Origin of the sequence: Staphylococcus argensis (genome assembly GCF_002902305.1) — a bacterium.
Classification (GTDB): domain Bacteria; phylum Bacillota; class Bacilli; order Staphylococcales; family Staphylococcaceae; genus Staphylococcus; species Staphylococcus argensis.
Map to the genome: position 1 here is coordinate 190506 of NZ_PPPX01000011.1, position 56168 is coordinate 246673.

The window sequence follows — 56168 nt, forward strand, 5'->3', positions numbered from 1 at the left end:
ATATACGAAAGAAGCTTTAATAAATACACAAGCAGATGGATATGCGAATGAATATTTTTACATTAGTTATACTCCTGAACAATTATCTACCTATAAAAAATATTACGAACCTCTAATTAAAAAGAATCAAAAGGATTTTGAAGAAGGTATGAAATATGCTCGTGAGGCTACTCACTATACGGCTAAACCTGATGTAGTAACAACTCTATTTAGTACTAAAAAGAAAGTTAGTAAAAAATATAACTTTGAAATGGCTACTCGGATAGCTAAATCAATTGAAAAAAACAACACTAATATGCCGACTACCAGTTCTATAGACGTGATGTATACAGGTAATGAAATTCGTACTCAAAAGCCTTATTGGGGTGGCCAAAATGGCTCAAGTTATCAAATATTTTAATACTTATTCTATTTAAATTTTTAATATGAATAGGTTGAAATCACGCTTAATACTTAAACTAATAGATTATAATAATCGGGGGTAACGACATGAATAATAACAGCAGAGTAAATATAAATAATCGAGATAAAGCCGAAATAGCGAGTTTTTGAGTCTACCAAAATGTTAATTCTAGATACCCAATTAATATAAATGATAAAAAAATTAGATAAGACTACAAAGAAGACGAGGTGACCATATGAAATTTAAACTTTCCCCCATTATTCTTTCAACTACTTTAATTTTAGGAGGTTGTACACCTATGTTTCATGAAAAAGTTCCAGATAGAATCCCAGCTCAAGAGTATACAGGTCAAGAGTATACAGGTCAAGGCTATAAGGACGATCCACATGTAGATAAAAAGTCTATTCATTTTGCTAAAAAGCATCGAAAATCTTTTGAGAAATCAGCCATACGATTTTTTAAAGATAATTTTAGCTTGAATGTAAAAGTAACGAAATTCGCTCCAATCAAAGATGGTGCCATTGTCTATATCCATTGTGATGATCATGATATTCAATTTAATGCTAGTTTATCCCTAGCACAAGATGACATTGATGAGGATAAGTCAATGAAAGTTAAAGAAGATGGTGATGGTATAGCGAATATGTTAGAACATGTCTTAACAGGATTTGAATATCGTGCCCATAAAAAAGAATACGACCATTTATACAATTATTTAGATAAGAATAAAGAAAAATATCACTATACTGGTTATACCAAAGAAGCAATAACCAATACACAAGCGAGTGGTTATGCAAATGAGTATTTCTATATCACTTATACTCCTGAACAATTATCTACCTATAAGAAATACTACGAACCACTAATTAAAATGAACCAAAAAGATTTTGAAGAAGGAATGAGGAAAGCACGTGAAGATACCCATTACAAAGCTAAACCTATTACGGTAACTACACTTTATAGCACTGACAAACCTTTCAAAAAATCTATTAGTGGTGATTATGCAGATAAAATGGTGAGAGATATTGAACAAGATGAAAGTAACATGCCATCTACTAGTAGGATAGATATAATGATAGGCAACAATATAATTTATACAGCCAAACCTTATTGGAGTGGAGAAGGAGCAGTCGATTATGTAGCTTTTGATAATGATTATTGAACTAAAATATATAGAGATTGATAAACTATTGCAAAACAACAAAGATATAACTAATAGAGGTGATCAATTTGAATAAGTTAAACATTAATGATAGAGACAAAGCCGAAATTGCGAGTTTTTGGGTATATCAGGACATTAATACTGCTAGACCATTTAAAGTCAATGGTAAAAAATTTAAACAGGTACATAAAGAAACTGATGACAAGAATAATAACCAAAATGGCGGCGTTGATATGAAAGTGTTTGAACTGATAGATGATAATAACCAACCTACTGGTAAGCAAGTCGTCGCTTTCCAAGGTACCGATAGTAGTGAAAATGAAAACTCAGATAATCCCTTTTTCTTACCCGACGATTGGGTAGAAGATATAATGCTGGGAAATGACGAGAATGCTACAACTAAAATGTTAGATGAAAGTAAAGAATTCTATGATAATTATTTAACTAAACTTAGCGACGCTAAAACACTAAACGATAATTCTTTTAAGAAAAAGTATAATGCTAATCGAAAAGATTTCCTTAATAAATCTATTGAAGGTGTTACAGGGAATTCTCAAGGCGGTGCCTCAGCTAAAAGAATAGGTCAAGAATATCCAGATGTAGATGTTATAACTACAGATCCAGCACGTTTTCCTTTATCTGCATGGAATAAGGATGGTAAACCTTTCTATAAAAACATCATTGATTATACATCAATCTTTGATATATTAACTAATATTCAAAGAGGTATTGGTAATAATATGCCTAACAAGGAAGTGAGTGTAATTAATGGTTCACCTGGTTTAACTCATATAGTTGAAAGCCATACTGGCTATCATCGTAAATTTAATAAAAAAGATAATACCTATGAAGATATTCCTATCAAGATTAAATCTGTAAATGATACTGAAGTTAAGCATGGTAAGAAGGTTCCAAAAACAATTGAGGTTAAAGTTGAAATGGATGATCTCATTCCTATCAACGTCTGGACAGGTGAGTCCATCGCTAAAAGCGGTAATAGTGGATTGATTCAACTCAATTTAGATAATTTATCTAAATTAAGTGATATGGTCACCAACGAAACAAGTACATCACTGAACGAGTGTTGTGATTTTTTACATGAGAGTTACAACATAGCCGAAAAAGAAAACAAAGAATTTGGAAACCGTAAAGAGAGATTATCGAAAGATATTAAAGATACTATTGAATTATCATTAATGGCAAGTATTCATACTCAATTAGAAATGGCCGCACCACAACTTATTTCAATACTTGATGAAGCAGAAGTTATTTTAACAAGTATTAATCAAATTTTAGAAGATTCTTCTCCTTTACCAAAACTTGAGGGCTACGGTCCTATCAAAGAAAATTTAATAAGTAACAATAATTTATTAAGAAATGGTATAGAAACTATTAACACTAACCTAGGTGATGTAATTAAACAAATTTTTAAAAATATTGTTCATGAATTAATGGACGGAGTCGCTGCGGAATTAATGAAGCATCTTAAAATAGTAGATTCAAATATTAAGAGTATTAAAAAGCAAAATGACACGTTCGGTAAACAAATTAAAGATGTTAAAAAAATTATGGAAGAGCAAGACGCCACTATTTTAGATGGTAATGTAAACATTCGTTATAGTAACAATCACATGGTTAAAGGTAAGATGGAAAAATCTCATTATTTGAAAAATAAGATGAGTATTCTTAATGACCACATTGATAATGGTGTTAAAAAAATAGGTGATTTCTTAGAGGGATTATATGATAATGTTTTTGCAAGTAATTCTAAAATATATCACAATATACTTGAACACTTTGATAGATTATTGAGTTCTATTCATACTGCTGAATCTGTAATATCTTCTCCGCAGTTTAAATTACTTACTAAGACACGTCTTGTATCTCCATTATTAATTTCATCACTTAAAGCTACCTTACCCATGCTAGAGCATGAGATACACAATATAAAAAAACTTATTCAAGATCTACACGCTTTAGCACCACTTATTTCCGGTAAGATAGACGATATCGTACTACAGTTAAAGCCTTATATTGTTGAACTTATTTTCTCCGCTACACATTATAATAATATGTTTTTACTTAATTCTTCAGCCCAAGGCCGCCTTGACCAAATGGCTCAACAATTCGAAGTAGTTGTTAATGGCTTAAATGAGAATGAGGGCGAAGCGATTAGAGCTATGGATCAATCAGCTCAATTACTTAGAAATAATATGACAATTGTTAAAGATCAACTCGAAAAGCTGGCTGTTTATTAGTTTTTGCACCCACCTACACAATAATCATCCTATTTCATCTTCACCCACCACAAAAAGGAGTGACTTCTGTCACTCCTTTTACTCTGACTTATTCTATTTTCGTATTTGCTTTACTATTCGCAACCTCGTCGCTTCGATGTTTATTATATCTGCATTAAACTTCCACTAAGCACGACCGCCTACTTTTCAGCCCTTCAAACCAATAGTCCACTTCGTACGATTGTACTTAGCAAGAACACTCAATCTTTTAACTTTCTGTTGCAAACCACAAATCACACGAGTTTTAAAGTTAGCTCGCCAGCCTTTCAACTCAGTCGTTCACTTCGCACTATTGTCTATAATTAAAACACTAAGCCTCCCGAATCAATCATACAACTCGCGCGACTGTACTTAGCTAGAACACTCAATCTTTCTTAACTGGATCTTTAATAATGGCTTTTCTTAATAAGAAGAATAAGAGTACGAAGCCTGCAGTAATAATGGTATGACCGATACCAGCAAAGCCTGCGAATGATTCAGGCACGTGCCAACCGATAACTTGGTATGTTCCTTTAACTGCCATCATGCCGACTGTAACGATGACGCCGATATTGTAAATAATGAAGAACCAATTAAATAGATAATAGGAACTTAATTTAAATACTTTTACGAGTGGAAGTAAGAGTAAATGCATCATCATGCCTAGGATGAGTGTATGTGTGTGGACGACCACAAGTTGTGTGTCGCCGGTAAAGTGATGTGCAACGGTGAGTTCGCGGTAGTAGAATCCACTGAACAAACCAATTGCCGTATAGAATAAGAACGCATATAAGACTCTGCGCATAGTCAGTCCTCCTTCAAGTGAAAGGAGCGGTGTACAATATCCCCTTTTGTTTGAGGAACCGCCGAACTCCGCTAAATTTCATTCAGCCCAACCTTCAGCGATTCACCTCACAACGTTTACATATTGAATGCCCGCTTCTCACTCTTTCTCTATCACTTCTATTCTATCATGATTTACATGATTTCTTAAAAATTGCAACGAGGGACAAGATAATTGCCACAATGGAAAGAATCCATAGACTGACTGGTGCGTGATCTGCTTTCGCATCCTCGTCACCGTTATCGTCCTGCGCTGCACCTTTCTTCACTTTCGTTACTGGTGCAGGTGTCTCAGCATCTTCGCCGCCAGTCCATTTCACTACATCGCCATTATCATAAGTTTGATAGGCTTTCCAGCTAAACTCGCCTTCTTTGTCAGGATTGGCAACTTGAATCGGTAAATTGATAAATTCATTCGGACCAATGCCATCTTTCTTCGCAGTCCAAGTGATTTTTTGATATTATCTTTTTTATCTTTCGTAAAATGATGGTCGAACGTTACGTCGGGTGCTACACCTACGACTTCAACACCTTTGGGAACTTCGAGTTCAATTTTATTCGTATTCGCGTCTTTTTCTACAGGTACACGCACATCATATTTTTCATAAGAACCTGGTTCGCTCGTGTCAGGGTTTAACGTCACATGTGCTTGAGCCACTGACATGAGGCTTAATACGATAACGCCTGTAATCATCGTCGCAATAACTTTACGTAACATCATAATCCTCCTTTAAGTTGGTATATTAATTTGACTCATAATGACACCGAGTAAGATGAGCACGATGCCTACAGTGAGTTCAACATATAATGGCCCTTTCTTTGCTCGACCTTGTGCGCCTAATGCACGAACCGTTTGGTACAAGCCAAGTGCCATCATTAAGATAGTGAGAATAATTTTACCTATCAGTAATAAACTCCACGTCTGAACTTCGGACCATAAGACTGAGAGATGCGTTTGGTCAAAGAACATAAGCACACCTGAAGCGATGAGAAGTGCAACTGCGCACATATTGAGTTTGAATAAAAATGCTCTTACGTGAGGCATAGATTGCCGATGTGTAGACTGGCATGCATCAATGACCAAGTACACGAGCGCACCTAACCATAATGACATGCCTAATAAATGACATACACGAATGGCAATAGACCATAATGCGATATGTTGATTCCACGCATGGCCAGACATACTGAGTGCAATAAGAATGACGAGGGGTACGAGTGTATACCAACTCTGATGCATATGTCTTAACGTCCATAAATATAGGAAGACGATGATGGCGATAGCTGACAGTATAAATGGTGATTGCAGCAACGTTGCTTTGTTCAAGGATATTAAATCTTGAACGACGTCTGAAGACAAGGTCATCATGTAGAGCAATGCACTTAAGCCCATCATCATCATGGCGCACCATGCTACGGCTGGTTGTTGAGGTAGGATGGAATAACTTCGTAAACCACGACGTCGTGCGAGTAGGTTCACGAGATAAAGTCCTACGCAAACAATTACACTACCTTCTGCGAGATAACGCACAAGTCCAAACCATACACTCGGTTGTGCGTACCAAGGCGGTGTCGTATCAACTTTATCTGCTGTCTTCTCTTTCACGGAGAAATTGTAACTATTTCCGACTTCGTGACCATCAGCTGAAATGGCATGCCACTTCACTTGATGTGTTCCTTTATCTAAATGATCAACGTTGAACGTTAATTTCTTCGATGAGCCTGTTTCGTTAGGCTCGAGTTGCTCAAGTTCTTTACCTTTATCATCATAAAGTGTAATACCCGAGTGTTTCGTATGCACCGGTTCGTTGAAGGTCATCGTAATCTTCTCAGGTGACTGTTTCACTACTGCATCTTTATCAGGCTGCACTTGTTCGAGTGTCGCGTGGGCAGACACTGGTTGAGACACACTCAATAATGTAATGATGAGACCCATGATGAGAACGAGTGTCATTTTATGTATATGTTTAACTATCCATCTCATCGCAATCCTCCTAGTGATATTATGTCATTGTTCAATGATATTAAATTGGTGTGCCTAACACAATAGTAATTCTAATTTGTCATTGATTGTCCACATCTGTAGGGGGGGTTGCTTACCGTTTTAGGCAAAATGTGACGCGTTTCTTCTATTATATATATAGGAGGAAATGAGTGATGTAGAGATGAGAAAAAGTTCACTTATATGGGGATGGTAATAGAAATTCAACAATAGTAAGTCATATGTTGCGTCCATAGCATTACGCAGTCACACCTTACAGTGAGTCCTACCCAGAATGTCATTTACCTTTAGCTCTTCCACGGAACTCCCCCACTTTTAAAACGCTCGCCTCTCTAAAAAAATACACCCAAACATAAAAACGCTCCCCTCCTATGAGAGAAGCGTTTCATCGTCCCGAAATCGTTCCATTCCACTTATTAAGATGGAATTTCTGTACGTTTGTCGCTGTGTTTTTTAAGAATAGTTGCAACGAGAATCGCAATGACACCGTAAATCATGAAGCTGATGAGCATCCACATTGTACCATTCAATGTGATGTGGTGATTCATGTAGAGGATATTTCTAACAGATGTTGCATAGTGAGTGAATGGATTCCAGCTCACGATATATTTTTGATAGAACTTAGGTAACATTTCAGTTGGGAACATCACGAGTTGAATGCTGAAGAACATTGCTAGGAAGAAGATAGGTACAACTGCCATAGTAAGCAATGTCATGCTTCCAAGCACTAGCGCGATGAAACCAAGGATTGTTAATGAAATGAACAGTGCCATGCGTGCAGTGTTAGGGAAATCAAATCCTAGCACACCTGACATGAAGTATACATAGCCAAAGCCGCCTACAAATGCAGTGATGACTGCGAAGAGCATTTGTACTAATGATGCTTTGATGCGACTACCAATTGAAACGTTGTTAGTTGTTCTGAATGCATAGAATAATAATACTGAAGCTAAGATTGAGCTCATCCATACTGGCATGAACATTAAGAATGGTGCATTACCGCCACCTTGATGATCTTTCACTTCATGCATTTTGTGATCTTTAACTTTCACGGGAGTTGTTAAGTCATTAATATCTTGAGGTGATACTTTCACATCTTGTTTAGCAAGCGTACTTGTTGCTTGTTGTGTAATTTGTTTATTGATGTTGTCACCTACGCCACTGAGCACTTGAGATGCGATTTGAGATGCTTGCTTGTTGGCACCGTCATTAACAGTTGTGTAAACTTTTGCTTTTTCAACTTTGATGTCGTTATTGCCACCTTGTTGTTGCATTTTCTCTTTCATTTGTTTCGCTTTTTCTTCTGGAATATCTCCAGATTTCACTTTATCTTGCATTTCTTGTTTTTTCGCGTCCATGATGACTTTTTGAGTTTTGCTCATTGCGTGTTTAGAGAAATCTTTTTCAAGTACGATCATACCGTAATATTTTTGATCTTCTAAGCCATTTTTTGCTTTTTTCTCACTGTTGACGCTTGTCCATTTAACTGTATCTGAATCGCTATCAGTGAGTTTATCTTCAAGTTTGTCCCCTATTTTAATATCTTTATCTTGAATTGTAGTCCCTTTATCATGATTCACGATTGCGATAGGTAAGTTTTTAGGTTTAGGGTTAAAAGCTGGGTAGAATGCTAAGGCGAAGATGCCTAGGATAACTAATATTACAATGGGTGCTAACCATAAGAATTTACTTTTTAAAATATTCATCACTGTCGCCCTCCTTTTATTAAACATTGTGTTGAATATCAATTACGTTGTCTATAATAATAGCTGTATAATAGATTACAATATGCAATATCCACCGATATGTACATTAATCAACACTGTGTTGTATATTGTTCATTTACTCGAAAAAATTCTTATAAAGAAGGGTTACTATGACAGAAGATCGACGTATCCGTAAAACGAAAGAGGCCATTAAATATGCGCTCATCGATTTATTGAAGCATAAAACACTTGAAAAGATTACGATTAAAGATATCACAGAAAGCGCGGATATCAATCGAGGCACTTTTTACCTACATTATCTAGATAAATATGACCTGCTTGAACAAATCGAAGACGAATATATCGAACGCCTCTCACAATCCTTAGATTACGATTTATTTCTTACCCCTCATATTGATGCCGAAACGTTTGCGCGCGAATTTGCTACGAAGATATTGTGCAATATTCTCTATTATATAGGCGATAATCTTGAATTCTACCGCGTCGTACTCAACATTGGACATACGACACGTATTGAGGAGAAGATTAGAGAGACGATGTTTAAGAATATGGATAAACACATCACCCAGCAAGATATGATATCGGGTGTACCGAAGAGTTATTTCCAAAGTTACGTAGCCGGTGCAACAATTTCTTTTATTAAACACTGGGTTCAAGATGACAATCCTCCGAGTGCTGATCTCGTCGTCGATTATTTGTTTAAGATAGTTTACAATGGTCCGCTTCGTCTCATGGCAAGCGAGCATTCGGATAATCAAAATAAATAGTTGTAACACGACTCATTATTAGATAATATTAATAAAGTAGTTAACATAAGAAAGGATTGCTGTCACAGATGATTACAGCATATACACAAACACCCACTGAGATTAATGAGACAACGTTAAATCAGAATCCTGATTGGATTAATGTGATTGAACCTGAGCGTGAAGAGGTCGATCAACTCATCGAACAGTTTAATGTTCCGGAAGATTTCTTACGTGACCCATTGGATTCTGAAGAAAGTGCACGTATCGAATATGACGATGAAACAGGCTATTCGTTGATTATCATCGACTTGCCAGTGGTGAATAGCTCTAACTTGAAGGTCTTGTCCTTTATCACACAACCCCTCGGTATCATCATCGGAAATAAACGTATGTTTACTGTTTGTGATACAGACAATGAGTTTCTGGAGAACTTTGCCCGTTTCGACAGTGAAATCAACTTGAAATATCGCAGTCAGTTCGCACTCAATATCCTACTGACGATTGCGAATCACTATAACCGTAATTTGCGCCTACTCAACAAGTCGCGTTTACGTATTGAGAAACGCTTGAAGAATAATGTGACGAATAAGCAACTATACAATTTGATGGAAGTCGAGAAGAGTTTGGTTTACTTCTTAGCTGCGTTAAAAGGCAACGATAATATTATTAAGAAATTGTTCCGTTTACCTGCTATGCATCGCTACGAAGAAGATGAGGAACTTCTGGAAGACCTCGTTATTGAGAACAACCAAGCGATTGAAACGACTGAACTTTATACGAATATCCTTGAAAGTATTACGACATCCTACTCGTCACTACTTTCTAATGAAATGAATAACACGATGAAGACATTGACTTTATTTACTGTCTTCCTCACTCTACCGACACTCGTCTTTAGTTTCTTCGGTATGAACGTGCCGTTACCTATCGACGATCATAGCTATGTATCATGGCTCATCATTATCGGAGTGTCACTTATCTTAGTTACCATCGTCGGTACCCTTTTGTGGAAGAAACGAAAGTTCTAGCCATTTACTTTATTATTAAAAACGCGTTATTTCACTATTCTGTAGTAGTTACAGAACTGAAATAACGCGTTGTTTTTATCTCAATATTTAACCTTATTACTATCTATTTACCTTACTCAATGGATGTCATTGTTAAGCGACATCTTTGTACTTTTTACGATGAGAAAGAATATACGTAATCGCAAATGCTGCAACAAAGGCGATGATCATACCTATACCATAGTGCAACCACCCTTGATGTTTCGCGCTGATGGAAATAAATCCTGGCAAGCCTGCAGTACCTAACGCGATGGCTTTCACTTTAAAGAGTGAAATGTATGCGGCACCTAAAGCTGAGCCGACGATCGCACCGATAAATGGATAGCGCAGTTTAAGATTGACCCCAAACATCGCAGGTTCAGTAATTCCGAGCAATGCTGAGATTCCTGCTGCAGATGCAACACCTTTCAATTTCTTGTTCTCTTTCACAATTAAGAAAGCGGCTAATGCAGCTGCACCTTGAGCCACGTTAGACATCGTTGCGATTGGGAAGATAAATGAGCCGCCTGTTTGTGAACTATCGGCAATCAATTGTGTCTCAATCGCGATGAAACTGTGGTGCATACCTGTGATGACAATTGGGGCGTAGAAGAAACCAAAGATGAGTCCGCCAATTGCACCACCGAAATCGTATAACCAAGTCAGACCGTCTGATAACCAATAACCGAGTGTACGTGTGATTGGACCGACGAATAAGAAAGTGACAAAGGCTGTAACGAAGATCGAAATCAGTGGTGTTAGTAAGTTGTCGAGTACTGTTGGAATGACTTTACGTAAACCACGCTCTAATTTCGCTAGGATATAAGAAGCTGCCAACATGGGTAGCACTTGACCTTGATACCCTACTTGATTGATATGTAAGCCAAATAAATCCCAATGCGGAATCGCCTTACCTGCCTCCATCGCTTTCGGATACTCGTAAGCATTCATCAATTCTGGATGGACGAGTATCATACCTAGTGCTGCACCTAAGAATGGATTGCCTCCAAAGCGCTTAGTTGCACTAAATCCTATTAATATAGGAAGTAAAGTGAACGGCGCATTCGCAAAGATGTTAATCATTCCTGCGAGACCTTTGAATTGATCATGTACCTCAATCAATGACTTACCATCATAGAATAATCCTGGGGCTGTCAATATATTGTTGAGTCCCATTAAGAGACCGCCCGCCACGATAGCCGGGATGATTGGCACGAAGATATCAGATAACATCTTCACGAAACGCTGTAACGGATTCATACGTTGATTACCTTGATCTTTCACTTCTGAAGTCGTGGATGCTTCCTTGCCTGTGAGTTTCTCTAACTCTGCAAATACCTTATTGACCGTGCCTGAACCTACGATGATTTGATATTGTCCACCTGTGGAGAATGTACCCTTGACGACATCCATCTCTCCCAACGCTTTCTCGTCAACGATACTTTCGTCTTTCAGTACGAGGCGTAGTCGTGTCGCACAGTGTGCCATCGCTTCAAGGTTCTCTTCCCCACCGATCGCTTGTAGTATTTCTTTAGCTGATTGTTTGTAGCTCATGTTTGTCACTCCTTTATAGAACCGGTTCCATAATCTTCTTATCTTGATTGTAACCGGTTCCAATTCTGAAAGCAATTGTTTTTTCAGTATTGTCACAAATGATTTATGCGCAAGTTGTGGGTTGAAGTTTAGTATTTTTATCTTTAGTTGTTTAAAATGCGCTGATTTTTATAGTAAACTTGCATAATTTTAACTTTTCCTCCAACATTTTTACCCACCTAGTCAAATTTGCGCAATTAAGTAGTCTTTTTAGTAAAAAATCGCCATTAAGTATTAAGAAATACTCAAAAATGTTATATAATAAGTTAACTTCACTTGAGTTTAACCGAATAACTATAATAGGAGAACAGAATATGGAAATTACTTTACACATCCATGATACCATTGAAAGACCTCAACAGCGATGTCTGAACTGCATCAAACTCTATTTCTCTCTCGACGGCGAATTAGAATACTATTTAAATGGTTCGGCTTATATTAATGAGGGAAAGATCCTCATCATTAACCACGGAGATTTATATCAGATTGAACGAGGGCAACAAGTCGTGGAGTTAACCCTTCCGCTCAATTACCTCTTGTCTATCTATCCAAAGTTACTGAATGCTTATCTCGATAATTCGTTACTACAGAATCATGAGTATTTGAAACATTTAATCCTTAAGATGTTTCGCTCACAAACAGATCAACAAGCGTCTAATCAGAAACTGCTTGAAGAGATGCTGTCTATCTTAAAGCGCGAAACCCTCATTAACTACAATTATCCTTATCTTCCCCATGTGCGAACGAATCATAGCACACTTAATCAGATGATAAAGTACATTAATGACCATACCGAGAAGAACGTGACGATCGGAGAGATTTCTCAAGCTTTCTTCGTGTCGCCCTCATACATTTCTTTACTATTTAAACGAATGCTACACATGTCATTCAAAGACTATATTTCAAGTTTAAAGGTAGCTCTCTCGCTCCAACCACTGCTTTCTGAGAAGCATTCACTATCACATATAGCAGAACAACTTGGATATCATACAGTTAACAATTTCACACGTCATTTTAAGGAAATGATAGGACTACCGCCTCATCAATTTCGGTCACGCCATGCGATTGCTAGAGATATGACGATCCACGTGGGTAGAATCAATCCGAATATCTACCATGAGTATATGAAACATTCTGTTGCTGAACAGCCGTTAATGTTCAACTATACGACAATTAATTTAACAAGTTCACTGAACGCACAGGAAACTCAATCATTTAAGACATTCATCCATATTAAGGACCTGAACGATTTATTTAGTCAAATCTTTATTAATGAAGAGAATATGCAACTTTCTTCATTGACGAACCCTTACATTATACTTGAGGAAGCCCAACCGCTCATCTTTAGCGAGGCACAACGGCCACTCTTGTTAAAATATATCGATAAACATTTTAATCAAAATATTGGTTTCGCCCTCACCTTACACACGCTAGAAGAAGTACAGGGGGTAGAATCACTCATTGCGCAACTGTATTTGTACAAGCCGAGTTATCTATCAGCGAATCATCATGTGAAGCTGATGCTGATTTATGATGCAAGCGAAATGGCGCAGTGTGACATTGAACATTCTATTAATAAATTGAGAAAAAGCTATCCTCAAATCCAGTTCGCATTGAAACTTGAAGACTGGCTTAAACAAGTCGAGGGGATTAAACAAGCAGCACTTAATTTGAAGCAGCTAAGTTGTGATTATTACTTCATTAGTATTGATCAAAGTGAAACGTTGACGTTACTGCAAGAACTCCATCCTTCCTTTCAACATTGCAAAACACCGATTGACTACTTCGATGCACTTTCACGTATGTTGGATATTTCGAGTGGTCAATGGATCCATCAACATATCACGAAGTTACAATTTATTGATGCGCATAATCCGACTGAAGTGCACCTTTCTGAAATGATCACCTACGTAAGTCAGCTCTTAGCACGAGGGATTAGCGTGAGTTTCGATTTGAAGGGATCCTCGCGTTCAGCTGTCGCCCTTCTCAACCATCACGGTATTCAGAAGCCCATTACGCATATTTATCAATTTCTAAAACCATTCGTCAACACAACGGTACATTTCCATTCCAACTATTTAATCGGCTTACAAGGCGAAACGATTCACCTCTTATTGTTTAATACATTGAATCAACGCCGATTGAGCACAAACGTTCAGCGTTTTAAACTCACTAACCCATACCACTCAGAGTCTTTACGCTTTACTCAGACGCTCAACCGTGACCATGGTTTTATTGATGATGCGCTACCTGAGCAATTTCAACACACGTTGATTGACGATGAGATTCTTAAGCATATGCGTTTGAGTAACACACCTAAATCCGAACTGGTCAGCTGTGATTTCAACCATGAAGAAGATCAAATTGTTGAGCTTTATAAGGACGAAATTAAATATATTCGTATCTTCCCTCCGCGTTAGGGAATGAGACAGAAATCTTGATTTAGTTATCTCATCCCCGCAAGGTTGACTAATGTTTGAGACAGCGTTAGCTTTCTTAAATACAGTCGAGATCGAGACTCTCCTACTTACAATAAACGAATGCGTCGATTTTGTTACAATTTGTAGTGGAAAAGTGTTCAGAGAAAGTACAAATTATTGCATACGCTCGCAAATTTCGATATAAAGAAGTTAAAATGATTTTAAAAAGGAGATTTTAAGGTGAAAGGTAAAGGACTAGCAATAACGCTAAGTGCGATTATGATCATCGTGTGTATTATCTTCGTGATTATCATGTTCGCTTCAGGTCAGAAGGAAACATATTATGGTTACATGAAAGATGATACGACAGCTGAAAAAATCGTCAGCGAAGAAACACATAAAGTAACAAAAGATGTGAAACTCCCATCAGAATCTGGTTTCTCACCTAAAAAAGGTGATTTCGTGAAATTATCTAAATCTAAAGACGATGATAAATTCACTAAAATGAAAGTCGTAAAACACGACGATGTCCCTCACGGATTAATGATGAAAATCCATAAAATGCATATGAATGGTATGTAAATGTTAATGACCACGGAGATTTAAGTATCGCCGTGGTCATTTTTTAGTTTGTAAGAAACCGTTCGAAATTAAGAGCAATCTATAGCAATACTAATCTTAATCATAGTGTGTTAATTCAAAACGAATATAAGAAATCTCCTTATTCAATAAATAAAGAAAGATTATATTCAAAATTTCATATTAGTATGAACACGCTTTCAAATACGATTCGAGACACTTGAGGGAACAAGGCTGCAATGAAAATCCATTTCTTGAGCTATCTAAGCGAAAGAAATTAGTTGAATGCAGCCCCCTAAGTAAGCGAGAATCGGTAAACTGAAAGCAAGTCTACTATAGATTTCTAGCTAACTTATTTAGAACAATTCATTCTTATTTATGAATAAGAATTTAAATAATCTTTCATTTTTTGTTTATCAAACACGCCTTCTGATTTAGCAATAACAATCGTTGATAGTGAGTTACCCATCACGTTAACACATGTACGTACCATATCGAGGATACGGTCGATACCGATGATGAGTGCTAAACCTGTGGCTGGAATATGCATCGCGGAGAACGTAGTGATGAGTACCACGATGGATACACCTGGCACCCCTGCCATACCTTTAGATGCAACCATGAGTGTGAGAATCAACATGATTTGTTCTCCGATACCCATGTGCATGCCATACATTTGAGCTACAAAGATCGCTGCAATGGATTGGTATAATGCTGAGCCATCTAAGTTAAATGTATAGCCGATAGGAATAACGAATGATGTAATTTCTTTCGGTGAACCGAAACGTTCCATCTTTTGCATCAAGATCGGCAATACAGATTCTGAGCTTGATGTTGAGAATGCCAGCAATAATTCATTTTTCAAGATCTTCATAATAGAGAAGATGTTCACGCCGCATAACCATGCGACAAAGCCAAGTACAACGACGACGAAGAAGATCATTGACCCTACTACCACTAAGAGTAACTTTAATAGTGGTAAAAGTGCTGACGCTCCGAATGTCATAATTGTTGTACAAATGAAGGCGAATACACCGATTGGTGCTAATTTCAAGATTTTGTTAATCATCCAGAAGACCGCTTCTAATGTTCCATTGAGGAAACTTTTAACAGGTTCAGCTTTATTACCGATAGCGGATAAGGCTAAACCGAAGAATACTGCGAAAAAGATAATCGGTAGCAATTCGCCAGATGTTAAAGCTTCGAACAAGTTCTTCGGCACAATATTCACGATGGTATCGATAAAGTGATGACCATACGAAGATGCTTGTTCCGCATGTTTCGCATTGGTTTCGTATGTAGAGATGTCACCTTTAGGGAGCTTATCCTTATCGAGTCCCACACCTGGTTTAAAGATGTTCGCAAAGATAATACCTAAAGCAATGGCAACTGTAGTAATAATTTCAAAGTAGATAATCGTCTTCGCACCATAGCGTCCGACTTTCTTTGACTCACCAATATTTGAAATCGAAAGTGCTAAAGAACAGAACACGACAGGTATAACGATCATCTTAATTAGATTTAAGAAGATGTCGCCAAATGGTTTAATGTAGTTGACGAGTTCAGTATGACCATAGAGTAACAATCCCACGATCACACCTAATACGAGGGCTATTGTGACTTGCATTGGTAAACTGACTTTTTTCAATATTTTCATGTAGGTTCTTCCCCCTTTTTTAACAACCTCCTTTATTATACCAAAGAACCCCATTTTAGCATATAAAAGTTATCATTCTTTGTTTACCTTTCAAACTATAAACATAATAATTACACTAAAAGTGTATATTTAAGTAACATTAATAATGTTAGAATTCGCTATACTTCTATCGTCTACAACCCTAATTATGTCAACGTATTCATATTTTCGATGATATAGATAACTTTTATTCATAAGCTTAAATTGAACTATAATCGCTTATTTCTATATTTGAGTTACATCATTTGCTTTTAAAAACAGATAAAAAGATGACCATAAAGATAATCATCCCTACACCTAATAATTGCCAAGGACCGAAGCTATCTCCTAGCCAAAGTACAGATACAACTAATGCAGTTAATGGTTCTATCGTACCTAATAAACTGGATTCTTGCGGGTAAAGATACTGCAAACTGGCAATAAAGAACCAAAACGCAAACATCGTACCAAAGATAATAGCGCAGAATAATAGAATATAAGTAAATGGCGTCCACCCTGCTGTATCTACCTCCCATGGTGGGTAGAAGATTGAGAGTGCGATACCACCGATCAACATCGCCCATCCAACAATATTAACAGAGCCCCACTGTGCTAATAATTTCGCTGGATAAAGCGTGTAGAATGCAAGGGCTAAAGCTGATCCAAGACCCCAGAAAATTGCTGGTAAGGGTACGGATAATTCAGAAATTGAACCATTCGTTAATAATAAGAAGGAACCAACGAGTGCAAGAATCACTGCCATAATTTCTTTAAACTGAAGTGGTATAACTTTGCGTAAGACGAGATAAATGATGATAACGACAGGTCCCAAATATTGTAGCAACGTTGCAACTGTCGCATTACCATAATTGATTGAAGCCATAAAGGTATATTGTACGGCTAACATACCGAGAATACCGTATACAATTACTTGAAAAACGGTGTGCTTCGAGCGCCATAAAGTGAAGGTCCGCTTGCCGTTCGTAAAGGCAGAAATCATTATTAAAAGTACCCCCGAAATGAGTAAACGAACAGCCACTAACCAATTGACTGAAATATGTACCTCTTGGAAGAGATATTGTGACATAACGCCACCGACACCCCACAGAATTGCACCCGTAATCACTAAGACAAATCCTAATAAGCGTTGTTGTTTCAAGATTGTCGCCACCCTTCTTATTCATTGTATTAATACTAATTTAACACCTTAATTCTTAGCAACACAATAGAATAATGTGAATATAGAAACGTTATTTTGAATCTTGAAACATACGGAATGAAGCATCGAAATAAACGGCGTTACGCTGTCGTTTATACCCACTCATTATACGCACTAAAATACGCTCTGATGAATCAAGAAACATCTTCTCAATTCACCAGAGCGTTGAGTCATCCTATTTATTATGCGGCTAATAGCACAACTGATCTATGCTATCTCACTTACATTACATCAAGGCTTATAGTCAGGATCAAACTTGTGGTGTTTCGCATGCTTGTCTGTCTTCTTCGTTTCCGTATCGAAACCTTGAACGACAATACCTTTGTAAGTGGCTACAGGTTGAAAGACATACGTCTTGTCAGGATCGTCTTTAAATTTCACTTCTTTATAGTAGAGCCCTTTCTTAGCACTATAAAGTGTCTTCTCCGATGTCACTTTGTCCTTTAAGTGATGTTGCGTCAAGTATTTGTCGACAAGTTGAATGTTCTTGTGACCTTGGTACGTACGTAAACCAAAGAAGAGCACAATCGCTAAGACGAGTGATAACACTAATAGGCCTAGTATTTTAATAAATGTCTTCATTATAGAACTCCTTTAGCGCAACCAATCATTGTTACTCACATCATTTGATTAGCGCATATCTTTCCATTATATACACTATCCATTATGACGGATTCGTGGTTGGAATGAAAGATAAGACTCCTCTTTGTAACAAAATAGTCGTTTCTAATTCTACTTAGAAATACTGACGCACAGATTCGACTGGCATACGATAAGAACTATGCCCTTCTTGCGCTTTTTTACCAATTGCGATTACCATTACAGGTATATAACGCTCGGGATCCATATCGAAGCATGCTGCCATATTAGCTCTATCGAACCCGCCTATCGGATTTGTGTCATAACCATGTGCTTTCGCTACGAGCATCAATTGCATTGCCATCAAACTGCTATCGATGTTGACGATCGACGTCATTTGCTCAGTCGTTAGTCCTTTATAATAAGGAACGACCCAATCGAGAAACTGCGTCTTAATCTCTTCAGTCATAAATCCACGTTCCACTTGGCTGCCATAAATATGTTCCGCATGCTCATAGTTGTGAAGGTCACCAAAGATGACGATCATCGCTGAAGACGTATCGTTCTGACGTGTATTCATACTCATCAACGGGCGCAACTTCTCTTTACCTTCTGGTGTATCAACCACCACCATACGCCACGGTTGCATATTTACTGACGACGGCGCAAGTGTCGCTTTTTCTAATATTTCATCCATTTCTTCACGCGGAATCTTGTAATTCTCGTCGAAGACTTTAATGGACTTTCTCCCTTTCAATATTTGATCAAAGTCATTGATTTGAGTCATCTTCTTACCTACTTTCTTTCATATTTAAAAAAATACATGATTACTCTACTGCCTCAAATGACATTATTCAATAGATATGCCTAGGGTACCTTTCACTGTTTCATCATATATTCCCGACTGTGAATCCCGTTACCTCTGCCGCAAAGTTTGTAAGTACGGTACTGCAACCACCCCATTGCTGAATATTTATCTCATTATTTTAGGTCAAAGATCAAACTTTTCTTCAATGGTAAAACAAGGTCTAAACCCTGCTATTGTGCACTTCTTTTTCATTAGTCAAAAAAAGTTAAATTTTGATGTTGACTTTCTTTGACCTTTGATATACAATATAGTTGTAACGTTAAAGGAGAGGTGATGATCACTCATGGAACAAACTAGAAGACGTCATTTACCAACAGATTTCATTCAAGGTTTATTCCCTAGAACAATTAAATCTGATGTTCACGAAACAGAAGACAATTATATCGTTACAGCTGAATTACCAGGTATTAATAAAGAAGATATAGATATCAATTATGAAGATAACGTACTCACAATCATTGCATCACAAGAAGATGACAGTAATAACGATGCACACTATCACGTGAAAGAACGTCATATTACAGATATGAATCGTCAATTTATCTTTAAAAATATTGATAGCAAAGCAATTAAAGCACAATATATCAACGGCTTATTGAAAGTTACTTTACCAAAACAACAAACTAAAACTGAAATTACGATAGATTAATATGAAGAAAACAAAAATAGAGAAAGTGAAGCGTGAGTCAGGAATATTAAAAAATAATCATGTAGGAAGCGAATAAAAATTATACTTTTAATTATGAGTAAATTTTCAATGTGTACTCGAGACGCTTGATGGAGCTAGACCACTACGAAAATCCATTCTTTGAGCTCTTTGAGCGAAAAGAATTAGTTGAGTGTGGTCCTACGCAGTAGCTGTCTGAATTCGAGAAGGCTATCGCTTTCTCGAAATCTAGTCAGCCTTCCGGGGGAAGTACTACGAAATCATAGATTTCTGTACTTCTCCCAAGCAAGCGAGAGTTTTAACATTGAAAATAATAGATATTCAAATTCCTCCTGACTCATCTAATTAATCATTTAAAGGAGAGATAATTATGGGCTTTGAAATGAAACCATTCTTCAATATGGAACCAAGTGATTTATTTAAAGATGTAGGACGTCAATTCTTCGATCAATTCCCTAGTGCAGGTGGCATTACTACAGACATTAAAGAATTAGACGATAGCTATGTAGTAGAAGCAGAACTTCCAGGTATGAAGAAAGAAAATATTAGTTTAAACTTTGAAAATAACGTGCTTACTATCGAAGGTAAACAAACAGAAGAAAATAACGAAGAAGACGACAATGGTCGCGTCATTCATCGCGAACGCAGCGTTAGAGATGTTAAACGTCAATTCTCCTTCAACAATATTCAAGAAGATGCCATCAAAGCATCTTATGACAATGGCATGTTGAACGTTACCCTTCCTAAACGTTCTAAAGAAGATAACTCAAATTCTAACATTCAAATTGACTAATCAGAAACAGACGTATTAATGTTAATCCTCCCCCTCCTGATAGTGATTCCTTGTTAATGATGAACGTCTGTCAGTAGAATAAATTATAGAAATCATAATACGAAGCCACACCAAAGCAAAGAATGGTGTGGCTTTTTCACGTTCAATGAACTTTAGATATTCTTATTGTATGCGTACAGAAGTGCGTTCCCTTTTACTCAAATGTAACATCGTCACGAGAGCGATAATCGCGAAGATCGCTAACAAGATAAATGCAAAGTGTGAACTACCTGTCACAGATACTACGAGAGAGATCACAAGTGGTGGGAAGAAACCACCGAGACCACCCATCATTGACACGATACCGTTCGCAGTACCAGCTTCTTTGCTAAAGTAATGAGGTACGAGTTTAAAGACTAAACCGTTACCAATACCGGCACACACACTGATGAGTAAACAACCGACTGTGAACATCAATATATTATTTGAAAGTCCAAGAATGATACCACCAATCGTGATACACACAAAGTCAATGATTAACATATGTACTGCATTGAGTTTGTCCCCTAGAATTCCACCTAATGGACGGAGTAACGTAGCCAAAGCGATAAAGATACCTGAGCGAATCCCTGCATCAACACTTTCAATATGGAAGTGTGTGACGAGATAGTTTGGAAGGAAGACGCCAAATGCAACGAATGATCCGAAAGTAATAAAATACCAGAAACTTAAGTAATATAATCTTAAATCACTCATCAATTTACGTGTCTGTTCCATTAGAGGTACATGTACTTTACGTTCTTGTGAGTCACCAAAGAAGAACATGAGAATTGCAAAGAGTGCAAGAAGGATGAGATAAAGTCGAACTGTAGATTGCCATCCTATTGCTCCTGCAATTGGTGGTGCTAAGAAAGATGAAATCGCCGTACCGATATTCCCCATTCCGTAAATACCATTCGCAAGTCCCACTCGCTCTTTAGGGAAATACTTAGGAATCGATGTTACACCTACTGAGAACGTCGCACCAGCTATACCTAAGAAGAAACCAGATGTCATCAGCATTCCCACACTTTGTGCTTGACTCAAGAAGAAGATTGGGAAGAGTAGAATAATAAAGCTAATAAAGAAGATCCATTTCGCACCTACTTTATTTGTTAAATAGCCAAAGGGTACGCGCAAGATCGAACCGAGAATGACTGGAATTGCGATAACAATCGATAGTTGACTACCTGTAATCGCAACATCTTTAGAAATAAATGGCATAATTGGAGAGATAATACTCCACACCATAAATCCAACGATTAAGCTTAAAGTCTGTAAGCCTAACTGGAAATTCCCATTTTGTTTGTTCATCATTATTCACCTGCATTTAACATAATTAATAACGAATCAGTACTTTGAGTACGTGAATAGGAGGTCATTTCTATATTTCTTAACCAAAGTACCGATTTCACTTCTAGTTTAGTAACTTTGTGAAAAAATGAACATAGGGACTCTCCCTTAATACATTAAGGAAAGTCCCTATACTACTCACTGGGGTTATATGTCAGGTGCAACTCGTGCTGAATAAGGTAATATTCTCCTGCTGGAACGTACCGTGAAGATCAATTATTATATGCGTCTCGTGATGTTATCTGGTGCTCGGAAGAACACAATAGAAATGTCGAAATATCATTTCAAAGGGCACGAACTCCGCATTTCACACTAAAAATCCCCCTCAAATCACACCAACTTCAGTCATTTGAGAGGAATTAACAATGAGTTACCTAAAAGCTCACAAGCTTCTTCTTAATGGCATACTCTACCAATTCTGGTTTCGTTTTTAAATTGAGTTTCTGCATAATATGTGTCTTATGCACTTCTACCGTCTTCACAGAGACGAATAGTTTCTCGGCAATTTCCTTATTGCCATAACCTTTCGCAACTAATGGTAGCACTTCCAACTCTCTTTTAGAGAGAATCTTAAACGGATCATTCGTCGGTGCATCGTCATTCTTAGAGTTATTGACGAATTCGTTCACCAACGATGTCGTCATCTTCATATCAATATATGTCTCACCGTTATAAACGGTGCGCACAGCTAAGATGAGCTGATCATCTGGCGCATTTTTCAAAATATAACCTTTAGCGCCATTACGTAACACGTGAAATAAATATTCTTCGTCATCATACATCGTTAATATCAAGATCTTAGTGTCAGGAAAGCTTTCACTAATCTTACTCGTTGCGATAAGTCCTGATTCACCAGGTGGCATACTTAAGTCCATAATCAAGACATCTGGTTTATGTGTCATCACTTTCTGATACGCTTCCACCCCGTCTGCAGCAGTAGCTACGACTTCCATATCATCTTGATAATTGAGGATCATAGAGAAGCCTGTGCGTACGACAGCGTGATCATCCGCTATTACTATCTTCACATTAACTACTCCCTTTATATTGCATTAGATTGGAACTTCAAGTGTCACGATGGTACCTCTACCAAGTTGTGTGTCAATCATTACTTCTGCATCGATTAACTCTGCTCGTTCATTCATCCCGTAAAGTCCAAGTCCTGTACCTTGAGGTTGATGGCTTTTATCAAATCCTTTACCATGGTCAACCACTTCAGCAATCAGCTTCTGACCTACTTCATGTAACGTCACATTAATCTTAGAAACATCTGCATATTTAATCGCGTTAAATACTGCTTCTTGCACAATGCGATACACGACAGTCTCGATATTATTGTTAAAGCGTTTCGCATTCAGATTCGTCTCATAGTCAATATAGACACCGTAATTGGCTTCTGCTTGTTTAAAATACGTCTTAAATGCAGCATCTAAGCCTAAATCATCGAGTGATGAAGGACGGAGTTCCACTGAAAGATGACGGATATCATCGATGAGTTGTGACATCAATCCTTCAATCCGTTCAGCACTCGACGTTAATTCCTCCATCGATTGCTGATATTTCAACAAACGCAACTCCACATCGACATTAAGCATCTCTTGAACCACACTATCATGAAGTTCACGAGAAATACGCTTACGCTCATTCTCCTGTGCTGCAATCGTCTTCTTCATCATCGTACGTTGATAAACTTTCTCTTTACGCACAATCTCTTGTGAGACATTCTGTAACGTGAACGCGCTAATCTCATTATCCTCGTCAATCATTTCATAACTTGCTTTAAAGGGTTCAAACTGATCTTCGGTTGTTCTGAGATAGACTTGGAATGTCGCATCTTCAATGTCATCTTCTTTCAGAAAACATTGTTCACAAGTATGCAGATCATTGTCTTCCGTATAGGTACTGCAATGATTGCAAAGTGTTTGTGTAATTTGACTATAGTTATTATCTGGTGAAATAACCTCTTTTGCTGCTGGATTCATATCAATTACCTTGCCATATTTATCTATAAATATAATCTTCTCACTCGTGTGTTGATAGTAGTCCTGTAACAAATTCTGCTTAGTCAATTGCTCTTCCCCCAACATCATATCACCTATATTCCTTCAGTAAATTCCCCTAGTTTCCCGCTAATATCGATCTGATCCGCATGAACAGGAATGGGCTTGTGGTCGCGTTGCCCCAAGAGTAGGACACCTTTCACGTTGTGTCCAGACCAAAGTGGAATGGCGAGTGTCGCAGTTAAAGCTTCACTTAAGATAATAGGATACTTTAATCTCTCATTCATAGACAAAGCTTGATCCACGTCTTCGATAACTTGACGTTTCCCCGTCTTCATCACATTGCCAGCAAGACCGTTCCCTTTACGCAAGACGATAAGTTTATAGCGATCATTGAGATTTCCATCTACATATTGCCACTTGATGGGTGAATGATATTGATCACTTTCATACATCGCTATACTCGCGAAATCAAATTGATATTCAGTTCTGATATGTTCTAACGCTGCTTGATAATTAAATGGTTGACGATTTAATGTAGATTTCAAACGCGCTCCTCCGTTCAGACTTTATGTTTACGATAAATAATATAGCTTCGGCTCACATACGTAATCGGTACACTCCATACGTGTACAAGTCGTGTAAATGGCCAGAAAGCAAAGATGAGAAAGGCTAAGATAATATGCATTTTAAAAGCCAATGGGACTGTCGTCATCAAACTTGCATCAGGTGTTAAAGTAAAGAGTCCTCTAAACCAGATAGCAATCGTTTGACGATAATCGAAATCTGGTGTGGTCGCATTAGTTACGAGTGTAGCATAACACCCTAATATCACAATACATAAGAGCATAAAGTTAACGATAATATCTGATGCAGTGCTTAACTTGCGCACGTTTGTACGTGTGACACGACGAAATGTCAACATGAGCATTCCAATTAATGTCATTATACCAAAAATACTACCGATGTAGACAGCACCAATATGATAGATATGATTATTTACACCGATGCCTGATAGCCACGATGCTGGAATAACAAGTCCTACAAAGTGACCACCAGCCACTGGAATGACACCTAAGTGGAAGAGTAAACTTCCCCATTTCAGTTGTTTCTTCTCGATAAATTCACTCGATTTCGCTGTCCATGAATATTGATCATATTTAAATCTAGCAGCATGGCCAATCACGAAGATCGCCATGCATAGATAAGGGAGGATGACCCAAATAAGTTGGTTGAGCATCTTAAACCACCTCTGTCGTTGGTTGTAGACAAGATTTCAAGACCTCTCTCAAAGCTTGTACTACATATTGATATGGATTGTCTTCAGATCTGAGTTGCTGCAACATTGCGTAGGAACCATCTTCAATGACCATGATGACAAATTCAATATTGCCTAGTGCACGTTCATCTTCGTTCCAGCTTGCAAGATAGAGAAACTCTAACATGAGCGGTAAGTAGTCAGAGAGTTCGTTCGCTTCCATCTGCAATCCAAACATTTCATATAGAACCTTTAACTTCGCCAACATTTGACCGCGTTCCTTTTGCGTATCAAATTTGTTATACGTCATGTACAATGGCGCTTTTTTATTAAAATCAAAGGTATCTGAGTAAAGTTGTTTAAACTCGAGCAATGTGAGCTGATGTACCTCTTCACGAAACTTCACTAAGTCTGGATAAGCTAAGTTATCTTCATCGACTACATCTTTAAAGGTCTTCGGATGCAATGTCAGTTTCTCAGGAAATTCCAATTGCTTAGCTAAATAACCTATCGTCTCTTGATAGCGTACAAAGTTAGGGATGTTAATCACGGAAGATCCCTCCATAGAAATTCTCGTTATAGATTTCTTGTCCAGTCTTCGTAGGATCAGTAGCTACTGGCACGCCACAACCTTCACAGTTTGAACCAAAGTACTCGCCACCATAACCTTGGCTACCTTGCGCTCTGTATGTGTCCATGTAAGCTTCTTTATGTGAAGTTGGGATGACGAAACGATCTTCATACTTCGCAATCGCTAAGAGGCGATACATTTGTTCAACTTGGATTTCGCTTAAACCTACGCGATCAAGACGATCTAAATCTACAGGTTTGTTTGTCGCTTTCGCACGCATATGACTACGCATCATCGCCATCTTCTGCAACGCTTTCTTCACGGGTTCAGTATCTCCAGCTGTAAAGAGGCTCGCTAAATATTGAATTGGTAAACGCATCTCTTCAATCGCTGGGAAGATCATATCTGGGTTACGTTTCGCCTCTTGTGCACGTTGTCCTTCGAAGTAGCTCATGATTGGACTTAATGGTGGGCAATACCAAACCATTGGCATCGTACGATATTCTGGATGAAGTGGGAACGCAATCTTATACTCAATCGCTAATTTATAGATTGGTGAATTCTGAGCCGCTTCAATCCACTCCATGTTCACGCCATCTGCTTGCGCTTGTTCAATCACATCTTCGTCATATGGGTTAAGGAACAATTCGAGTTGTTTCTCATACAGTTCTTTCTCATCTTTAACTGACGCCATTTCTTCCACACGATCAGCATCGTATAGAAGCACGCCTAAATAACGCATACGACCTGTACATGTTTCTGAACATACGGTTGGAATACCGTTCTCAATACGTGGGAAACAGAACGTACATTTTTCCGCTTTATTCGTTTTCCAGTTAAAATAAACCTTTTTGTATGGACAACCTGTCATACAGTAACGCCATCCACGACATGCGTCTTGGTCGACGAGTACGATACCATCTTCGTCCCTTTTATACATCGCACCTGAAGGGCAAGATGCCACACAACTAGGGTTTAAACAGTGTTCACAGAGACGAGGTAAATACATCATGAACGTTTGGTCGAATTTGAATTTGATATCTTCTTCGATACGTTGAATGTTAGGGTCTTCTGGACCTGTGATGTGTCCACCTGCTAAGTCGTCTTCCCAGTTAGGTCCCCATACGAGATCAAGTTTGTTACCTGTGATCACTGAATGCGCAGTCGCTACTGGGAGGTGTTGACCTTCTTTAGCTGTTGTGAGGTGACCATAGTTATAAGTCCATGGTTCGTAATAATCTTGAATGATTGGCATATCAGGGTTGTAGAAGATCTTACCTAGTGCGATCTTTGCCCATTTATTACCTGAGCGTAGTTCAAGCTTACCTTTTTTGTTTAAATACCAACCACCTTTATAAACGGATTGGTCTTCCCATCGTTTCGGATAACCTACGCCGGGTTTCGTTTCGACGTTGTTAAACCACATATATTCAGCACCTGGTCGATTGGTCCACGTACTCTTACAAGTGACACTACATGTGTGACACCCAATACATTTATCTAAATTTAATACTTGAGCTTTAATCTTCAAGCCAATCAACCTCCTTCAACTTACGCACGGCAACATAGACGTCTCTTTGGTTTCCTATAGGGCCATAATAGTTAAAGTGATAACTAATTTGTGCGTAACCCCCGACGAGTTGGGTCGGTTTCAAATGTATACGTGTTGGCGCGTTGTGTGAACCGCCACGTGTATCTGTAATTTGTGAGCCTGGTGTTTGAATATGTTTATCTTGTGCGTGATACATAAACATCGTTCCTCTTGGCATACGGTGAGATACGACTGCACGCGCAGTAACGACACCGTTTCGGTTATAAATTTCTAACCACTCATTATCTTGAATGTCATGTGCTTCGGCATCTTCACGTGCAAGCCACACTGTTGGTCCACCTCTAAACAACGTCAACATGTGTTGGTTGTCCTGATAAGTAGAGTGGATGTTCCATTTACCGTGTGGTGTGAGATAACGTAAGACGAGTGTATCTTTGTCTGCCTCCACATGTTTGTCTTTCGTACCGAAGACCATTGGTGGCAACGTTGGTTTATATACTGGTAAACTTTCGCCAAATTGTTGGAACACTTCATGGTCAATGTAGTAACTTTGGCGGCCTGTTAATGTTCTAAACGGCACGAGTCTTTCCACGTTTGTCGTAAATGGTGAGTAACGTTGACCATTTTTATTAGAACCAGGGAACACAGCTGTAGGAATCACTTCACGTGGTTGAGATGTAATGTTTAAGAACGTGATCTTCTCTGCTGCACGTTCACTTGAAATGTCTTTGAGCTGCATACCTGTTTGTTCTTCAAGATCTTCGTATGATTTCTGTGATAACTTACCATTTGTTGCTGATGAAATGTTCAATACCACATCTGCGGCACGTCTCGCTGTATCCATTCGAGGACGACCATATTTCACAGTGTCATTGCTATCGTCAGACCATGTACCGATCAGGCTCTTGAGTTCTTCGTATTGTTCTTTAACAGGGAAGCTGACTCCGTGTGCACCTACTTTGTTTTTCTCTAAAAGTGGTCCTACTGTAACGAACTTGTTGTAAATTTGAGTGTAATCTCGGTCGACTACTGTGAAGCTTGGCATCGTTTGACCTGGCACCGCTTCAATCTCACCTTTGCTCCAATCTTTCACTTCACCATTCACGTTAGAAATCTCTTGTTTCGAATCGTGAGCAAGCGGTGATGTAACAACATCCTTATAAACACCTGTAAGATGTTGTTCCGCTGTTTCAGAGACCGCTTTACTTAGCGTTCTAAAGATATCCCAGTCTGAGCAAGATTCCCATAATGGATCAATCGCAGGGTTGAACGGGTGAACGAATGGATGCATGTCTGTAGAGGACAAGTCATGTTTTTCGTACCAAGTCGCTGCTGGTAAGATAATATCGGAATAAAGTGGTGTCGCTGTCATACGGAAATCAAGTGATACGAGCAAGTCGAGCTTACCTTCTGTATCTTCACGCCATTTAATTTCTTCTGGTTTCTCTCTTTCATTCGGTTCAGCGAGCAATCCTGAGCGTGTACCTAATAAGTGTTTCATGAAGTATTCTTGACCTTTAGCTGAACTAGAGATTAAGTTAGAGCGCCAAAGGAAGAGTGTCTTAGGATGGTTCTCTTTCGCATCTGGATCTTCAACCGCAAACTGAATATCTTTATTTTTAACTGCTTCAACCGCTTTACTAATAATCGTTTCATTATTAAATTGGCCTTCGTCACGCGCTTCTTCACCGAACAATAGACTGTTTTTATTAAATTGAGGATAAGATGGCAACCATCCTAGTTTCGCAGCAGTCACGTTGTAATCAGCTGGATGTTTATGTTTAACATCTTTCGCTAGTGGTGATTTCAATTTATCAACGAATGACTCTTCATATTTCCACTGATCTGTCGCAAAGTAGAACCAGCTTGTACCGTTCTGTAAGCGTGGTGGGCCTTGCCAGTCTTTCGCAAAGGCTACAGTATTCCAACCTTCAATTGGACGACATTTCTCTTGACCTACGTAGTGCGCCCAACCACCGCCATTGACACCTTGACATCCGCAAAGCAAGACAAGATTCAATACTGCACGGTAAATCGTATCTGAGTTGAACCAATGGTTGATACCTGCACCCATAATAATCATGGAACGCCCTTTCGTATCGATAGCGTTCTGTGCGAATTCACGTCCCACTTGTGCTACGACATCTGCTTTCACACCTGTGATTTGTTCTTGCCATGCTGGTGTGTAGTGGGATGTGGCATCATCATAGCCTTTCGCTTCAAGTTCATGATCAAATCGTTTAATACCATATTGACTCGCCATGAGATCATAAATCGTAGTCACATAGCGTGTTGAACCGTCTGCGAGTGTGACTTTATGCGTTGGAATTGGGCGTTGGAAGACACCGTTACCTTCGTTGTCGAAGTATGGGAAGTTAATCGTTTGTAACTCATAATCACTATCTGTAATAGACAGTGCTGGATCAATCTTAGTACCATCTTCAGTCTCTAACTTTAGATTCCATTTCTTACCTTCTTCCCAACGTTGACCCATCGTACCGTTTGGAACAACGAGTTGTTGTGTTAAAGCGTCGAATACCACTGGTTTCCACTCACTATTTGCAGTCTCTTGACCAAGGTCATTAACGCGTAAGAAACGGCCTGCTTTGAGCCCTTGTTCATCTTCGTCGAGCATGATGACGAATGGCATATCTGTATATTGCTTTGCATAGTTGATAAAGTGTTCTGAAGGTTGATCTTCGTAGAACTCTTGTAAGATGACGTGTGTCATCGCTTGAGCAACGGCAGCGTCTGTACCTGGATGTGGTGCTAGCCAGTTGTCTGCGAACTTAACATTTTCCGCATAGTCAGGAGCGACTGAAACAACTTTCGTTCCTCTATAGCGAACCTCTGTCATAAAGTGTGCATCTGGTGTACGTGTTAACGGTACGTTAGAACCCCACATCACGATGTAAGATGCATTGTACCAGTCACTAGATTCAGGCACGTCAGTTTGTTCACCCCAAATTTGTGGTGAAGCTGGTGGTAAATCGGCATACCAGTCGTAGAAACTCAACATTTCCCCACCAAGTAAGCTGACGAAGCGTGCTCCAGAAGCATAGCTTAGCATTGACATGGCTGGAATCGGTGTGAATCCCGCAATACGGTCTGGACCATATTTCTTAATCGTATAAATAATTTGTGCTGCGATGAGTTTGGATACATCTTTCCAGTTCGTACGGATGAGTCCACCTTTACCTCTCGCTTGTTTATAAGTACGTGCTTTCTCATCATCTTCAACGATTGAAGCCCATGCTGCGACTGTGTTGTTATCGTGTTCCTTTAACGCTTCAACCCACAATTCCCACAACTTACCACGGATATATGGGTAACGAATACGTAATGGGCTATATTCGTACCATGAGAATGACGCACCACGTGGACAGCCACGTGGTTCAAACTCAGGCATATCGGGACCACAGCTTGGGTAGTCAGTCTGTTGGTTCTCCCACGTAATCACGCCGTTCTTAACAAATACTTTCCATGAACAGGAGCCTGTACAGTTTACACCGTGTGTCGTACGGACAACTTTATCGTGACTCCAACGCTCACGATACATCTTCTCCCATTCTCTACTCTTGTGTTCTAATACGGACCAGTTGCCGTTGAACTTCTCTGTTGGTTTGAAAAAGTTCGTTTTAAATTTCTTCATTTCATAACATCCTCTCAAACATGCCCTGTTTCTTAGAGTGAATCCTCTTTGCATGATCTTTACTTTCCATACACCTTTCACTCTTATCTATTAAAAGTAATGATATGTCTAAATAACTTGTTAATTTATTGTACATTTTTTCACAAGACCCTCATATTAGGGATTTACCTATTTGCCTCATAGAACTCCCTTACCCCTTGTAGCAATGCACTTTGTAGCGGTATTAAAATGAAAAAGGGAGTGAGACAGAAATCTATTTGATTTCGTAGTCTCACCCCCGCACGGCTGCCTAGTATTTGAAAAAGCGTCAGCTATTTCAAGTACAGACAGCTACTGCGAAAAGCAATAATAAATATCTTTATTAATTGTCAAGTTACTCTAAAATGTAATTACTACACATCCATTGCTTATTCTAATAGTAACTTTTTATTTATGTCCCAAACCCTTCCAATCGCTAAAATGCCTCTCATTTTATAAATATGAATTGTCAATATCATTTACAATAATGTTTCTTTAATGTGCTGAATCAACGCGAGTTGAGACGGATGATAATCGCAATCTGAATCGATATCTAAATATGCAGTGCGGCCTTCCTCATAAATTTCAAATGCACGAGCGATGTTAGCTGTTCGATCCCCTTGAAGTAATACGGGTGTTGAGACATGCGGATTAAACATCTTCTCTAAATCTAATACGGGCCCTATAAGTATGAGACCTGGACCATCGACGTCGCTGTCCTCTACTTGTAATGCAATTGTTGAGACGTGACCTTTGATGACTTGCTCACGTTCATATGAGGCTTGAAAAATAACGTTCACCGGATAATCGGTAGTAGTCTCTTGTTGAATGGTCGACATGATTTGTCCAATCCTTTTAATACCCATATAAATCGCTAACGTGCCTTGCTGTATCATCGAAACGAAGCGCTCGGGTGTGTCGATGACTGCTTGACCGGTACAGTACGTCACACTGTTCGACAAACGACGAGACGTGAGACCGATACATAAGGATGCGACCGCAGCGCTTGCACTCGTAACTCCTGGCACCACCTCGTAATCGATGTTCGCTTGTTCAAGTGCTTCAACCTCTTCTTGTAGTCGTCCAAAGATCGCAGGATCGCCACCTTTCAATCTAACTACGCATCCATTCTCCTCAGCGCTAGCAATCAGCTGTTGATTGATCTCTTCTTGCTTCGTCGTAGGATGATAAGGAATCTTCCCTACGTTGATTAACTGCGCATCAGGACGCGTCAACTGCAAGATAAACGGATTGACGAGTCGATCATAGAGTACCACGTCAGCTTGATACAATAAATGCTCTGCTCGACGCGTTAACAAGTTAGGATCCCCAGGTCCAGCACCAACGAGGTACACTTTAGACACTACAGACATATATAGACATCCCCGTTATCTACTGTCACCTCGTAAACTGACACACATCCAGTATCAGGTTCTTGTACTTCACCTGTGTTTAAATCAATCTTCTGATCATGTAATGGACAATAGACGTATTCACCACTGACTGTCCCTTCTGACAGCGGTCCTTGTTTGTGAGGACAAATATTGTTAATCGCATGAATTTCTCCAGATTCAGTTAAAAATAATCCAATCTCTTGATCTCCTACGATGACTTTCTTACCGATTAAAGGTTTCAATTCAGATAGCTCTGCTACTTTAATTGGGGTCTTTGTACTCATCTTAAACACGCTCCACTTCAAATATCTTCTGTTTACGTTCGTCAGCAACAATATCTGACCAAGGTTCTTGCGCTACCGCTTCTTTCGCTTCCATAATACGTTCGAATAGCTCTTGTTGTTTCTCAGGGTCTAACACGACTTCTTTCACATGGTCTAGACCTAAACGGTTCAACCACGGTGCCGTACGTTCTGCATAAATGCCTGTTTCACGATAATATTGCATCACTGCACCACAGAGACGGATGACTTCATCTTCTGTTTCTACTGTAGTGAGGTGTTGACCTTTCGCTACTTCTGTACCTCCGTTACCACCGATGTAAATTTGGAAACCATTTTCGACACCGATGACACCAAAGTCTTTCACACCAGATTCTACACAACTTCTTGGACAACCTGAGACACCCATTTTAAATTTATGCGGTGTATCGATATACTCGAACGTCTTCTCTAAACGAATGCCGAGACGAGTTGTATATTGCGTACCGAAACGACAGAATTCTTTACCGACACAACTTTTAACTGAGCGGGTCTTCTTACCATAAGCAGAAGCTGAACGCATACCGAGTGCTTCCCACACGCGTGGCAATTCCTCTTTCTTCAAGCCATACAAGCCTATACGTTGTGAACCCGTCACTTTCACGAGTGGCACGTCGAATTGTTTCGCCACTTCGCCTAAACGAATCAACTGGTCTGCATCAGTCACGCCACCTCGCATTTGTGGAATAACTGAGAACGTACCATCATTCTGAATGTTGGCATGATAACGTTCATTAGCGAAGCGTGATTCCTGCTCGTCTTGATGTTCATGCGGATAAACCATATTTAAGTAATAGTTCAATGCTGGACGGCATTTCGGACAACCATGCTTGTCTTTAAAGTTAAGCACATGACGCACTTCTTTAGATGTCTTCAAGCCCTTCGCACGAATTTGCGTCACGATTTGGTTACGCGTTAAATCTGTACATGCACAAATACCTGTTGGTGCCGAACCTTGATATTTATCTCCTAAAGTATACTCAAGGATTTGAGCGATTTGCCCTTTACATTTACCACAAGAGTTACCTGCTTTCGTCGCTTTCGTTACTTCGCTCACTTGAGTAAGACCTTTCTGCTTAATTGCATCGACGATAGTTCCTTTAGCAACACCATTACAACCACAGATAATCTCATCGTCTGGCATATCTGCAATGCTCGTTTCAGCTGTTTCACCTGGCTTTTGCAGTAACGATGTGAGTGTATAACCTTCGATAGAATCGTGCTTACGCATCATGCTGAATAAGCGACTGCCATCATCAGTATCTCCATATAGCACGGCACCGACCACTTGATCTTCTTCTAGGAAGATCTTTTTATACGTGTTATGGATACTATCAAAGACCTCGACACCATGAATCGTTGGCGATTCTTTAATCACACCTGCACTGTAGAGATCACAACCTGAGACTTTTAAAGAGGTAAAAGTCGTAGAGCCATGATAACCAGACGTTTGTCGATCCGTGAGTACATCCGCTAGAACTTTACCTTGCTCATAAAGTGGCGCGACTAATCCGTAAACTGTACCACGATGTTCAGCACATTCACCAACTGCATAAATCGCTGGATCACTCGTTTGCATAAAGTCATCAACAACAATACCTCTATTGACATCTAAACCGCTTGCTTTAGCAATCTCAGTATACGGACGAATACCCACAGCCATCACGACAAGATCCGTTTCAATCTCTCTGCCGTCAGCTAAGCGAATGGCTTCCACATTGTCTTGACCAAGAATTTCTTGCGTACTTGCTTGAAGTTCAAAGTGCATACCTTGCGCTTCTAAATCTCCTTTAAGTAACTCGCCACCTTTGCGGTCTAGCTGCATTTCCATCAACCATTCAGCGAGGTGAACCACTGTCACTTCCATACCTTGGTCCATAAGGCCTCTCGCACATTCTAAACCGAGAAGTCCTCCCCCGATGACGACCGCTTTCTTATTGTGCTGTGCAATCTCAATCATGCGCTCTGTATCTTCAATCGTACGCCAGCCGATGACGTTCGGTAAGTCTGATCCTGGGATAGGTAAGACAAAGGCTTTCGAACCTGTGGCAAAGATACATGTATCATAGTCGACTTTGATACCTTGTTCGGTCGTGATGACCTTCTCTTGACGATTTAATTCCACTACTGGATCGTTAGTTAAAATGCGAATCTGATGATCGCCATACCATTCATATGGATTCATAATTGTATCTTCAACTGTCATCTTCTTCTGAAGAATGTTGGACAACATGATACGGTTGTAGTTCGGATAAGGTTCCTTGCCTATTACCGTAATTTCGTATCGTGTATCATCTCTACTCAATATTTCTTCTACTGTACGAATACCTGCCATACCATTACCAATGATTACTAACTTCTCTTTCATTGTAGAACCCCCACAAATGGACGAACTTAGAGTGTGTCACGAGAGTTGATGACCTATGGTTTGCACTGTTGCTGCAAATCATATAAGACTTAGTCGTCGATTCGATCGTTGATGATCTCTCTTAAACGTTGGTCAAAGTTAATACTCGTCGTGAAATCAATTTGACAATCTAAATTCATCTGTTTAATTCTCTTCTTCGTCATGTTCACGAGGTAGCCATCATAGAAGAAAATGGGTAGAAAGAGCACACGCTTCTGCCCTTCAACGACTTCTTCCAAATAATCTTTATAAGAGATGGAACCGTACAACGTGAGTACATGAATTGGTACTGGGAGTGTCAACTGCTCGCGGAACGCACGTAATTCCTCTTCAGGTTTACGATATTTCGTACTACCATGCACATAGAGTATCACTGCATCGTAATCCGTTTGCGCTAATGCGTCCATCGCTTTGTCTTTCACGATATCAACCATTAACGGGTGATGTCCTAGTGGTTCACAAATCGTAAATGAGACGTCGTCATATTGTTGTTTAAAATGTTGAACAATCGCCGGCATATCATCTAAAAAGTGTGCGCCTGAGAAGATCATAAATGGAATTATTCTGAAATCGCGTTCTCCACTTTGAATCACCTGTTCAACAACACGATACGGATTGCGTGTTTCACTTTCTAGAAAAGCAACCTCATACTGATAAGTTGCGTCTTCAAGCATTGAGTTAATAAAGTGTTGTAATTCCTGATTCAAAGTTCCTTTTCGCATGCCATGAACGACAATGATGTTCATCGTCATACCATGACCACTCCCTTCATTTTCATTATAGAATAGAATTAATTGAATTTGTGATATTTTTCACATACAAGTAAAAATATAGGGAATCCCCTTATACAAGATGGGCGAGAAAAGTCTACTTACAACCCGTTATCTTGTACTCAGAGAGGATTCCTCACGTGATTTAAGGTCTCTTTAAATATTGACTATCAAAGGCCTCTGGAATGAGTTCTTTATACATGAGTATCCCTAGGTCACCATCGTCATTCTCATGTTCTTTAAAGACTTGATAGCCTCGACGCTTGTAGATATCTAGCAACCATGGATGTAGGCGACCAGACGTTCCAAGTACGACTGCAGGCACCTTGAGCGTGTCTCGTAGGAATGTTTCTTCAACGTACTTCAATAGTTTGCTACCTAATCCACGACCTTCAAACTCTGGTCTTGTCGCGAACCACCAGACGAAAGGATACGTTGCTACACTTGGGCGATCTTCCCAAGGATAGCGGACTGAGATTGTGGAGATGATTTGTTCCTCATCTTCTAAGACAAACATTGTCGTTGTCTTCATATTATTGCGTACCATGTCTTCGTCTGCATTCACAGACGGCCAATCAATTCCGAGTTCGCGTAAGGGTGTGAAAGCTTCGTGCATGATGTGGTAGAGCTCTTTCACGTCTGCTTCTGTCGCGACTCTTATGTTTAAGTTTGACATCGTGCCACCTCTTCCTCGTCATATTTGTGTAAGTCTGTTGATTGAACTTAACGCTACTTTATGATTTCAAATGCTGTGAGTCAACGCATTTGATTGGGAGCAAGACAGAAATCTTTGATTTCGTTGTCTTGCCCCCGCAAAGAAAACTAGGGTTCATAAGAGTGTAAGCCCTTATGAATCCAGATCTCTACTGCGCAAGTTTTACTTATAAATCGAACACTTATGATGAATGTGCATTCAGCTAATGTAATAGGTCTTTTTTTATTTATTTCTATAATAGATGGTTGAGAAAAATAGAAATTAAAGCAAATAATAAGTATTTTTCAATGTAGCCTCGACACGTTTGAGGGAACTAGGCCACAACGAAAATCCATTTCTCGAGCAAGAATAGCGAGAGAAATTAGTTGAGTGTGGACCCCTAAACAAGGGAGAGGCAAAACATTGAAAAATAAAATAGATTTAAATATTTTCTAACTAAAAATACGACCATGCGATTGCACAGCCGTATTAAGTCATCATATGTGTCTATTTTTCAAAAGCATCGCGTCGCCCGTTCACATAAGCATAAACTAAGCCGACAAAGATACCGCCACCAATATAGTTACCGATAAACGCAAAGACGATATTTTTCAATACATGTAACCAATTCGCACCATCGAAGTTATAGAATAACATACCCGCGTATAAACCTGCGTTGAAGACAACGTGTTCGTAACCCATAAACACAAAGACCACTACGCCACAAGCAATAAAGAACGCTTTAGATAAACCGTCTTTAAATAACATTGATACGTAGATACCAATATTAATAAAGAAGTTACAGAAGATCCCTTTGACTAAAATCGCATACCAAGTCGACTCCACTGTCTTCGTTGAGACCGTCTTTGTCAACGCAGTAATCATTTCTGGTGTCATCACATGTGTGAAGCGCATTAATCCAAATAAGATGAGTCCGCCGACAATATTAAATAAGAAACAGTAGAAGACGATGTACATAATCTTGCGCAATGTGATCGCTCGATAATAATACCCCACCGTCACATACATAAAGTTACTCGTCAGTAATTCCGAGTTGGTTAAGACGATGAGCACGAGCGCTAAACTGAACGAGATTGCCCCAAGGATATTGATTAGCCCTACTGGTGTCCCAGCGAATTGCGTCTTGATGGCTAACATAAAGACCGTCACAATCGCGAGTAAGAACCCAGACATCATCGCTTTCACTGCGTAACGTCCTGGCGTCTTGGTGATCATCACATCTTTCATTTGAGACTGATGCATCGCACTTTCAGCTATCGCCCTTGATGTATAGGTGTCATTCACAGTCTTGTTGTTTTTCATAATATTCCCCCTCAAATTCTTCATATATAAACTCTATTGTATAGAATTTAAGCCACTATGGGAATGTTTATTTTATGTAAAATGTAAACGTCACAGCGATAGTTCTTTCTCCTGTAGATATAAAAATAAGTCGACCCTCGAGATAGCCTAGGGTAATCCTGTCCCTGACCTATTCCATCTCAAAGGTCGACTTTAATTAAGTACATGATTAAAATATCATCTTGTACTTAGATTACTTTTTAAATTTAGAGAAAAGACGTAAACCGTATGCGAAAAGCCCATATCCTGCTAACGTACGAACAGTCCATTTGAGGAATGGTTTCCCATCAAGTTTACATGTCACAAGTGTTGGTATGAGTGTACTTAGCACGTAAAGCACTAAGACTTTGATGTAACGTTTAGTCAAGCCCTTCACCTCTTTTCACACCCATTATACACCGTTTTCAAGTGAGAACCTATATCATTTACTAAACAATTTCGACTAATTTATGAAGATAAGTTGCGTAACAATGTTTCTAAATTATCGAAAGTACTATTCATCCCTGCTTCGAGATCCATATCAATCATCTGTTGAACCATTTCAGCGCTCGGTAATTCAGACGTTGCAACGAGCTCAGTCACACCTTGACCGATATCGTTAAGTTGCACCGTATTGTACATGCCTGGCACTTCTTTATTGATGTTACCATTCTCATCTGCGAAATAATCTTCATAAGCAATATAGGTAGGCTGATCAAATTCTTGATATTTCGTCACGGTGTAACTCTTTCCTTGAGGTGTTGCAATTGAGAAGAAGCCTTCCCCACCTTCTTGCACTTCGAAGCGATACACTTTCGTCGTACCGTTTTCTGGATGGAACCATTGTTCAAATAAATCTTTGTTTGTATATGCTTTGAAGATATCTTCAGGGCTTGCATTGAAATTTCTTTTAAAGATTATTTTATTACGATCTACTTCGATACCCACAGTGATGTCCTCCTTGTTAATAAATTTTTGTAAAATGTGATCTTATTTATTAGTGAATATTTAAGCCTATTCAGTGTTTTCCCGTTTTGTGGTAAAGCAGACATAGGTAGTGGAAAGAAATAATGGGAATTTTTTAGTGGAAGCGTTTATTGTGAGTGCAGAAGTCTGCATAAGATAAATCAATTATAAGGATTCGTTCAACAATCCGACGCAAATTATAATATAAATTATGTTTATAATTTACAATCACCTACGGATAGAGTATACTTAAGTCAAGATCAATAGCGTAGATGTTAGTCATACCGACTAATGGACACTTTATTGATTAACACCATCAACTTGCTTTATGATTAAATGAAGCTCAATAGCTAAGTTGAAAAATGCACAAGTGTTGCTACCACCTGTGGCAAGTAAATCCGTTCGAAAGACAGTAGCTTCTAATATTCTTAAAACTAAAGTTGTGATGGTTATTTTTTGTTGCTTAAATTAACAAAGAGGAACGATGGTTAGACAACGCCATCGTTCCTCTTTATATTTACATAATTATTCTTTTACTTCGAACTCTGCACTAAGTTCAAACTGAACATTTTTACCTAAAAGTAAGCCACCTGTTTCGAGTTGTTGGTTAAAAGTAATACCGTATTTATCGCGGTCAAGCGCACCATTAATAACAAATCCAGCTGTTTGTGCGTCATTCATTGGATTCTTGCTAATACCTTCATAATGAAGGTCGAACGTTTCTTCGTGTGTCTCACCTTTCAATGTCACGTCGCCTGTTACTTTACCTTCTGAAACTTCTTTAATCTCGAAAGTCATTTCTGGATATTGCTCTGCGTCGAAGAAGTCACTACTTAATAAGTGATTGTCACGATCTTTAATGGGTGTATCGATAGATTTAATTTGAATTGTAAATTGTCCTTTCAACGTACTTAAGTCGTTAAGATCACCTTCGATATTAGCATCGAAGTCATTGAAACGACCTTTCACGTTGGCGATAGCTAAGTGCTTGATAGAGAATTCAACATTAGAATGGGCTGGGTCAAATTTAAATTGAGTCATTAGAACTCCTCCTCGTTTATATCTTTAAGATATATTTATTATACCTAATAATTATTTTATATCAAAGAAAATGCTCACGTTGTTATTTATATTTTCCCTACTCATTTATCACTTAAAACTTCGACTTCCAGTTATTCCAACTCACCTTGCTTGCACTATCCCCAAAAATATAAAAACACCAATTTCCATAGTCGAGTTTGAGGTTTAATCTCTCATCAACACTCACTCTATAGAAATTGGTGCTCAATCTTCTAGTTATCTTTATTTTTTAAAGCCTTATCAATTTTAGTTTTATAGTTTTTATACTTGTACGGATCTTCAAGTTTCTCACCATTAATATAAACGGTAGGCGCTTGTTTCACGTGATGCTTCTTGTAGCGCTCTTGATCTTTCTCAGCATCTTTCCAAGCTTGACTATCTTTCGTCTTATACGCTTTCTTGATCTGAGATTTCTTATCATCATCAAGATTGAGTTGATCAATTTCTGCATCTAACCGCTTCTCCGTTAACCACGTTTTTTCATCTTTCGGTTGCTGTTCAAAGAGTTGATGTAGAAACTGTAAATGTTTCTCAGGCGCAATTCGTTTCACCGCATGTTCTGCACGTGAACCCACGATTGAATCTTTACCGAGAAATGCCATATTCACAAATTGGTATTCAACATTCTTATTATGCAGATAGTCTTTCTTTAGTTTAGGCATGACGTTTTGATCTACCTTTTTACAATAAGGACATTTAATATCCGCATATTCGACAATCGTCACTTTCCCTTTTTGATGATGCGAAGAATGACTCGCTTTATCTTGTTGTGACTGACAACTCACCAGTATCAATAATGCGCTTAAGGTGAGAAGTATTAAACCTATCCCTTTCTTCATTGCTTCACCTGATTTCTATTAATCTGCGTCATCACTGTCCAAATTCTCTTCTTTGTAGCTCTCTTCATGATTGTGCATATAACCTTTGACGTTAAAGTGTTCTTGATAATGTGCTTTCTTGCCTTTAATTTCGTAAGCATAATAGTGTACCTCATCATCATCACGAAGTGGTTTATATGCAATTACGACGTATTTCCCCTTTTCGTAGACGTAAATATTCGCTTTGTTCTTATCGAACTTCTTATCTACGTCACCTTTCTCACTCTTCGCCAGCTTATGTTGGTAAGCTTGTTGTTTATCAACTGCTTTATCGATGCTGCTCGTATATTTACTGCTGCTACAACTTGCTAAGATGAGTGTTGCAGCTGCAATTGTGAATACCAATCTCTTCAAACTTATCTCTCCTATTTCTGTTATACCTTGTATAGTAATGATAAGTGATAACCACATTTTTCGCCAATAGTTTTCTACTTTCTTGACGCTTTTTCATATCTAGTTAAAATACAATTACTTAAATTTAATATTTAAATTATCTTTACCGAGAGTAAAAATAAAATTAACACTTTTATTATATAATAAGGTGTAATGTTCTCTCGGATTTGATAGACTACTTTTGTACTACTCTATTTTACGAAAAATACGAATGAGAAACATGGGGGATTGAAATGAAATTTGTACAGATATCAGAAGATGAATTTTCGACTTACATGGAAGATCATTTTTCGCATTATACACAAAGTTTAGCTAACTATCGGCATTTAACTCATCAGCACGGGAGAGCACACTTGCTTGGCGTTAAGAACGACAACGGTCAAGTCATCGCTGCCGGTTTATTCTCAGAAGCCCGTGCACTGAAATTCTATAAATACTTCTACAGTCAACGCGGTCCTGTCATGGACTATACGAATATAGAACTTGTCGATTTCTACTTCCGCTCACTTACGGATTATTTGAAGCAACATAACTGTCTTTTTGTACGTGTGGATCCTTATATACTGGAGAATCTGCACACTGCTGATGGTGAAATTATAGAAAGTTACGATCGACGTATGCTTATCCGTACGCTAGAAAGTTTAGGCTATCGTCATCAAGGTTATACGCGTGGATATTCTAAAATTAGCCAAATTCGTTGGCTTTCAGTGTTAGATTTACAAGATAAGTCAGAAAAACAACTTTTAAAAGAAATGGATTATCAAACACGTCGAAATATCAAAAAGACAGATCAAATGGGTGTGCAAATTCGCACATTATCCATTGATGAAACGCCGAAATTCTACGAATTGATGAAAATGGCTGAAGAGAAACACGGATTCACATTCCGCGACGAAGCGTATTACCGCAATCTCCAACGTGTGTACGATGGTCAAATTTTACTACAACTCGCCTATATCAATCTCGAAGATTACGTACAAAAGCTCGACGTGAAATTGCAACAACTTCAGGCACAGTATAAAGATGTGCAAAAGCAGTTGGAAGAAAGCCCAAATTCTAAGAAACAGAAGACGAAAGCCACACAATTAGAACAACAAATTCAAAGTACGAAACGTAAAATTGATGAAACGAAACAACGTATCGAGACGGATGGTACTGAGCTCAACCTTGCTTCCGCGGTCTACATATATAATGACCACGAAATGTACTATCTCTCAAGTGGTTCTAACCCTGCATACAACCGCTATATGGGTGCATATGCATTACAGTGGGAAATGATTAAATTTGCGAAAGCCCACGGTATTGATCGTTACAATTTCTATGGTGTGACAGGCGATTTCTCAGAAGACGCAGAGGACTATGGCGTTCAACAATTCAAGAAAGGCTTTAATGCGCAAGTTGAAGAATATATCGGCGATTTCATTAAAGTTGTGAAACCAGGTGTTTACCGCTTAGGTCAGTTAGCACGCCAAATATAATAATGAACTTCAAATTCGGTTTAAAATAAAAGTGACCCGTCAATGAATCACACGCATTCATCGATGGGTCATTTCTATTAAATTTCTCTATTTCTTAAAAGTCAGACCCTCATTCAATCCGCTTCACTCGAAATGAAACAGCGCCATATTCGAGTTCTTCTGCCTGGCTATAAATTTGATAAATTTCTGCGAGTTTCTGGGAAAGTTGATAATCTTCTGGTACACCTATTTCTTCATTATCGTAATACTTCAGTAACTCTTGAAAGGAATCAAACTGTACACGCTCTAACACTTCTACTTTAAAAGATTGATCTGCATTCTCTAAATTCGTGAATTGAATGGTATCTCCGTTTTGCACAGCTTGGCGTTTCTCATCATTTAATCTTATTTCTACCGTCTTCGTTCCTGCAAGCATCAATTGAAAGGGTTTGTCGTATAATCGCATCTTATGTTCCATCATTGCCCTCCATAAATGATTATTTCAACTTCATTATAGCAAGTTTCCTATTCTGACGGATAGCACTTTTATCCTATTGTGTCTCAGCTCGATTCTGCGCTGCATCGCGATCCGCTTGTTTCTTGCCTTTTAACATAAACACAGAAAGGAAACTAATAATTGAGATAATCACCGCAAACACGAAGGCGCCATGATAACCACTGAGCAAGGCATCGTGTTGAATTTGGGCTGCCATCGCTTTCTTGTCTAAACCTTTGTAATCACTCATCGTCGGTTTGAATTGTTGCGCGACGTGAGACATAATCGTGATTAACACTGCCGTACCGATTGAGGCAGAAATTTGTTGAACTGTATTCGTCATGGAAGAACCATGGGCGTTGAGTTCAGGCTTGAGTTGGTTCATCGTATGTGTCATGAGTGGCATCAAGCCTAATGCAAGTCCAATCATCCGGATGGCATAAACCGTTGCGAGCACAATGACTGAACTGTCGCTGTCCATAAAGACGAAGTAAGATGTGGTAATGATTACGATCAACATGCCTACTAAACCGAGAACTTTCGCTCCGAATTTCTCGAATAAGATACCGCCTACGATGGACATGACACCCATCACGAGTGCACCAGGCAACAGTATAAGTCCTGATTCCAGAGCAGGTTTGCCCATGATATTTTGCACGAACATCGGTAAAATGGTTTCAGAGCCAATCATGGATATCATCGTAAAGGCCATGATCGTGAGACCTACAGCAAATTGTTTATTCGCAAACACACTAAAGTTGAGTAATGGTGTTTCAAGTTTCGTCTGACGATAGATGAACAGAATCACTAAGATCAAACCACCGATGACTGTCGTGAGTACAATAGGATCATCCCAACCGTCACGTGAAATAGAACTTGTGCCGTAAAGCAGTCCTCCGAAACCGAAGACGGAAAGAATAATCGATAGAAGGTCGATAGGCACTTTACGATTCGTACCTACATTTTTAACAAACTTAAGCGCTAATAAGAACGTAATCGCTGCAATTGGTGCCACCACGTGGAAGAGCGAGCGCCAATTGAAGTATTCTACGAGATAGCCAGAAAGCGTAGGTCCTATCGCAGGTGCCAGCATAATAACAAGGCCAAATATTCCCATATACTTTCCTCGCTCGTGGGGTTCAAAGATATCGAGCATCGTCGTCATCATCAATGGCATCATAATACCAGATCCAAGCGCTTGAACGATTCGCGCAACTAATAGAACGGTAAATGTCGAACTAAATCCAGCGATGATAGTGCCGACGAAGAAGATCCCTATCGCTACGAGAAAGACTTGACGTGTCGTATAACGTTGAATAATCATGGCAGATAGCGGAATAACTACTCCGTTAGCAAGTAAGAATGCTGTCGTTAACCATTGAACCTGCGTATATTCAATGTGGAATGTGCGCATAACGCTAGGTAGTGCCGTGGTTAGTAGCGTTTCATTGAGTAGTCCAAAGAACCCGCCTAACAACATGATGAGAATCATCGTCAGCTTTGCTTTTAAAGACATGAACTTTCCTCCCTTTCTTATGTAATAAGTCATTTGAGTCATATCATCGCATTATACAGACTTTCTACAACAAATACACTCATTTTGTTCTAATAATATTATTTAATGATATAGTCTAAGACAAACTTCAATAGCGTTAAATTTATTTTCAACATTATGACTTTCGCTTGCTTGGGAGAAGCACAGAAATCTATAATCCTCCCCATAATAAAGCGAGTGATTTCTCCCACCTAATTCGCAGTTTTATAAATTAATAAAGTATATAACATGCTTCTACATAAATTAGAGCGATACTTCATGATACGTCTGCTTCCTTGATGATTATTCGAGTTCCTCAACTGCCTAAATGTCAGCTTCGAAACCTTCTTTACTCATCAGAAGTCACGTCTTCACAAGCATCGCTCTACATTTCTCATATTATAGATAGTATTTATCTTGTACTTTTAACTCATCATCTAATTCATAAATCAATGGTTTCCCCGTTTTAATTTCATAACCGACGATGTCTTCATCTGAAACGTCTTCAAGGTACTTAATCAGCGCGCGAAGTGAATTCCCATGTGCTGACACAAGAACAGTCTTATCAGCGAGCAATTGTTGTGAAATTTGATCGCTCCAGTAAGGAATCACTCGTTCAAGCGTATCTTTCAGACTTTCGGATTCTGGCATCACACGTCGATCTAAATGTTGATAACGGCGGTCTTTGAGATAATCATTGCGTTGTTCTTCACTCTGCTCTGGAGGCGCTGTATCATATGAACGTCGCCATATGTGTACTTGTTCTTCCCCGAATTCTTCACGCGCATCATCTTTGTTAAGACCTTGAAGTCCTCCATAATGACGTTCGTTCAAACGCCAACTTTTCTCAACTGGAAGGAAGAGTTGATCTGATTCTGCAAGTAAATGATATGTTGTGTTAATCGCACGTTTCAAGAGTGACGTAAACACGTAATCAATCTCAATTCCTTGTTCTTTCAATTTACGCCCTGACTCAATTGCTTCTTCGCGTCCTTGGTCTGAAAGGTCGACGTCTGCCCAACCTGTGAAGAGGTTCTTCGCATTCCAATCACTTTGTCCATGTCTACATAATATGAGTTTTGGCATATAGATCCTTCTTTCTTTATTTAAAATGAATGTTGCCCTTCATTGAATTTATGACATTTTAGACTTACTAATATAAATTTGGTAGATAACGGTAAACTGAGTTAAATAACCTAATATATGCTTTTTTCAATGTCGGCTCGAGACGCTTGATGGAGCTAGACCACAACGAAAATCCATTCTTTGAGCTCTTTGAGTGAAAAGAATTAGTTGAGTGTGGTCCTACGCAGTAGCTAACTGAATTCGCAAAGGCTATCGCTTTCTCGAACTCTAGTTACCTTTCCAGGGGAAGTACTACGAAATCATAGATTTCTGTACTTCTCCCAAGCAAGCGAGAGTCATAACATTGAAAAATAAAATACTTTATTTTTTACTCTGTTACCTTACTGTTAAATTTACCCGTTATATTGATAACTTTAACAGTCATTGTTAATACTTTGAAATAATTGTATTTGTATATTTATATTTAACGGATAAATTTTAATATCCATGTAACCAATGTCATCGATCCAACTGTTATAGTGGAAAGCGTTGGTGAGACACAAACTCACAGTTTAGAAATTGAATCATCAAGCAAGCAGAGCACGACATTCAATCAAATAGATATCACAAATCATAATAGGAGGATATTTATCATGAAAAAGTTATTACTCGCTTCTTTCGCAACATTATCTATCACTGCAGCAGGCGTGGGTGCAGCATCAGAAGCTAACACTGCTGACGCTGCTGAAACAGCGCAACAGTCCACGGATTCAGTTTACGATGAATTTATCAATAACGGAGGCACGAAAGCCCTTTGGGATAATGTAGTTATGCCTGAATCTGGCGGCGATCCTAATGCTGTGAATGAGTTAGGTTATCGAGGATTAGGTCAAACGAAAGAATCTTGGGGTACTGGCTCTGTAGCTGAACAAACGCAAGGCATGGTGCAATACGCTAAAGAACGCTATGGTTCAATCGATCAAGCTATTGAATTCCGTCAATCTCACGGTTGGTGGTAACACTATAAATAAAGAACGAAAGCCCAACTCGAACGCGGCTTTCGTTTTTTTATATTTATATTGAGTTTCTATTATAAATTGTAGATACGTCATTGATTACTGTCATTTTTCCACTCGACAAATCATTACATATCAATCTTGAATATTATTAGGTTCAGGATGCACATAAACGTAAGAGACGCCACGTTCATGCATGTGTTGCTCTACTTCGTCGCATATGTGATGCGCCGCTTCAAGCGATAACTTAGCTTCCACGATTATTGTTACGTCCACGAAGACGCTACTTCCGTAATAACGTCCTTTAATATTTTCCACATCAAGTACATCAGGGACCTCGAGCACGTAACTTTTATAATACTCTAAATCCCGTTCATTAAATCCATCACTTAAAGCAAAGATGGATTCGCGTAAAATATCAAAACCTGTATAAACGATGAGTATGCCAAGCAATAACGCAATAATCGTATCGACAATAGGAAGACCAAATTGTGTAAAAATGAGTCCTACCGCAGTTCCAATACTGACTAACGCATCGGATAGATTATCTTTGGACGCGGATCTAAGGGAACTACTTTGCGTTCTTTGTGCTAAACGATGATTAAAGTAATAGACAGCCAACATGACAAGGCCACCGATCATACTGACATAGATCGTCATCAAATTAGGGGTGTGTTGTTCTCCTGTCCAAAGTCTCGGCGTGTTCTCAATCAGCACCTGTACACCGACAAACATAATGATAAATGAGACTAAGAGCGTGGAGATATTCTCAGATTTCAAATGACCATAAGGGTGGTTCTGATCGGGTGGTTTAATAGAAATCTTGAGTCCAATCAAGACTGCTAAGGAGACAAGGATATCCGTCATATTATTTAAACCGTCTGCTCGAACGGCTGCAGAATGGTAGATAAACCCTGTGCCATACTTCAATGCAGCTAAGACGATATACACAACTAAACTTAAATAAGCTCCACGTTGAGCGGCTTTCAGATTCATGCTTTCGCCCATGATTCACACCCACCTTAAAGAAGATTAGGACTCTATTATGACGCATGCTTTGAAAGCTTACAACGATTTTTATTGGAAAATTATTTAATATAAAACGTTAAAAATTTTTATTAGCCTCTCCTAAAAGATTTATTCTCTACTACACTTGATATCACAACGTCTTCGCATCTTTGTACTTCCACACCATCACTTTCTCGCACTGCTTCACGTTAACGATCCTGCAAAATATATTTCGATAAAATAAATGTCACAGGAATCGTAATAATCAAACCAGCGAATGGCGCGATAACGGAATTGATATGAAAGAAACGTACGAAAATGAATAACAATAATGTTTGCATTCCGACATTAACAAGTTGTGTAACCGGAAATTGTAGAAACTTTCGCAATGTCGGTTGAACCTTATATACGAAATAACAATTGAGATAATACGAAATAATGAGTGCGACGATAAATCCTGTGATGTGGCTAACTATGTAATGGATATTACAGATTTTAAGCAATAATAAATATACCACATAGTAATTGAACGTATTAATACCACCCACAATAATAAATTTAATGATTTCTAAGTGTAATTGATTGAGTTTCATTGAACATATAACCTCATTAACTAAATTGCTTTAAGCGACGCCTCGTTTCGTATAGAGCTAGTACACCTAAATTGCGAACCTCCATCATCCCCATCGAGACATCGTAATAAATATTAGTGAGCGCTTCTCACTTTTACTATAGGCTACTCTACCCTGTAAACGCTGAACTGTAACCGCCATACATTTCATTCTGTGCCCCATTACTTTATACTGGATATAACTACTTTGCAACTCAAGAACGGTTAAGTGAGAAGTATTCTATTGGGGGGTTAAGTTATGGATTTAGAAAAGGTCATCATCGCACCAGATTCATTTAAAGAAAGTATGTCTGCAAAGGAAGCGTCGGAAGCCATCCTGCGTGGTTTCGCCAAAGTATATCCACTATCCGTAACAGACTATTCACTGATTCCTATGGCAGATGGTGGTGAAGGAACGACAGAAGCATTGTCTGAAGCGTTACAAGCCGAACGCGTAACTGCAGAGATGCACGATCCATTAATGCGTGAAATTACTAGTAGTTACGCTTATGCATCAGACAGTCAAACTGCTGTTATTGAAATGGCAAGTGCTTCAGGCTTAGATCTCTTAACCCCAGAAGAACGTCATCCTGCGCGTACTTCCTCTTACGGTACAGGCGAATTAATTCAGGACGCGCTAGACCGTGGTGCGACACGTATTATTCTAGGTATTGGTGGTAGCGCAACGAATGACGGTGGCGTGGGTATGATGCGTGCCCTTGGTGTTCATTTCTTAGACGACCAAAATCAATCGATTAAACATGGTGGTGCAGCACTAGCTGAAATTCAAACTATAGATACTTCCCATCTGGATGCCCGTTTGAAACAAATTGATATTACCGTCGCATGTGATGTTCGCAACCCACTTCTTGGTAAGGATGGCGCAACGTATACTTACGGGCGTCAGAAAGGCGCTGATGATGCGATGCTCACTCAACTTGAAGCAGCTTTATCGCATTATCACTCTCAAATTGCTGCCCACCTTTCTCAAGATGTTAAAAATATTCCAGGCGCAGGTGCAGCTGGCGGTTTAGGTACAGCACTCCTCGCCTTTTTACACGCAGAACTGACGCCTGGGATTGAAGTCGTCTTACAAGAAACCAACTTTGCGCATCACGTTAAAGATGCCGATCTCGTCATTACTGGTGAAGGTCAGATGGATTACCAATCTATCTATGGCAAGACGCCTATAGGTGTGGCACAAGTCGCTCAACGTCATGGTGTGTCTGTCATCGCTATCAATGGCGTGCTAGGTGACGGCTATCAGGCAGTATACGAACATGGTATCGCTGCAGCTTTCAGTATGTTACAGCGCAATGTGAGTTTAGACACTGCTTTAAAAAATGGTCCTTTAAATTTAGAATATACCTCAGAGAACGTAGCACGTATTCTGAATTTAAGTTACAATAGTAACAATTAATTTAGTGACGCTCTGACAAGTCACGTGTAAAGGAGTAATCTCATGAATCAACCACTTTCACAACGCTTCCCATTGATGCTCATCATCGTCCTAGGTATCATGACGACATTTGGTCCCCTGACGATTGATATGTACAATGTCTCACTCACAAATGTGAAAAGTAGTTTCGACATCACTGCTTCGGAAGCTCAATTAACTTTATCTACCGCTATGATTGGTTTAGCGATTGGACAGTTCCTCTTTGGACCATTGTCTGATGCGTTTGGACGTAAGAAAGTCGCTCTAACCATTATAGCTATCTATGTCATTGCGTCAGTTGTGGCAATCTTTACATCTACACTTCCATTCTTCTTGATCTTGCGTTTCATCCAAGGGATGACAGGTGGTGGCGCTATCGTTATCGCGAAAGCGTCTGTAGGTGATAAGCAGGAAGGAACGAAACTTGCGAAGTCTATTTCTGCTTTGCTCGTCGTTAACGGTATTGTCACTATTATCGCACCGCTACTCGGAGGCTATGCGCTTACGCTAGGGAACTGGAAAGCGATCTTTGTTCTTCTTGCGGTGATTAGTTTAGTTATTCTACTACTTGCTGGTTATAAAATGGAAGAAACGCGCGAACAGAATGTAGCGCGCTTGAATTTCCCAGAAATTATCCAGGATTATGGGACGTTATTGAAGAAACCGAGTTTCTTATTGCCAATGTTTATTCAAGGCTTAACTTACGTCATGTTGTTCAGCTTTGCTTCGGCGGCACCGTTTATTACGGCGAATATGTATCATTTATCGCCACAGAAATTTAGTGTGATTATTACGATGAATGGTATTGGTTTAATTATTATTAGTCAGCTGACTGCGTTGTTGGTTGAGTATTTCAACCGTTTGACGTTGTTGATTACGTTGACGATTGTGCAGATGGCGGGTGTGGCGCTGATTATTGCTTCGGTGACGGCGCATTTGCCGTTATGGCTGTTGATTTTTGGCTTCTTCTTGAATGTGTGTCCGGTGACGGGGATTGGCCCATTGAGTTTCGCGTTGGCGATGGAGTCGCGTTCGGGCGGTAGTGGTAATGCTTCGAGTTTGCTGGGCTTGTTCCAGTTTATCTTGGGTGGTGCTGTGAGTCCGCTTGTTGGTATTCAGGGGGAGAATAGTGTGCAGCCGTATGTGATTTTGTTGGTTGTGACGTCTGTGTTGATTGTGGCGTTGCAGGTGATGTTGAATGTGCGGCGTCGTCGTTTGGGTTAAGGTAAAATGTGTGTGGTGCTAATTTGTGTTCGTAGGAATATAGTGTTTTGTACTAATTTGTATTCGTAGGAATGTGGAGTTTGTTCCTAATTTGCAATACTGCGTATTGGGTGGGAGAAACGGCTCGCGTTCTTAGGGGGTCACGCTCAACTAAGTAATAACGCTTGTTGTGCGTTATGAATGGATTTTCACTGTGCCCTTGATACCTCGGGAGTCGCACCACCTCTTTTATACTCGTCTTGCAATTGTATCTAGGTATTTTAATACTTTTCTTATCACACTAAATATTCCATTAACCATACCCAACACAACATACACTTTCTCTTATTTATTTGGTTTTAATATAAGTGTTTCGAGGAAGAGAGTGTTTCTTACTAAATCTAAATAAGATTAATTAGAGAGAATGGCGTCTTTGAATAGTGCCATTCTCCTTTTTTGTATCGAGGTTAAATTCAATTATTTATTCAACGACTCGTCATTAATATAAAGTATTCTATTCGATCACTTTGCTCTATACTTTTACCAGCTGTTTCATCTATAATAAATATACTAAATTGACATGAAAGAGGGACATGAGATGAAGTGTATGTTGCCTGTGAAACCGTTAAGTCAGCTGTTTCCTGTGCCTATGGTCATGGGGTGTGAAGGTGTGGCTGCTGCTATGCTCTTACAATACAATCATTGTCGCATCAAGCCGACCACCATTATGAAGGATTGGCCGAAGCACCATAATAATCCGCGTAAGGGTTATGTAGGTCATCAATTGTTGGTGAAGTTTGGGTTTCATCAAACGATCTTTCCTCAGGCGTATGTACCTCATCTGAAGCAGTTTCATGATGGTTTTAAAGATGGTACGGGCAAGTCGCTAGAAGAGCTTGAAAGCATCTTGAAAGCAGGTCAGCCCGTTCTTATTTATCATACAGTTCTCGGTCAATCGCCTGCGCGTCGTTGGTTTAAGTTGGATGGCACGAAAGAGCAGCTCACTTCAAATATTCATACCACCGTGTTAATCGGTTATGACGACAAGTATTACTATTACATTGATCCGCTGTGGAGTCAGTGGTTTCACTCTGTCTACGTGCCGGCGTTTATTCCTAACCGCTTCCAAGTCATTCGTATGCCTAAAGCTCGCATGAGACAAAGTTATGATGCGCCTGGGCGTATGTGTATTTATATTCAGCCGACTCGTTAAGTGTTTTTACCTTTTAAAAATAACTTCACCTAACTAGATTTCAATTACTTGTAACGTCTGAGTCATTTCCCGGGAAATATCGGCTGTACGCCACTGTCTTGGATAACCGAGGCATGGACAAATGTATTCAATGTCTTGGTCGGTAAGGCGTTTTCTAAAATGCACATGACCCATCACACTATAACGGATCGGGTAATGATGATAAATGTCCGCAAATTTCGAAGTGCCGAGATAGGCGTTAAAGAAATCGAACAGACGATGTGGAAGTGGGACGACGAATTGCGGATGTGTCACCACATGTGTGACGAGAATAATTTGGCGATCTCCTACTTTCGCAAGGTCTTCTTTAGTATGTTCAACTGCGCGTTCTGCAAGTTCTAAATCTTTGTAAGGCAAGTCAATGCGCTCTTTATCTTGCCAAGTCGCGCCGTAGAATTTGCCTCGAGCGAGACGCTCTTGGGTAAACTTTGAACTGGCGTAGCTATAATTGTACCAGCCCGTGTTACCGACTATCGCCCACGCGTCGTTAATGATATAAGGCGACCCTACTAGGCATTCGTCCATATCACGATAACGTTGAAGTATCTCTGCTGTAGATGGTTGATCTTCTGACGTCCATAAATCATGATTGCCTGGGACGAAACGAATGGTTATATCTGTAAGCTGTTCCAAGCGTTGAATAAAGTCCACCACTATATCATTTCGATTGGCGATATCTCCAGCTATAATGAGTAAATCCACCTCGTGCTGTCTTACACTCTGACTCAACACTTTCGCATAGTCGTTGGGTGTCAGGTCAATATGTCGATCCACATGTAAATCAGCAATCAATCCTATCTTCATCACACACTTCCCCTTTCTCATGATAGTCACATTATAAAGGGTAGATGCATTCCTCACCTATCGAACTGCTTAACTCATGTGATGATTACTGCACGTGAACGTGCTCACTTCAGCCACTTTCTCAACTTCTTTCTCGGTTTATTAATTTAAAATGAATTCTCGTGATTTCGGAGTCATATCACATAGTACTTCCCCACATTAAATGCTAAAATATTGAGTAATACACTACACAGATGAGGAGACCCTATGTATTTATTAGAAGCATTTTTAATCTTTATACTCGCGGTGGTCATCAGCTCAATCATACATAATCGACTGCCGAAAGTACCTATGGCTTTCATCCAAATTGCCCTAGGTGTTTGTCTATTTATCCTACCTATCCCACTCCACTTCGAATTTGATTCAGAAGTGTTTATGATGGCGGTCATCGCGCCACTCTTATTCGTCGAAGGGACGCATGTCTCTCGTACGAAGCTACTTGAATATCGTAAGCCGATCATCCTGATGGCGATGGCACTTGTCTTCACGACTGTCATTGGTGTCGGCTTCTTTATCCATTGGATTTGGCCACACTTACCGATGCCAGCTGCTTTTGCGATTGCGGCAATCCTATGTCCAACAGACGCAGTTGCTGTGCAAGCGATTACGAAAGGTAAAGTCCTTCCCAAAGGTGCAATGTCGATTCTCGAAGGCGAGTCATTGTTGAATGACGCTGCCGGTATCATTTCATTTAAAATTGCAGTTACTGCACTTGTCACAGGCGCGTTCTCTGCCTTAAATGCAATTAGTCAATTTATCATTTCCACTATTATAGGTGTGTTGATTGGATTTATTATCGGCTTTGTCATCGTGCGTTTACGTGTCTATCTTTCTGCGAATAAAGGTTTAAAAGACAGTAACACGCTCATCTTTATTCAGTTATTAACACCCTTCGCAGTGTATTTGTTAGCTGAAGAACTCCACGCTTCTGGCATCATTGCAGTAGTAGTGGCTGGATTAGTTCACGGTTTCGAACATGACCGTTTAATTCGTGCACAAACCGAGCTACAAATGAGTTACAACCAAATTTGGGATACGCTAAGTTATGCGCTCAACGGCTTCGTCTTTGTCGTGCTCGGCTATATCGTGCCAAAGGTTGTCATCGATATCGTGGAACATGAACCAGAGAACATTCATTTCTTGATTATTACCACCCTGCTCATTGCCTTGGCGATCTACATCGTGCGTTTCATCTGGGTCTACATTTGGTTTAAAGACTTTTACTATCCACGAAACATTCAGTCATACTTAGACGAAGAAACCGATACACCGCCAAGACGAGGTGCTTATGCGTTAGTCATGACGATGTGCGGCATCCACGGTACCATTTCGCTCTCAATGGCTCTGACATTACCTACGATGCTTGCTAACCATCATGCCTTTACTTTTAAAAATGACCTATTATTCATCGCATCCTTAATGGTCTTAATCAGCTTAGTAATGGCACAAGTCGTCTTACCACTCATCACACCTTCAGCATCACGTAAAGAACAACAAACGATGAGTTATCAAACGACTAAAATTTATATTCTTGAACGCGTGATTAGCTATTTTAGAGAACAAGGTAAACAACACAAAGATGAAAACTATAGTGCGATTATTTCCTCGTACTTCGATGAGCTACTCTTCCTCCTACAAATCGAACCGGAGAATAAAAATGCGAAAGAAGTAAAACGCCTAGAAGATCTCGCATCAGAAGTCGAAACTGAAACACTTGAACAACTTGTTGCACAAGATAAGATTGATCGCGCTGTCCTACAGAAATACCATACAGCGATTGAAAACACTGTACACTACCGCGAATCAACATTCGTGCAGAGATTCAAAACGCGCATTAAAATGTTCGCCCTACGTTATCGCGCAAAGAACAAACGAACGAAAACGTCTTCGAAGTGAGCATCGTACTCTACGAATACTACAACCGCTTCAACCTATTACGTCGACGTAACAGAAAATACGCCAAAACAGCACCACTTCAAACTGCAGAACAGAAAATGCAAGGTCTGTACCTACAACGCCAATATCTAGACGAACTCGTCGACCAAGGTCATGTCAATCAAACCATTGCGACCCAAGTTCGCGAAAACATCAACTACAACGAAATCGTTGTGGCTAGTGAATAAAAGAAGTATAGGTATACTGAGTTTAAAGAAGACAGTCCCATGACCAGTGGACTTGTCTACTTTAATGATGATTAGATAAATTTATAACATTGCACAGTTACGACGACGAACCCAATCTCTTCTTCGCCCCCCTAATTAAATTTAAAACAATTAATTAGATAGCGTTTTATATTTTTGATGTATTCCCAAGCCACATTAGCTTATACAGAAACACTTTATTCCTCGAAACACTAAACTTAATTCCAATACAAAACACAAGTGTATGGTTGGGAGGGGGTTGATTAAAATTTAAACTTAGCTAGAAATATTATTTTCACAACGTACTCTTGCAATACAAGTAAAGAGGAGGTGGTGCGACTCCCGAGGTATCAAGGGCACAGTGAAAATCCATTCATAACGCGCAACAAGCGTTATGAATTAGTTGAACGTGACCACCTGGGAAAGCGTCACCACCTCCCAATACGCAGTATTAAATTAGTAGAAATATTATCTTCCTAGAAACACTAATATTAAAACAATTAACAAAAAGATAGGAGAGTGGGTTGGTTGTGATTATGTAGTATATAGAATTATAGTAAAGCATTAGAAATCCTAGATACAATTGCAACACAAGTAAAAGGTGGGAGTAGGCGAGACTTTTGAGGGATTTAAGGGCACAGCGAAAATACAGTAATAACGCGCAACAAAGCGTTATTACTTAGTTGAGCGTGACCCCCTAAGAACGCGAGCCGTCTCTCCCACCCAATACGCAGTATTGCAATTTAATTAGAAACACTAAACTTAATTCTAATTCAAAACAATAATGTATGGTTGGGAGGGGGTTGATTAAAATTTAAACTTAGCTAGAAATATTATTT

The 56168-nt window shown here is 39.2% G+C and carries 47 protein-coding genes and 2 pseudogenes; 15 read left to right on the top strand and 34 right to left on the bottom strand.

From position 1 onward, the window contains the following. From CD039_RS11940 to CD039_RS07915, 3 genes are all read left to right on the top strand, one after another. On the top strand, positions 1 to 400 hold a 400-nt coding region (locus CD039_RS11940), incomplete at its 5' end, for a DUF1672 family protein (protein WP_206169773.1). Positions 401 to 638: 238 nt separating this feature from the next. Continuing rightward, the gene (locus CD039_RS07910) at positions 639 to 1565 is read left to right on the top strand and encodes a DUF1672 family protein (RefSeq protein WP_103371863.1); all 927 of its coding nucleotides are present in this window, start codon (positions 639 to 641) and stop codon (positions 1563 to 1565) included. 59 nt (positions 1566 to 1624) lie between these two features. Next, the gene (locus tag CD039_RS07915; protein WP_412072762.1) at positions 1625 to 3823 is read left to right on the top strand and encodes an SA1320 family protein; all 2199 of its coding nucleotides are present in this window, start codon (positions 1625 to 1627) and stop codon (positions 3821 to 3823) included. A 403-nt stretch (positions 3824 to 4226) separates the two neighbouring features. Here the strand turns inward: CD039_RS07915 and CD039_RS07920 are convergent, their stop codons facing one another. From CD039_RS07920 to CD039_RS07935, 4 genes and pseudogenes are all read right to left on the bottom strand, one after another. Further along, entirely contained in the window at positions 4227 to 4646 is a 420-nt protein-coding gene (locus CD039_RS07920) for a DUF2871 domain-containing protein (RefSeq protein ID WP_049409845.1), read from the bottom strand. Positions 4647 to 4812: 166 nt separating this feature from the next. Further along, positions 4813 to 5402: pseudogene (locus CD039_RS07925) on the bottom strand (YcnI family copper-binding membrane protein). A 12-nt stretch (positions 5403 to 5414) separates the two neighbouring features. Continuing rightward, positions 5415 to 6668: a copper resistance CopC/CopD family protein gene (locus CD039_RS07930; protein WP_103371865.1), complete on the bottom strand. Its 1254-nt coding sequence runs from the start codon at positions 6666 to 6668 to the stop codon at positions 5415 to 5417. A 434-nt stretch (positions 6669 to 7102) separates the two neighbouring features. Continuing rightward, complete coding sequence (locus tag CD039_RS07935; RefSeq protein ID WP_103371866.1) at positions 7103 to 8392, bottom strand: YhgE/Pip domain-containing protein; 1290 nt, start codon at positions 8390 to 8392, stop codon at positions 7103 to 7105. A 170-nt stretch (positions 8393 to 8562) separates the two neighbouring features. On the opposite strand from CD039_RS07935, the gene CD039_RS07940 reads away from it, so the two are divergent. Both CD039_RS07940 and CD039_RS07945 read left to right on the top strand, forming a co-directional pair. Next, on the top strand, positions 8563 to 9180 hold the full coding sequence (locus tag CD039_RS07940) for a TetR/AcrR family transcriptional regulator (RefSeq protein WP_103371867.1): 618 nt from the start codon (positions 8563 to 8565) through the stop codon (positions 9178 to 9180). Between the two features lie 68 nt (positions 9181 to 9248). Continuing rightward, complete coding sequence (locus tag CD039_RS07945; protein WP_103371868.1) at positions 9249 to 10190, top strand: magnesium transporter CorA family protein; 942 nt, start codon at positions 9249 to 9251, stop codon at positions 10188 to 10190. Between the two features lie 132 nt (positions 10191 to 10322). Here the strand turns inward: CD039_RS07945 and CD039_RS07950 are convergent, their stop codons facing one another. Then, positions 10323 to 11762 (bottom strand): sucrose-specific PTS transporter subunit IIBC, encoded by a 1440-nt coding sequence (locus CD039_RS07950; RefSeq protein ID WP_103371869.1) that lies wholly within the window; start codon positions 11760 to 11762, stop codon positions 10323 to 10325. A 353-nt stretch (positions 11763 to 12115) separates the two neighbouring features. On the opposite strand from CD039_RS07950, the gene rsp reads away from it, so the two are divergent. Both rsp and CD039_RS07960 read left to right on the top strand, forming a co-directional pair. Continuing rightward, the gene (gene rsp, locus CD039_RS07955) at positions 12116 to 14221 is read left to right on the top strand and encodes an AraC family transcriptional regulator Rsp (protein ID WP_167386242.1); all 2106 of its coding nucleotides are present in this window, start codon (positions 12116 to 12118) and stop codon (positions 14219 to 14221) included. Between the two features lie 240 nt (positions 14222 to 14461). Next, the gene (locus CD039_RS07960) at positions 14462 to 14803 is read left to right on the top strand and encodes a DUF4889 domain-containing protein (protein WP_103371871.1); all 342 of its coding nucleotides are present in this window, start codon (positions 14462 to 14464) and stop codon (positions 14801 to 14803) included. Between the two features lie 373 nt (positions 14804 to 15176). Here CD039_RS07960 and CD039_RS07965 read toward each other — a convergent pair whose 3' ends face one another. The 4 genes from CD039_RS07965 to CD039_RS07980 form a co-directional block, all read right to left on the bottom strand. Beyond that, positions 15177 to 16457, bottom strand: a complete 1281-nt coding sequence (locus CD039_RS07965; RefSeq protein ID WP_049409831.1) for a dicarboxylate/amino acid:cation symporter — start codon at positions 16455 to 16457, stop codon at positions 15177 to 15179. A 280-nt stretch (positions 16458 to 16737) separates the two neighbouring features. Beyond that, on the bottom strand, positions 16738 to 17634 hold the full coding sequence (locus CD039_RS07970; RefSeq protein ID WP_103371872.1) for an EamA family transporter: 897 nt from the start codon (positions 17632 to 17634) through the stop codon (positions 16738 to 16740). Between the two features lie 291 nt (positions 17635 to 17925). Further along, positions 17926 to 18276 carry a DUF3139 domain-containing protein gene (locus CD039_RS07975; RefSeq protein ID WP_103371873.1) on the bottom strand — a complete coding sequence of 117 codons (351 nt, stop codon included), beginning with the start codon at positions 18274 to 18276 and terminating at the stop codon, positions 17926 to 17928. A 154-nt stretch (positions 18277 to 18430) separates the two neighbouring features. Then, positions 18431 to 19060 (bottom strand): nitroreductase family protein, encoded by a 630-nt coding sequence (locus CD039_RS07980; RefSeq protein ID WP_103371874.1) that lies wholly within the window; start codon positions 19058 to 19060, stop codon positions 18431 to 18433. Positions 19061 to 19424: 364 nt separating this feature from the next. Between CD039_RS07980 and CD039_RS07985 the strand changes: the two genes are divergently transcribed. Together CD039_RS07985 and CD039_RS07990 are read left to right on the top strand one after the other, a co-directional pair. Continuing rightward, complete coding sequence (locus tag CD039_RS07985; protein ID WP_103371875.1) at positions 19425 to 19790, top strand: Hsp20/alpha crystallin family protein; 366 nt, start codon at positions 19425 to 19427, stop codon at positions 19788 to 19790. A 388-nt stretch (positions 19791 to 20178) separates the two neighbouring features. Continuing rightward, positions 20179 to 20601, top strand: coding sequence for an Hsp20/alpha crystallin family protein (locus CD039_RS07990; protein ID WP_002470977.1), 423 nt, complete (start codon positions 20179 to 20181; stop codon positions 20599 to 20601). Positions 20602 to 20763: 162 nt separating this feature from the next. Here CD039_RS07990 and CD039_RS07995 read toward each other — a convergent pair whose 3' ends face one another. The 19 genes from CD039_RS07995 to CD039_RS08080 all read right to left on the bottom strand — a co-directional run bounded on the left by CD039_RS07995 (position 20764) and on the right by CD039_RS08080 (position 41227). Further along, on the bottom strand, positions 20764 to 21933 hold the full coding sequence (locus CD039_RS07995) for a nitrate/nitrite transporter (RefSeq protein ID WP_103371876.1): 1170 nt from the start codon (positions 21931 to 21933) through the stop codon (positions 20764 to 20766). 413 nt (positions 21934 to 22346) lie between these two features. Next, entirely contained in the window at positions 22347 to 23000 is a 654-nt protein-coding gene (gene nreC / locus CD039_RS08000) for a nitrate respiration regulation response regulator NreC (RefSeq protein WP_049407846.1), read from the bottom strand. A 24-nt stretch (positions 23001 to 23024) separates the two neighbouring features. Next, complete coding sequence (locus CD039_RS08005; RefSeq protein WP_103371877.1) at positions 23025 to 24059, bottom strand: sensor histidine kinase; 1035 nt, start codon at positions 24057 to 24059, stop codon at positions 23025 to 23027. A gap of 8 nt (positions 24060 to 24067) precedes the next feature. Then, positions 24068 to 24520: a nitrate respiration regulation accessory nitrate sensor NreA gene (gene nreA, locus CD039_RS08010; RefSeq protein ID WP_002471452.1), complete on the bottom strand. Its 453-nt coding sequence runs from the start codon at positions 24518 to 24520 to the stop codon at positions 24068 to 24070. Positions 24521 to 24534: 14 nt separating this feature from the next. Continuing rightward, a complete protein-coding gene (narI, locus tag CD039_RS08015; protein WP_049409821.1) occupies positions 24535 to 25212 on the bottom strand; it encodes a respiratory nitrate reductase subunit gamma in 678 nt (225 codons plus the stop codon). 1 nt (position 25213) lies between these two features. After that, positions 25214 to 25780 (bottom strand): nitrate reductase molybdenum cofactor assembly chaperone, encoded by a 567-nt coding sequence (gene narJ / locus CD039_RS08020; protein WP_002471446.1) that lies wholly within the window; start codon positions 25778 to 25780, stop codon positions 25214 to 25216. Continuing rightward, on the bottom strand, positions 25773 to 27332 hold the full coding sequence (gene narH, locus CD039_RS08025; protein WP_103371878.1) for a nitrate reductase subunit beta: 1560 nt from the start codon (positions 27330 to 27332) through the stop codon (positions 25773 to 25775). The genes narJ and narH overlap by 8 nt, the downstream gene beginning before the upstream one ends. Continuing rightward, the gene (locus CD039_RS08030) at positions 27322 to 31005 is read right to left on the bottom strand and encodes a nitrate reductase subunit alpha (protein ID WP_103371879.1); all 3684 of its coding nucleotides are present in this window, start codon (positions 31003 to 31005) and stop codon (positions 27322 to 27324) included. Before CD039_RS08030 ends, narH begins: the two co-directional genes overlap by 11 nt. A gap of 497 nt (positions 31006 to 31502) precedes the next feature. Further along, complete coding sequence (gene cobA / locus CD039_RS08035; RefSeq protein WP_103371880.1) at positions 31503 to 32396, bottom strand: uroporphyrinogen-III C-methyltransferase; 894 nt, start codon at positions 32394 to 32396, stop codon at positions 31503 to 31505. Continuing rightward, on the bottom strand, positions 32387 to 32701 hold the full coding sequence (nirD, locus tag CD039_RS08040; protein WP_103371881.1) for a nitrite reductase small subunit NirD: 315 nt from the start codon (positions 32699 to 32701) through the stop codon (positions 32387 to 32389). The genes cobA and nirD overlap by 10 nt, the downstream gene beginning before the upstream one ends. Position 32702: 1 nt before the next feature. Continuing rightward, positions 32703 to 35105, bottom strand: a complete 2403-nt coding sequence (gene nirB / locus CD039_RS08045) for a nitrite reductase large subunit NirB (RefSeq protein ID WP_103371882.1) — start codon at positions 35103 to 35105, stop codon at positions 32703 to 32705. A gap of 89 nt (positions 35106 to 35194) precedes the next feature. Then, positions 35195 to 35896, bottom strand: coding sequence for a sirohydrochlorin chelatase (locus CD039_RS08050; RefSeq protein WP_103371883.1), 702 nt, complete (start codon positions 35894 to 35896; stop codon positions 35195 to 35197). A 163-nt stretch (positions 35897 to 36059) separates the two neighbouring features. Continuing rightward, a complete protein-coding gene (locus CD039_RS08055) occupies positions 36060 to 36590 on the bottom strand; it encodes a GNAT family N-acetyltransferase (protein ID WP_103371884.1) in 531 nt (176 codons plus the stop codon). Between the two features lie 525 nt (positions 36591 to 37115). Further along, entirely contained in the window at positions 37116 to 37934 is an 819-nt protein-coding gene (locus tag CD039_RS08060) for a formate/nitrite transporter family protein (RefSeq protein WP_103371990.1), read from the bottom strand. Between the two features lie 229 nt (positions 37935 to 38163). Next, positions 38164 to 38346, bottom strand: a complete 183-nt coding sequence (locus CD039_RS11870) for a hypothetical protein (protein ID WP_308409853.1) — start codon at positions 38344 to 38346, stop codon at positions 38164 to 38166. A gap of 71 nt (positions 38347 to 38417) precedes the next feature. After that, complete coding sequence (locus tag CD039_RS08065) at positions 38418 to 38897, bottom strand: SRPBCC family protein (protein ID WP_103371885.1); 480 nt, start codon at positions 38895 to 38897, stop codon at positions 38418 to 38420. 543 nt (positions 38898 to 39440) lie between these two features. Beyond that, a complete protein-coding gene (locus tag CD039_RS08070) occupies positions 39441 to 39956 on the bottom strand; it encodes a YceI family protein (RefSeq protein ID WP_103371886.1) in 516 nt (171 codons plus the stop codon). Positions 39957 to 40207: 251 nt separating this feature from the next. Further along, complete coding sequence (locus CD039_RS08075; protein ID WP_103371887.1) at positions 40208 to 40834, bottom strand: DsbA family protein; 627 nt, start codon at positions 40832 to 40834, stop codon at positions 40208 to 40210. An 18-nt stretch (positions 40835 to 40852) separates the two neighbouring features. Continuing rightward, entirely contained in the window at positions 40853 to 41227 is a 375-nt protein-coding gene (locus tag CD039_RS08080; RefSeq protein WP_049407873.1) for a cystatin-like fold lipoprotein, read from the bottom strand. Between the two features lie 272 nt (positions 41228 to 41499). Here CD039_RS08080 and CD039_RS08085 point away from each other — a divergent pair, with 272 nt between their 5' ends. Further along, on the top strand, positions 41500 to 42744 hold the full coding sequence (locus CD039_RS08085) for an aminoacyltransferase (RefSeq protein ID WP_103371888.1): 1245 nt from the start codon (positions 41500 to 41502) through the stop codon (positions 42742 to 42744). 109 nt (positions 42745 to 42853) lie between these two features. On the opposite strand, the gene CD039_RS08090 is transcribed toward CD039_RS08085, so the two are convergent. From CD039_RS08090 to CD039_RS08100, 3 genes are all read right to left on the bottom strand, one after another. Continuing rightward, complete coding sequence (locus CD039_RS08090) at positions 42854 to 43201, bottom strand: ASCH domain-containing protein (RefSeq protein WP_103371889.1); 348 nt, start codon at positions 43199 to 43201, stop codon at positions 42854 to 42856. A gap of 73 nt (positions 43202 to 43274) precedes the next feature. Continuing rightward, a complete protein-coding gene (locus CD039_RS08095; protein WP_103371890.1) occupies positions 43275 to 44735 on the bottom strand; it encodes an MDR family MFS transporter in 1461 nt (486 codons plus the stop codon). A 417-nt stretch (positions 44736 to 45152) separates the two neighbouring features. Then, entirely contained in the window at positions 45153 to 45839 is a 687-nt protein-coding gene (locus CD039_RS08100) for a 2,3-diphosphoglycerate-dependent phosphoglycerate mutase (protein WP_103371891.1), read from the bottom strand. A 632-nt stretch (positions 45840 to 46471) separates the two neighbouring features. On the opposite strand from CD039_RS08100, the gene CD039_RS08105 reads away from it, so the two are divergent. Beyond that, a complete protein-coding gene (locus CD039_RS08105; RefSeq protein WP_103371892.1) occupies positions 46472 to 46837 on the top strand; it encodes an aggregation-promoting factor C-terminal-like domain-containing protein in 366 nt (121 codons plus the stop codon). A 132-nt stretch (positions 46838 to 46969) separates the two neighbouring features. On the opposite strand, the gene CD039_RS08110 is transcribed toward CD039_RS08105, so the two are convergent. Together CD039_RS08110 and CD039_RS08115 are read right to left on the bottom strand one after the other, a co-directional pair. Beyond that, positions 46970 to 47842: a cation diffusion facilitator family transporter gene (locus tag CD039_RS08110; RefSeq protein ID WP_103371893.1), complete on the bottom strand. Its 873-nt coding sequence runs from the start codon at positions 47840 to 47842 to the stop codon at positions 46970 to 46972. A gap of 209 nt (positions 47843 to 48051) precedes the next feature. Beyond that, entirely contained in the window at positions 48052 to 48435 is a 384-nt protein-coding gene (locus CD039_RS08115) for a GtrA family protein (protein WP_103371894.1), read from the bottom strand. Between the two features lie 276 nt (positions 48436 to 48711). On the opposite strand from CD039_RS08115, the gene CD039_RS08120 reads away from it, so the two are divergent. From CD039_RS08120 to CD039_RS08130, 3 genes are all read left to right on the top strand, one after another. After that, entirely contained in the window at positions 48712 to 49872 is a 1161-nt protein-coding gene (locus tag CD039_RS08120; protein ID WP_103371895.1) for a glycerate kinase, read from the top strand. A gap of 42 nt (positions 49873 to 49914) precedes the next feature. Next, positions 49915 to 51114 (top strand): putative multidrug effflux MFS transporter TcaB, encoded by a 1200-nt coding sequence (locus CD039_RS08125; RefSeq protein ID WP_103371896.1) that lies wholly within the window; start codon positions 49915 to 49917, stop codon positions 51112 to 51114. A 577-nt stretch (positions 51115 to 51691) separates the two neighbouring features. After that, positions 51692 to 52306 carry a C39 family peptidase gene (locus tag CD039_RS08130; protein ID WP_103371897.1) on the top strand — a complete coding sequence of 205 codons (615 nt, stop codon included), beginning with the start codon at positions 51692 to 51694 and terminating at the stop codon, positions 52304 to 52306. 33 nt (positions 52307 to 52339) lie between these two features. On the opposite strand, the gene CD039_RS08135 is transcribed toward CD039_RS08130, so the two are convergent. Next, positions 52340 to 53149: a metallophosphoesterase gene (locus CD039_RS08135; protein ID WP_103371898.1), complete on the bottom strand. Its 810-nt coding sequence runs from the start codon at positions 53147 to 53149 to the stop codon at positions 52340 to 52342. Positions 53150 to 53395: 246 nt separating this feature from the next. On the opposite strand from CD039_RS08135, the pseudogene CD039_RS08140 reads away from it, so the two are divergent. After that, a pseudogene (locus CD039_RS08140) lies at positions 53396 to 55311 on the top strand (cation:proton antiporter). The last annotated feature ends 857 nt before the right edge of the window (positions 55312 to 56168 follow it).

Excerpts from the sequence above, each read along its gene's own strand:
- CD039_RS07910 (WP_103371863.1), top strand. The coding sequence starts at position 639 with ATGAAATTTAAACTTTCCCCCATTATTCTTTCAACTACTTTAATTTTA.
- CD039_RS07920 (WP_049409845.1), bottom strand. The coding sequence starts at position 4,646 with ATGCGCAGAGTCTTATATGCGTTCTTATTCTATACGGCAATTGGTTTG.
- CD039_RS07930 (WP_103371865.1), bottom strand. The coding sequence starts at position 6,668 with ATGAGATGGATAGTTAAACATATACATAAAATGACACTCGTTCTCATC.
- CD039_RS07935 (WP_103371866.1), bottom strand. The coding sequence starts at position 8,392 with ATGAATATTTTAAAAAGTAAATTCTTATGGTTAGCACCCATTGTAATA.
- CD039_RS07940 (WP_103371867.1), top strand. The coding sequence starts at position 8,563 with ATGACAGAAGATCGACGTATCCGTAAAACGAAAGAGGCCATTAAATAT.
- CD039_RS07945 (WP_103371868.1), top strand. The coding sequence starts at position 9,249 with ATGATTACAGCATATACACAAACACCCACTGAGATTAATGAGACAACG.
- CD039_RS07950 (WP_103371869.1), bottom strand. The coding sequence starts at position 11,762 with ATGAGCTACAAACAATCAGCTAAAGAAATACTACAAGCGATCGGTGGG.
- rsp (WP_167386242.1), top strand. The coding sequence starts at position 12,116 with ATGGAAATTACTTTACACATCCATGATACCATTGAAAGACCTCAACAG.
- CD039_RS07965 (WP_049409831.1), bottom strand. The coding sequence starts at position 16,457 with ATGAAAATATTGAAAAAAGTCAGTTTACCAATGCAAGTCACAATAGCC.
- CD039_RS07975 (WP_103371873.1), bottom strand. The coding sequence starts at position 18,276 with ATGAAGACATTTATTAAAATACTAGGCCTATTAGTGTTATCACTCGTC.
- CD039_RS07980 (WP_103371874.1), bottom strand. The coding sequence starts at position 19,060 with ATGACTCAAATCAATGACTTTGATCAAATATTGAAAGGGAGAAAGTCC.
- CD039_RS07985 (WP_103371875.1), top strand. The coding sequence starts at position 19,425 with ATGGAACAAACTAGAAGACGTCATTTACCAACAGATTTCATTCAAGGT.
- CD039_RS07990 (WP_002470977.1), top strand. The coding sequence starts at position 20,179 with ATGGGCTTTGAAATGAAACCATTCTTCAATATGGAACCAAGTGATTTA.
- CD039_RS07995 (WP_103371876.1), bottom strand. The coding sequence starts at position 21,933 with ATGAACAAACAAAATGGGAATTTCCAGTTAGGCTTACAGACTTTAAGC.
- CD039_RS08005 (WP_103371877.1), bottom strand. The coding sequence starts at position 24,059 with ATGTTGGGGGAAGAGCAATTGACTAAGCAGAATTTGTTACAGGACTAC.
- narI (WP_049409821.1), bottom strand. The coding sequence starts at position 25,212 with ATGCTCAACCAACTTATTTGGGTCATCCTCCCTTATCTATGCATGGCG.
- CD039_RS08030 (WP_103371879.1), bottom strand. The coding sequence starts at position 31,005 with ATGAAGAAATTTAAAACGAACTTTTTCAAACCAACAGAGAAGTTCAAC.
- cobA (WP_103371880.1), bottom strand. The coding sequence starts at position 32,396 with ATGTCTGTAGTGTCTAAAGTGTACCTCGTTGGTGCTGGACCTGGGGAT.
- nirD (WP_103371881.1), bottom strand. The coding sequence starts at position 32,701 with ATGAGTACAAAGACCCCAATTAAAGTAGCAGAGCTATCTGAATTGAAA.
- nirB (WP_103371882.1), bottom strand. The coding sequence starts at position 35,105 with ATGAAAGAGAAGTTAGTAATCATTGGTAATGGTATGGCAGGTATTCGT.
- CD039_RS08050 (WP_103371883.1), bottom strand. The coding sequence starts at position 35,896 with ATGACGATGAACATCATTGTCGTTCATGGCATGCGAAAAGGAACTTTG.
- CD039_RS08055 (WP_103371884.1), bottom strand. The coding sequence starts at position 36,590 with ATGTCAAACTTAAACATAAGAGTCGCGACAGAAGCAGACGTGAAAGAG.
- CD039_RS08070 (WP_103371886.1), bottom strand. The coding sequence starts at position 39,956 with ATGACTCAATTTAAATTTGACCCAGCCCATTCTAATGTTGAATTCTCT.
- CD039_RS08075 (WP_103371887.1), bottom strand. The coding sequence starts at position 40,834 with ATGAAGAAAGGGATAGGTTTAATACTTCTCACCTTAAGCGCATTATTG.
- CD039_RS08085 (WP_103371888.1), top strand. The coding sequence starts at position 41,500 with ATGAAATTTGTACAGATATCAGAAGATGAATTTTCGACTTACATGGAA.
- CD039_RS08090 (WP_103371889.1), bottom strand. The coding sequence starts at position 43,201 with ATGGAACATAAGATGCGATTATACGACAAACCCTTTCAATTGATGCTT.
- CD039_RS08095 (WP_103371890.1), bottom strand. The coding sequence starts at position 44,735 with ATGTCTTTAAAAGCAAAGCTGACGATGATTCTCATCATGTTGTTAGGC.
- CD039_RS08100 (WP_103371891.1), bottom strand. The coding sequence starts at position 45,839 with ATGCCAAAACTCATATTATGTAGACATGGACAAAGTGATTGGAATGCG.
- CD039_RS08105 (WP_103371892.1), top strand. The coding sequence starts at position 46,472 with ATGAAAAAGTTATTACTCGCTTCTTTCGCAACATTATCTATCACTGCA.
- CD039_RS08110 (WP_103371893.1), bottom strand. The coding sequence starts at position 47,842 with ATGGGCGAAAGCATGAATCTGAAAGCCGCTCAACGTGGAGCTTATTTA.
- CD039_RS08115 (WP_103371894.1), bottom strand. The coding sequence starts at position 48,435 with ATGAAACTCAATCAATTACACTTAGAAATCATTAAATTTATTATTGTG.
- CD039_RS08120 (WP_103371895.1), top strand. The coding sequence starts at position 48,712 with ATGGATTTAGAAAAGGTCATCATCGCACCAGATTCATTTAAAGAAAGT.
- CD039_RS08125 (WP_103371896.1), top strand. The coding sequence starts at position 49,915 with ATGAATCAACCACTTTCACAACGCTTCCCATTGATGCTCATCATCGTC.
- CD039_RS08130 (WP_103371897.1), top strand. The coding sequence starts at position 51,692 with ATGAAGTGTATGTTGCCTGTGAAACCGTTAAGTCAGCTGTTTCCTGTG.
- CD039_RS08135 (WP_103371898.1), bottom strand. The coding sequence starts at position 53,149 with ATGAAGATAGGATTGATTGCTGATTTACATGTGGATCGACATATTGAC.